Source organism: Occallatibacter sp. (genome assembly GCF_049510455.1).
In the GTDB taxonomy this organism is placed as follows: Bacteria; Acidobacteriota; Terriglobia; order Terriglobales; family Acidobacteriaceae; genus Telmatobacter.
In genome coordinates this window covers 1-57671 of sequence record NZ_JBEKYX010000005.1, presented here as the reverse complement: position 1 = coordinate 57671, position 57671 = coordinate 1, and the positions used below count along the sequence as shown (strand labels likewise).

The window sequence follows — 57671 nt, the reverse complement described above, 5'->3', positions numbered from 1 at the left end:
AAAACCTTCGTTCCGCGCTCGCAACTCACTATGCTGCCGTTCCAAGACCTGCTTCTGAAGGACCTTACATTATTAGAGCGCCCTAAGACGGCGGTCTGTTTAACGTGACATTCATATTTCATACACGAAGTCTTGATACTCTGCCTCCTGACCGCAATGAACATCCTCCTCATTGAAGACGACAAGCGTATTGCCGCCCTCCTGGACCGCGGCCTGCGAGAAGATGGCCACAGCGTATCCATCTCTTATAGCGGGACCGAGGGTGCCGAAATGATGCTCGGCAATAAGTTTGATGTTGCGCTGCTCGATATCCTTCTTCCCGGCATGACAGGACTGTCTGTTCTTGAAAAGGTGCGCTCCCGGCGCTGCACAACGCCAATCCTGATGTTGACGGCGGTTGATTCTGTGCCGAAGGTGCTGGAGGCCTTCGACCTTGGGGCCGATGATTATTTGGTCAAGCCATTCCTGCTGGAGATTCTTTTGGCGCGCGTGCGCGCCATCACACGCCGTTCGAAAAATGCAGCGCCGCTTATTCTACAGGCTTCTGGCATCACATTGGACTGCACACAGCGCATTGCCATGCGCGACGGACAGACGGTGGCACTGACACAAAAGCAGACTACATTGCTTGAAGTCCTGATGCGCCGCTGTGGATTAGTCACTCCGCGCGAAGAGCTGATTGAAGCTGGGTGGGGGAGTGCGGACAAGGTTAAGGCCAACACACTTGATGTCTATATTCATAGCCTGCGCACCAAGCTGAAAGACGATGAAGCAAACCGTCCCTTGATTCGTACGGTCCACGGCACTGGTTATATCTTCGTGAACGAGTAATGTATCCACTTTCCATACGCGCTAAGCTGACCCTCTGGTATCTGTTGGTGGCGTTCGCAGGCATGCTGCTGTTTGGCGTTATCTCTTATGCAGTCCTGCACTACGCGCTGCTGCAGGAAAAGAAGATCCATCTTCTGGGCCGCGAAGAACGGCTGCTCCGTCTGCTTGCGGACAATCGCTCACAGCATATTTCTGTGCCCATCGAAGCACAACTGCAGAATTATGCGTTGGTGACGCATGAAGGTAATTTGTTTCAACTGCGCGGGCGGGACGGGACCGTCTTGTTCCCAACCGGCACGCAGAATACGGATTGGGCGTTCTCGGATTCTTCCGGATGCCGTCGTTGGCGTTTTCAAGTTGTGCAGCTGGATGGCGCGCCAACGATGGTGATGTGCCATGCAATCGAATTCCAGGGAGCGGAGGCGCGGCTCTATGAGGGCGGCTCCTTGGAGCAGGAGATGGACATCCTTCGCATCTATAGGAATGCGCTACTGTTCCTTCTTCCGGGATTGCTGATTCTTTCCTCTTTCTGTGGCTATTTTCTGAGTCGGCGCGCAATGTCCCCCGTCGATCGGCTGACAAAAGCAGCTCTGGATATTGGAGTTGGCGACCTTTCGGCAAGGGTGTCCGTGCCGAAAGCCCGGGATGAGGTGCGGCAGCTCGCCGAAGCCTGGAATCAATTGCTGGACCGGCTGGAGGCGGCCGTATCACGTCTGAGCCAGTTTTCCGCCGATGTGTCCCACGACCTTCGCACCTCAATTACGGTGATTCTTGCCACCGCCCAACTAGCGCTTAAACGCAGCCATACCGAGGAAGAATATCGCGACGATCTGAACCGTATCGTAAATGAGTGCTGCATGGGAGCTACTCTGCTGGATGCGCTTCTGTCGCTCGTGCAAAGCAAGAACTTTATCCATGAAGTGACATTCCAGCGCATCGATCTTTGCGCCCTTGTAGTGAGTGGTTGCCGGCGCGTCGAGGATCTCGCCGAATCGAATGGAGTTTTGCTTGATTGGGACTTGCCCGGACAGCCGGTTCATATTGAAGGGAACGAATTGCTGATTAGCCGGCTTCTGAGTATTCTGCTGGACAACGCGATCAAGTACACGCCAGAAGAAGGAGAGATTCACGCCGAGGTCTTTGTCAATGGGAACGAGGCCGGCGTAGTCGTCCGCGATACTGGAGTGGGCATCGCGTCCGGCGCACAGGAGCAGATTTTTGAACGCTTCTATCAGGCGGACTTGAGGGAAAGGAAAACACAGGTTGGCTGCGGCCTGGGCCTTTCTATAGCTCGCTGGATCGCCGACGCGCATCGTGCCCGGATTACGCTGAACAGCATGCCAGGCCAGGGATCCTCATTCACGGTAGTGTTTCCTCTTACATTGCAGCAGCACGAGGAGCAGGAATTGAATGCTCTCGTCTCAATCTGAACCAGCGATATCCTCTTACCTTCAGTTACTGCAGAGAGTTCTCCACAAGATGGAGAGAAGCATGCAAAAGGTGACATAACGGCTCGAACAACGGTCCACAGTCCAGCGGAGATGGCAATGCGTTGAGACGAACACTGCAAGAAACACTCTGTCGTGTCACTTGAAGCACGTGTCAGTACATCAAAAACCTGAAACACTCCTGAAGCGAATCTGACATTTGATTCATGTTGTACTCCCGGTCTTTCTCGCTCATCCGCACCTCGAGGCTAATAAGGATGTTGCGCACAACCCTCACAAAACAGGCGTGCTCGCAGGCTGGCGTAGATCGGTACCTGCTGATCGACATCTTGCAAATCCTGTGTCATCGCCACGCGCGGAACCCCTTGTAATCAGATATTCATGCAACCCCATTAAGTTTCAGGTACTACAGAGCCCAACGCGGCCAATGGCACACCATGCACGTGCGCTAATAGTGTTCCTTGGAACATGTCATTTACTGTTCCAGATTTGCACGTCGCACTATGCAAGGTTTGTGAGGAGTCTCGTATGGGCTCAGTCTAGTTGTGATGCAATGCAGCTGACTCTAAGGGTTAAGCGATGTGCAGACCACATAGTTTGCTGGTTCGCTCTACTCAAATTGAAAAACGTTTAAAAAACCATCTTGCTTTCTGGAGGCAGAAGTGAAACAAGTTATTGCAAGGAAGGGGCGAATTTTTTTCATCTTTGCTCTCATCGCCTTCCTTCTCCCTGCATTCGTGCTCCACGCTCAGGACGCCGGAGCCCGCGTAAACGGAAACATCACCGATGCGCAGGGCAAGGCTGTCGTCAGCGCTGACGTTACTGTGACCAATGCCAAAACGGGAGCTACCAAGACGGCCAAGGCCGACAACAACGGTGCTTACTCAATAGAAGGCCTTTCCGCCGGAACCTATAACGTGAGCGCAAGTGCAATTGGCTTCGCCGGGGCTTCAAAGACCAGCATTGTCGTCACCGCCGGACAGACCGCTCAGGTGAGCATCGCCCTTGGCGTCAGCTCCGTCATGCAGCAGATTGAAGTCAACGCCGGCGTCGATTCCATTGCCGCACAGGCTGCGCCTAGCGGCGGATTTCTCGACGAAGGTTCACCGCAATCCCTCGTATCCAACACCTACATCGAGAACTTTACTTCGCCCATCGCGGACTTCGGCGAGTTGGTGCAGATTGTTCCCGGCGCCTTCACCACCAGCTCCAATGGTGTCGGCCTCGGCCAGAGCAAAACCTATTTCCGCGCATTCGCCGATGGTGAGTACAACATCGACTTCGACGGCATTCCCTACTACGACACGAATACGCCTACTCACCACTCCTGGGCATTCTTCCCTTCGCAGTGGATCGGCGGCGTCGACTTCGACCGCAGCCCGGGTACTGCTTCCACTATTGGACCAACGCCCTTTGGCGGCTCCATGCATCAGTTCTCCAAACCTCTCTCCAATGAGCTCAACATCCGCGGCACCGCCTCGTATGGCACCTGGAACACCAAGCTCTATGACGCTGCCTTCAACTCCGGAAACTTCGGTCTCTTCGGCGGAGATAAGAAGTCAAACCTCTTCGTCGACGTACACCGCATGACTTCGGATGGCTACCAGAGCTTCAACTACAATGAGCGCGACGCAGGCTCGCTGCTCTACCAGTACACCTTCTCGCCGCGCACGGTGCTCACCGGCTTCTCTGGCGTCATTCACCTTTACTCGAATGGCCCTAACATCTCCTCCTCACGCTGCATGATGTACGGAACTTCCGCAACTGGCTCTTATGGCTGCACTGAGAATTTGTACCTGAATGGCGCCAGTACGCCCACAGCGGTTACGCTGCCGCAAACCGGGGCTGGAATTAAGTTCCTGATGACGAATAATTCCGACCCGGCGAGCTGGTTCAATTTCCAGTACAACTCTTATGTTGTGCCCACGGACTTTGAGTACGTCGGCCTCAAGACAGAGTTTGGCAAAGGCTGGTATCTCGAAGTCAAGCCTTACACCTACAACTACGACAACGGCGAGAAGTACTCGAACGCCACCCCAATCACCCATGCCACCACAATGGCCGAGCTTCCCGGGTCGTATCTGGCTTCGACTTCGGCAACAGGCAAGGACTCACTGTACTACCTCGGCACGGCTGTTGCGCCTTGCAATGTGCAGGTTGTCAAGAAGGGCATAGCTGCTCTCCCTTGCGGCATTGACAAGTACAACAGCTACCGCAAATATGGAGAAATTGCTCAGATCTCGCAAACCTCCACCTTCGGCGTTTTCCGCGCAGGCATGTGGTACGAGTGGGCCAGGACCAACCGCCACCAGTACCCTAGCGACCCGCTTAACAACTGGGCTGATCAGGCGCTGTCCAAGTTTAATGAGCGCTTCTGGACCAATTCGTATCAGCCTTACGCTGAATATGAGTTCCACGTCACGCCGAAGTTCAACGTAACCACTGGCGTCAAGTTTGCCGGTTATACCTTCGACATTCTCCACTTCGCTGACGACGGCTCAACAGTTGGCAATCTGGGCTGCACAAGCGTCACCGCACCCTGTCCGAACACGATCACCAACACTGGCAACTTTACCGCCTGGCTCCCGTCGCTGGATCTGAACTACCGTGTCCGGCCGAACTGGTCATTCTACGGCCAGGCTTCCACGGGCAGCGTAGTCCCGCCAAGCGCAGTCTACGACTACAACCAGACCGCAGCCTCTGCCAATGCGGCCGTTCCGCAGATTGCGATCCAGCCCAAGCAGCAGAAGAGCAGTGCTTACCAGGCGGGAACCGTATTCAAGGCCAACCGCGTTTCCATCGATGCCGATGCTTATATGGTTCGTTTCCAGAGCGGCTACTCGTCCACCACAGATACAGTCACCACGGATCCGGACTACGGCGATACCATCTACTACCTGCAGCCCAGTTCCACAGCCAAAGGACTGGAATTCGAAAGCACAGTCGTCCTCGCTCCTGGGCTGAGTCTCTACCTCAACGGAACTGCCGGCACTGGCTATTATCGCGGCCAGATGAATGCCAATCTTGCCAACTATCCCGCCAATCCTGTGTATCAGAGGGTGCCCAGCGGCCTTTGGGTTCAGCAGACGCCAACCGATACCGAGGCGCAGGGACTCACCTATGGCCACTACGGGTTTGAGGCTGGCATCTTCAACAAGCGCATCGGCGAGGAGCGAATGGACAACGGCCAGTATCACAATCAGGCCATTGTCGATCCATTCAGCACACTCGATACCTACTTCAACTACACCATTCGCAACCACTCCATCTTCGACCAGACGAAGATTCGTCTGAGTGCTACAAACCTTATGGATTCCCACAACCTCCAGACACTTACGCTTGGCAACTCCGCGGTTCCCGCCGGCGACATTCCCGGAACCTGTGGCACAACGGCCAAGCCGGCGGCCTGTGTGGACCAGTTCAACGCAACTACTACACTCGGCGGCGCCGACCTGCCGAGCATCATGGCCGGCCGCAGTTTCGCCGTCACTGTCACCTTCGGCTTTGCACCACGGCGCTAAATCTGCTAACGCCACAACACCTTGGCCGCGTATGGATTCCATGCGCGGCCATCACTTTTCACTATGCGCGTCCACCGATCGATGGAACGCCAACTTTGCTCTGACATGCGAAAATACTCCCGTGAGATTCCACAAGACTTTCTTTGCATTCCTCTGTTTCTTACTGCTTGGCTCGACAGCTCTGGTCTACGGCTCGGATACAAAATCGGCTGAGATGGCTGGAGCCGTTCTCTACCGCGATAAAGGCTGCGGATTTTGTCATGGCGCTAGCCTTGAAGGCACCAAGAAGGCACCGGTGCTTGCTGAAATCCGCAAGCAAAAGGCCATGACCAACGAGAAAATCTCTACTCAGATTCTTGATGGCGGGACCAAAATGCCACCTTTTCGCGAGTCGCTCTCGGATGAGGAGATTCAGCAATTGATTGCGTTTCTGCGGGCTAAAAACCGTCCCACGCCGCCGCCTGCGGCGCAGCAGTAGCTGTTCGGATTTGGACAATGGCTTGAGTTATCCTGTGCAGCCTCCGTTCCGAAGCGGCTTTGTTTGTTCGGATTATGGCCATTTCCACACTCCTTATAGAAATCTTTATGCGATCTTCATTCCGGGACTGTGCAACTGCACAGTCTAGTTTTCCGAGCTGAGCAGGTAGCGGGCGATGGCCAGGAATTCCTTGTCGTTGAGGGGTTCGAGGTTGGCGCGGCCTACCTTGTTGATCTTCAGAAGTTCGCGGTGGAAGTCGATGGCTGAGCCGGGACGCATCCCGTCTCCTGAGTCAGAGAGATGGCGGAGGGTGAATAGAAAATCCGCCACGATTGAGGAGATAGACGAGTGATGCCGGTTCGCGTAGACGCGAGCGGCTTTGTAGACTTCATCGGGAACACGGACGGTCAGGTTTCGCATGATGTAAGCTCCTTTTACAGAGATCAGGGTTCAGAGATCAGAGATCAGAAAAGCAAAAGGCCCGAATCCGGTGGGATTCGGGCCTTGGTTATTTCTGCTTATTCCAGTGTGGCATAAAGGCTAATAATCTTATGCAAATTCCGCGAAGAATTTTGCGCTGATGATAAAGGGGTTACAAACTATTTTTCGCGGGAGGGCTTGACAAAGATTTCCACAGGGGGCGAAGCGGGTAGAGTTGAGCCTGTTTAACCCACATACCGGAAGGACGGCAGGCTTGGTGGAGGATTGCATTCGGCTGTTTGCGTCAACCGAGGATCGTGCCTCGATGAGTGCCGCGGCGATTATGCATGAATCGAAGACGGGGGCTCGACGGAACCGGAAAACTGAGGTTCGTGCTATCCCAGGTCCGAGAATCCAGACCAGGGGCACCCTCGTGTTTTGCTCGGTGGAGTTCCCTAAGACCTGGGCCATCCGGCCTTGAGAAAATGCCAAAATGAGCGTTATGACATCTGCCGGTGCGGCGTTTTATGCTGAAGTCGATTTTGGGTTGAAAAATCGAGAGGATTTGATGGTATGAGCCGGATAGACGACGATCTTCGATTATGGAAGGTCATCACAATCTCGGGCGCGACCTGCGCCTGTATGGCGACGATCATTTTGGCGGTTGGCTTTTTCGGAATTGTGTCGCTGCATGTCTCAGAGCGCAGGAGGGAAATAGGCATTCAGATTGCGCTCGGCGCGAACAAGACCCAGGTTTGCACTTCAATGATGAAGAGGCTGCGGCGTTCGATTTTGATTGGGCTGGCGTTTGGCTCCGTTGGAGCTATTCTTGCGGCAGCAGGGCTTGCGGAACTTTATAGCTTGAGTGCAAGGTCTGTTTTTGGAGGATATATCGCCGGCCTGGTTTTGCTCGGAATGCTCCTGGCTGCCGCCGCATACGTGCCGCTCAGGCGTGCACTAGCCGTTTCTCCTATAGAATGCCTGTCGAGCGAGTAATCGCGCTGTAATCCCTCTCCCCATTGGGGGCCTACGTCTTCACTGCTGTAAGCCGCGCAAAAATGGGTGCGCCATGTCAGGATTTTCGGACCTGGGAGGCCGGCGAATCAGGCACGAAGCGTCATCCTCACAACCTCCGGGGCCGTCAGCACGACCTTGAGCAAGGCGGCGAACCGCTACGGTGAGGGAGGAAGCGAGGAAAGATAGCGTACCAGGTCGTTGAGATCGTCTGCCGCGATCTTTCCTTCATAGGGAGGCTCAGGATGGATGCTGCCTGAGCCGGAGGATGGATGGTGATTCGCAATAGCTGCCCGCAACTCATCCACAGTGTGCCGTGCTCCCACTCCGTTCAACGATGGCGCGGTGGAGGCTCCCTGTTGTTCGATGCGATGGCAGCCAAGACAATTGTTCTCGGCAATCATGCGCTTTGCGCGTTCGATTTCGGAGTGGTTTGGCGCGGTGGGAGTTTCTGAGGCTGCCGGCGGCGCAGCCGGTTTTGCATCGGCCGGAACAGGCTTATCCAACGAATAGAACTTATCCAGGTACAGGACGACGCTGTCCAGGTCTTCCTTTGTGCCGTCGGTGCCGCGAGAGGCCATTTCAAAGACACTCTTTTGCCAGTCATCCGGAGTTTTCTTGACAGCGGTCACCATATCGGCGCGGTGACATGCCGTGCAGTTATGGACGAATTCCGCTTTACCTTTACCGTCCGGCAGGGTCTGAGGGGCCTGGCTCAAGAGGGGCATCCCGCACAGAAACGCGCAGGCTGTCCAAAACACCGGTTTCAGTTTATGGTTCATATCGCCTGGTTCTCCCGGTTCGGCGCCCTATTTCGCCGTCACGCGGACAAGGCGACCCGGTTTTGCGTCTTCGATCATCCACAGTGCTCCGTCCGGAGCGACCTCCACGTCGCGGACTCGGAATCCTACATCCCAACGCTCAGCAGTCTGCGCTCCACCCTTGCCGTCGAAGGTGATACGGATGAGCGCCTTCGAGATCAACCCGCTGGCGAATGCCGAGCCATTCCACTGGGGGAACATGGCGCCTTTGTAAAACATGAGGTTGCCCGGCGCGATGACCGGAACCCAATAGATCACAGGCTCGGTGAGGTCAGCGCGTTTGTCAGGTGTGGGAATGGACACGCCGTTGTAGTTGACTCCATAAGAGACCAGCGGCCAGCCATAATTTTTGCCGGGCTCGATCAGGTTGAGCTCATCGCCGCCGCGAGGGCCGTGTTCCAGCTCCCACAGCCGTCCATCCGGCGCAAAGGCCAGGCCATAGGGCGTGCGGAGTCCGGTGGCCCAGGTCTCAGACGGCGTCAGGTTTGGACCGGGAAAGGTATATGTCCTTACGACCGGGGCGGACTTTGCAGCTTCGGTGTCCGCGGGCGGGTCGATGACCGGCACGGTGGCCGAACCCTTCTTGCCGGCCATGGGATTGCCAGGGGCCGGCTTGCCATCGAGCGTGAGGCGCAGTATTTTGCCGAGCGGCTGGTTGGGATCCTGGGCCGGTGTCATGCGCTGCCTGTCGCCAGAGGAGAGAAAGAGGTATTTGTTATCAGGAGAAAAAGCGACCTCCGCGCCAAATTGGCCACCTTCCCCTCTTTCGCCATCGCGCCAGATCACCTTAAATTTTTCGAGGCTGGCCGTGTCCTGCGTGATCTTGAGCTGCGCCCGCGCAAGGGCAAGACTTGAACCGCCATCACCGGGTTCCGAATAGGTGAGGTAGATATTGTGGTCCTTAGAATAATTCGGCGATAGAAAGACGCCCAGCATTCCACCCTGGCCTCTCCACAAAACGGCTGGAGTGTTGGCAACCGGCGTCTTTGCGCCCTGCTGGGTAACCAGTTGCATTCCGCCGACCTTTTCGGTGATGAGCATTCTTCCGTCAGGCAGGAAGGCAATCTTCCAGGGTAAATTCAACGTGGTAACCTGGGTCACGGTAAAGGGCAGGTTTGGATCGGATTTCTGCTCACCGGCGTTGACCTGCGCCGATGCGCCTCTCATGGTCACCGCAAGAAACAGTCCCGCGATCAACAGGTGCTTCATAAGTGCTCTCCTCTTATGTTGATAATGCGCTTGGATATCGGACGATCTTTTTAGGTTACGCGAATGTACTCGCTTGCAAACTTCATGCACTTCTAGAGTATCGCGCTCAGGCGGCTTGTGAAATTGGCAAGGAGAAACGCGCCTTGCTTTACTAAACATCCATACGGGACCCGAGCAGCTCAATGAATGAGCACTTGCTAACTGGGTCTCATTCGACGCCAGGCAGCGCCATGCGTCATTTCGGTGCCGGCTTGAAGTCGAAATAGCCGAGGTTCATCTGGCCGTTGGAGAGGATGTGGACGGTGAGGACGTTTTTGCCCTTGTCGAGATGGACTTTAAAAAGATTTGGGGCGAGGTTCCAATGGTGCCACTGACGCCAGGTTACCGGGTCGGCGGAATCGTAGGTGGACGGGATGCCGAGGGGCGATGTGGCGGGCTTTCCGTTGACGTCGATTGAGATGGTGGCGCCGCGGTTGGATGTGTAGAGGAAATCCGCGGTGTAGGTTCCGGCCTTTGCCACATCCACTGTGATGTTGAACCATTCGCCGGGTTCGGTCCAGCCGACGTAGAGCATGTCGCGTGGTGGAAGAACCTTGTCATAGGGGTTGTCGTCTACCGGATCAGGCTTGCGGTCGAATTTGACGAAGGAGGTGTCTACGCCTTCATTCATGCGGAATTCGTGGAGGTAGGTTCCGTCCGCGGTGTTGAGTTCTCCGCTGCCGTGATTCTTCGCGTCGATGTCGTGATAGGCGATGCCTTCGCCGCCGAAGTCGTAGTAGGCGCAGAAGACCCGGCCGGGGATTTTCTGCGGGCCGTCATGGTAGCGGCTATCGCCGTAGGGTGTACCTTTGTATTGGCTCGGGAAGGATTGAGCGTTGGCTGCTGCGACCGTGAATGCGGCGATGAGAGATACGGAGAAGATTTTCGTTCTCATGGTTTGGTTCCTTCGAGCAGTAGTTATTTCTTTGCAAGTATCCCATGCGGCAAGAATGATGGCTGGCGCGTTGTTTAAGAGCCCGGGGCTGAAGTGTCTATTCCTATTTTTCATCTGTTTTCATGGGCCTGAAGGCCACTGCTCCCTCCGGTTTGTGCTTACTTGCCTTGGTGGGATGCTTTCTTATTTCTTTTCCTCGGGGCGGAGGTTCTGCGAGTTCTGCTTCATGTATCTGGCGAGGTCTTCATACTGATCGCTGGCGACAAAGTTTACCCCTGCTGCGATGGCGGCCTTCCAGCGCGTGGCTACGGCCGCCCTGCTGCCGAAGTTATAGTAGCTTCCCCAGCCCTGATCTTCGTCCGGCGCGAATCCGTCCAGCGTGTAGAAGCGAATCCAGTAGCCGAGCTTGTGCGCGTGATTTACAAGCGCACGCAGCCGCTTGTCATCCGTATCCGTCCACACAGTTGAACCGTGCTGGCCGCCTTCTTCCACTGTGTACCAACTACTGTTCCACCAGCGGCGGTAGTTTGTGGGACGCTCATTGAAGAGGTCTTCGACCGGAGCTGTGGCTTCCCAGTGCTGGATCTCTTTTCCGACGAGGCCCGCGGGCGGATTCTTTGTATGAGCGGAGCCGAAGACGCGCAGTTTTCCGCCTACGGGCACATTGTCAAAAAATACCTTCTGCTGATCGTCCGACTCTTCTGTGACGACCAATACGGGCTTGCGCTCCAGCGGCGAGAGGAGGCTTGCATCCTGGGTTTTGATTGCCGTTGAAAGCCACGGCTCATACTCGCCGAGCAGCTTCCAGACCGCGGCGAGAATCTCCGGACGATTGTCTTTGAAATCGAAATGGAGAACGACCACAGGCCAGCGGTCTTTATGGTTTTCTTTGATGGCCTGATCGATGACTGGACGCGCCTGATCGAAGAAGGACTCTTTCAGAGTGGGCTCTGCTCCGGTTGGCTTGGCCGAGTGCGAGACTACGACGCGGCCTGCTCCGGTGGCGGGGTCAACGTACCAGGCGAGATCCTGCTCGATGGATACCGGGTAGCCGGAGTTGAGAGCGCGGCGGACGCGGTCAGTCCACTTGCCATCGTATGGATAGCAGTTGTGCGCGTCGAGCATTGGCTGGTTGTGGTTGAGGAAATCGAGATGGGCGTTGGGATTTTGTGCGATGGCTGAACCGGCGACGAGCAAAGATGTTGCGAGCAGAGATAGCTTCATAAGGTTCTCCGAAAGACTGGCTGGCATTTGTGGCATCCCCGGTCTCCAAAAGCGGGAGACCGGGGGCACCCGGTTATCTTCACTGGATTCTGTGTGCGGTTCTCTGTTTATGCTTCGACGGGGGTGTCTGCGATGCCTTCAAGACCGAAGATGCGGCGGTAGCGTTCGACTTCTTCGGGTGGTCCCATTGCTTTGCGGTAGTTGTCTGAGAGCTTGACTGCCTGACGACCATCGACTTCGACCAGCTTGCAGACGAGGCTGATGGGATCGAAGCCGTCGCCGCCCTGCGGGTCGCAGTTGCGGAAGTCGTTGGTGAGGAGCGTGCCCCATCCGGCGCTGAAGCGGATTTTGCCGGAGAAGTAGTTGTGGAGTTCGAGGATTTTGTCTACATCGAGCGCGTCCGAGGCGATGAGGCGTTTGCGGCGCGGGTCGCGGTTGCGCTGCTCCAGCCATGCGATGTACTCATCGCCTGCGACGAAGGGGTCTTTGCTGTCGATGCGCTGGCCGGTCCAGTCGGCGACCCAGTCTGGGGCGTTGCGGAGGAACTGCGTGGTTCCGAAGGTGTCTGGCAGGAGGATCATCAGCTCGCCCTGATAGGTGCGCTGCCAGAGATCGAGGAGACGATATTGCGCCGTCTGTAGCTCTTCGTCTGTGTCAGCGAGAGCGGCGAGGGCCATGGGCAGCTCATGCGCGTTGGTGCCGATGGCTTCGAGGTCGTGCTTGTAGGCGAGGTAGGTGTTGGAGCTGCCGGTGAAGCTGGAGCCGAGGACGTCGCGCATGGCGATGACTACATACTCATGCCAGAGATAGCTGTGGCGGCGGCGGGTGCCGAAGTCGCTGATGCGGAGCGAGGGCATGCCGCGGAGGCGCTCCATTTTTTCCCAGAGGCGCGTTTTGGCGCGGGCGTAGAGGATGTCGAGGTCGAACTCGCTGAGGTTCTTCATTGCGGCGCGTGTCTTGAGTTCGTCGATGATGGAGAGGGCGTAGATTTCCCAGAGAGTTGTATCGGTCCAGAGGCCTTCGAAGCGGAGGGAGATTTGGCCGTCTTGCACGGAAAGCTGGTAGTCGGAGAGGCGGAAGTCCTGGTCGAGCCATTCGAGGAATTCGGACTCGAAGATGCCGCGCTTGCCGTAGAAGGTGTTGCCGGCGAGCCAGATCAGCTCCGACTTATGGAAGCGGAGCCTGCGGGTGTGTTCGAGTTGCTCGCGGAGTTCGTCGAGGACGATGATGTCGCCGAGGCGGACTGTGGTGGTGCGGTTCTGGAGTGCAAAGCAGGCGCGCGTGCGGGGGAAATGCTTCCAGATGAACTGGAGCATGAGGATCTTGTAGAAGTCGGTATCGAGGAGCGACCGGGTGATTGGGTCGAGCTCCCAGTTATGGTCGTGCGCACGGCGGGAGATGTTAACGATCACGATGCTACTAATTTATGGCATTGGAGCAGGATAGGTCGTGAGTGTTTTGTGACAATGAGGGTCTTTTCGGCGTTACAGGCCAGTTTGAAAAGCCTCCGGGGCTAAAGCCCTAGAACTAAAAATAGCTCGCTCGGCACGACTAAAGTCGTGCCCTGTTACAAAGCTCGCTCGGCACGACTAAAGTCGTGCCCTGTTACAAAGCTCGCTCGGCACGACTAAAGTCGTGCCCTGTTACAAAGCTCGCTCGGCACGACTAAAGTCGCGCCCTGTTACAAAGCTCGCTCGGCACGACTAAAGTCGTGCCCTGTTACAAAGCCTGTTCACGGTGAGTTGGCGGGAGTGCTGTCCCACCCATGCGCAAAAAACGCGCATGGATTGGGCACATGCTGAAGTCGTGCCCTGATACAAAACAATTCAAACCGAGCCATAACCGATCTTTGGAGCAGTTTTGCCCGGGGGGTCTGGTCCATTACACTGGTGTTTGCGGCCACCTCTGATTCCGCTGATAAGGATTTCCGCAACCGAATCGCATGGCGACCATCCAACCCATTGCAGGAGAGCTCGAGCCGCCGCACCCAGACGTTGCCCTTGTTGAGAGGGTACGCGGGGGCGATGTCTCGGCTTATGACGAACTCGTCCGCAAGTACGAGCGGCAGCTTTTTCGCATTGCGCAGCATATTACGCAGAATCGCGAAGACGCCGAAGACGTAATGCAGGACGCGTTTCTCAAGGCGTACGAAAAGCTTGAGCAGTTCCAGGGAAACTCGAAGTTCTACACATGGCTGGTTCGAATTGCAGTCAACGAGAGCCTGATGCGGCTGCGGAAGCGGCGGACAGGCAGGATGGTGTCGCTGGACGAGGACGTCGAGACCGAAGAGGGCTCCGTTCCGCGCGACCTGGCCGACTGGGACCCCGATCCGGAGCAGAACTATTCGCAGACGGAGCTCGGCGAGATACTGCGCAAGACAATTCAGGGGCTTCCGCCGGGGTTTCGCGTGGTGTTTACCCTGCGCGACGTGGATGGGCTTTCAACGGAAGAGACGGCCGAAACGCTTGGTTTGAGCGTTCCGGCGGTGAAATCGCGCCTTTTGCGGGCACGGCTGCAGCTTCGCGAGAGATTGAGCCGCTACTTTAAGCGGCGCAAAGCATCAACTAGTAGTGGAGGCAGCAAGTGACGTGCACTGAGTTTTTGGCAATGCTCGATGATTTGATCGATGACGCAGTTACTCCACAACTGCGCGCCGAGCTACAGGAGCATCTGCATGGGTGCGATCACTGCGAGGTGACCCTCTCGACGACGCGCAAGACCATTCAGATTTATCGGTCGCATGAGCTGTATGACATGCCTTCCGGCTTGCGTGAGCGGCTGCATGCGGCGATTATGGCGCGGTGTAAAAAGGGCTGCTGACAAAGTCAGCCTGGCGGTTTTAACGAAGGGCCCGGGGCTGAAGCCCTCTTGAATACATTGGCCTTATTCGTGAGGCTGAAGCCTCACGCTCCCTCCGGAAAAGCGAAGATGGGGTTTTCATCAGGCTGTGCTGAAGCATCCAAAGGATGCTTCAGCTTTAGCTTAGTTCCCTTTCGTAGCTGCCGCTTACTTCTCGGTCCAGGTTTCTACTGGAGCCAGCTTCAGGTCCTTCAATCCACTTTCGATCTTTGATTTGTCTCCCACGGCGATTACCAGCATGTTTGCAGGTTTCACGTACTTAGCTGCGACCTGCTGGGCGTCGGCTGAAGTGACTGCTTCAAGCCGGGCCGGCAGCTTCTCGTAGTAATCGAGAGGCAGGCCGAAGGTCCACAGGTCCTGGATCTGGCCGTTGACGCCGTCTGCGCTTTCAAAGCTGCCCGGCATGGAGCGAATGATCGAGTCCTTGGCCATGCGGAGTTCTGTATCGGTCAGCGGCGTGGTGTGGATGCCCTCAAGTTCCTTGAATAATTCGTTTGTTGCAGGCGCCGTTACGTCGGTACGAACCTCCGCACCGGTGATGAACGGGCCAACTCCGCGATAGAACGAGTAAAACGAGAAGGCGCCATAGGTATAACCGTGCGCCTCACGCAGATTCATGTTGATACGCGAGGAAAAGAGGCCGCCGAGCATGGTATTCATCACTGTTGCGGCGGCATAATCGGGAGAATTCTTTTCGAGGCCGACGCCGAAGGCCAGCAATGCGGTCTGCGGCGAACCCGGCTTGTCTACGATGAAAATTTTGCGTTGCGGCAGTGCCGGAGGAGGCGGGAGCTTTGGCTGCATGGCCGCGGAGGTCCATTTTCCGAAGGCCTCTTCCGCCAGTGCGCGCGCTTCTGCCGGTGTTACGTCTCCCGTGATTTCAAGCAGGCTGCTTTTGGGACCATAATGGCTCGCGTAGAAGCCAGCAACCTGGTCGCGCGTCATGGCTTTGAGCGAATCCGATGTGCCGAGCGAGTCGTACGCATACGGATTCGATGTTCCATACAGATTCAGCGCGCCGGCGCGGAACGCCATTTGCACCGGGCTGTCCTCCTGCTGGAGCAAGGAAGTCAATCTCGCCGCGCGAGTCCGATCCAGATCCTTTGCCAGGAATGCCGGGCGCTCGGCTGATTCGGAGATGAGTTCCAGACCTCCGGGGAGATTGCGCTTGAGCACTGAGATATACATCAGGGCCGTATCGGAATCGCTTGCGGAAGAGAGATCCGTACCGAGCATTGCGGCGCGAATGGCAATTTCATCCGCCGAGCGTTTCGCCGTTCCCTCCGTCAGCATGGCTGCGGTCATGCCGGCGAGTCCCGGATGGTCCGCTGGATTCCCTGCTGCTCCGGCGAGCGTGACAAAGCGGGTGCTGACGATGGGAAGCTCATGCCGCTCCACGAGGTAGACGGTCATGCCATTGTCGAGCTTGAACACGTTCGGTTTGGGCAGAACGAGTGCGCGCTCCGGACCGGGCTTGGGAGCGGTTGCGCGCCATGCCTGGGCCTGCTCGAACTCCGCGGTGTGCGACGGGGTGATCTTCACGTTTGCGTCGGTATCGTCAGGGCTGCGAGGCACATCGTTCAGCACTTTTTTGCCGGGAACGCCGTAGACCACGACGCGCTGATCTTTGCCGAGCGTTTTGCCGGCGAGATCGCGCACGCTTGCAGGCGTTACCGCGTCATACCGCGCCAGATCTTTGGGCAGGTAGCCGGGGTCGCCCGTGTACTGGTTGTACTGGTTGAGCATGTCGGCAATGCCGCCGAAGCCTCCCAGGCGCTGCAGGCCGGAGATCATCTGCGTCTCCGTCACGTTGCGCGCAGCCTCGACCTCCGCAGCCGTCGGGCCGTTCTTCATAAAGTCATCGATGACCTTTTCGGCTTCCGCCTCAAGCTTTTCCGGCGTTACGTTCTGTTTTGCGATCATCTCGCAGACAAAATTTGAAGCCAGCGCCTCGGAATCGTTATAGCAATTGATGGATTGCGCGATTTGCTGCTTCAACACCAGTTCGCGATAGAGCCTGCTTGCCTTGCCTGAGCCCAGGATCAGCGATGCGATGCTTGCGTCCGCATCGCCGGGTTTATACGCAGGCGGCGCAAGCCATGCCAGCGTTACCTTGGGCAACTGCACGGCGTCCGCGACGGTTTTGCGGCGCTCGGATGTGATGGGGGGCGTTGTCACGGGAGTCAGGTCCACCTGCGGCCCTGCCGGAATGGGCCCAAAATACTTCTCAAGCAGCGGCTTGATGGTGGCCGGATCGTAGTCTCCGGCGATGGCGATGGTGGCATTGTTCGGCGTGTAGTACTGCGCAAAGAACTCGCGAATATCGGCAAGGCGCGCCGCTTCCACGTCTGCGTGAGAGCCCATCACATCCGCGTAATAGGGGTGCGTGGAGGGATAGAGCAGATGAAAGACCGTCTCATCGACAATTCCATAAGGACGACCCTCGACGCTCTGCCGCCGCTCGTTGCGCACCACGTCGCGCTGATTGGTCAGCTTGGCGCGATCCAGCGTATCGAGCAGGAATCCCATGCGGTCGCTCTCCAGCCAGAGCCCAAGTTCCAGCTCATTTGCCGGGAGCGTCTCGAAGTAATTGGTGCGGTCAAACGAGGTGGTGCCGTTGATGTCCGTTGCTCCGGCTGCTTCAAGATACTTGAAGTGCGCCTTCTCGCCGACGTGCTTTGAGCCTTCGAACATCATGTGCTCAAAGAGATGAGCGAATCCGGTTCGCCCGGCGCGCTCCTTGACCGGGCCGACGTGGTACCAGAGATCAACGGCCACGATGGGCAGCTTGTGGTCTTCATGCAGAATGACCTCAAGCCCGTTACTGAGCGTGTAGCGCTCATATTTGATTTCGGGAGCGGCTTCAGACGCAGCTAATGCCGCGACAGGAGCGATGAGCAGGCTTGCGCAGAGCAATGCAGGAATTGAGAGCAATTGACGCATGGAAATCTCCTTACCTATTTAACAAAGCCGGACAGAATCGGTTAACAACCCGGGCACGCACTTCAAAGCTGCATAGCCTCATCTGCCTGAAAACTGTCTGGAACAGTGCCCCAAAAGCATACATTGCCGGAGGGTACAAATAAATCCCTCTTTTTACAGGGCTTTGCGAAACTTCCCGCCGATAATAGCGTCACCATAAATGGAAGCCCGAGCCGCGATATAATCCGGCACATCTCGTTGCGGAGTACTGGAATGCAGCCCCCCGATCGCTTTGTTGCCCGCTCTATGGCCGCAGTTATGTGCCTCTGCCTCGGCGCTTCTACGCTGCCGCAGCCCGCATTGGCCGCTGCTCCTGCGGCTTTTGACCGCTCTGGGCTTTTGGATCGCTTCGCTGCGCGACCCGGCAAACTCACCTCCGATGAACGCATTCTGCATGCGCTTAATCGCTTTACTTTTGGACTTCGACCCGGCGATCTGAAGGCTGTCAAGGCTATGGGGCCTGGTTCTACGGGTCTCGACCGGTGGTTTGCCCAGCAGCTTCATCCAGGCTCCATGGACAACTCTGCTCTTCAGGCCCGGCTTGCGGAATATCCGGCCATGCAGTGGAGCAGCGAGGACATTCTGGCGCGCCTGCCGAGCGGCGCTGTCATCCGCCAGGTTATTGACGGCAAAGCTGCCATGCCAGCTTCCGGGGCTGTCCACACCGTGTATGTCAACCAGGTGGCCCGCGTTAGTTACAGACGCGAGCAGGACAAGCTGAAGCAGCAGACTACTGCGAATGCCACGCCAGCGACGAACGCCGCACCAGTTGCGAGTGCGATGGCATCGAATGCAATGTCTTCTGCCTCGGCGCAGCCGCCGCAGGCGGCCGCAAGCTCCATGAATGGAGTAGCTACAAATGGTCAGGCCGGCAGCGCACAAGGCGGCTCAGCGAATGCTATGGCGGTGCCCGGAGCATCTCCTGCGCAGCCCCAGCCCGCCGAAACGCTGATTGAACCTGGCTTTGTAGACTCCATTCTGGCTCTCCCGCCGAGCCAGCGCGTGCAGACCCTTACCGCGCTGCCCCAACCCCGCTTTGACGCATTTCTCAAGGCGCTGAAAGGCCCTCAGCGGGCCGCGCTCCTTGCCGGTCTTTCGCCCGATCTGAAAGAGACGGTCGGCGCGCTGGAGAATCCTGAGAAAGTGGTTGTGGATGAGCTTCTTTCACAGCGCCTGACCCGCGACATCTACTCCGAGGCTCAGCTTCAGGAAGTGATGACGGACTTCTGGTTCAACCACTTCAATGTTTATCTGCGCAAAGATGAGGCGACGCCTTACTATCTTGTCTCTTATGAGCGCGACGTCATCCGGCCGAACTCGCTCGGCAAGTTTGAAGACCTGCTGGAAGCCGTGGCACACAGCCCGGCGATGCTGCTTTATCTCGACAACTCATCGAGTACCGGTCCGGATTCGACTTCCGTTGAAAAGGCTACACAGGCCGCCGTCAAGAAAGGCAATAAAAAGTTCAAGCCGGAGGGGTTGAACGAGAACTACGCGCGTGAGCTAATGGAGCTGCACACGCTGGGCGTGAACGGCGGCTACAGCCAGGCGGATGTTATCCAGGCTGCGCGCATCCTTACCGGTTGGACCGTCGATCGTCCGCAGCGCGGCGGAGGGTTTAAGTATGACGCCAACCGTCATGAGCCAGGCACAAACAAGGTGATGGGCAAGAAGTTCAAGGACAAGGGCGAACAGGAAGGCCGCAACCTGCTGCACTTTCTTTCCACGCGTCCTGCTACCGCTAAGTTCATCTCGCGCAAGCTTGCGATTCGTTTTGTCTCCGACGATCCGCCGCAGTCGCTTGTGGATCGCATGGCCAAGACATTTCTGCACTCGGATGGCGACATTGCCGCGGTGCTTGAGACGCTGTATCGCTCGCCTGAGTTCTGGTCTTCGAACACGTATCGCGCGAAGATCAAGACTCCGCTTGAGTACGTGGTTTCAGCATCGCGCGCTTCCAACGCGAATATCGCAAATATGCAGCCGCTCATGAATGCTCTGCGCGATATGGGCATGCCGCTTTACGGATCGATTCCGCCTACGGGCTACAAATGGGACGCTGCTGATTGGGTCTCTACCGGCGCGCTGGTGAACCGCATGAACTTTGCGCTTTCGCTCACTGCTAACAAGCTCAATGGCATTACGACCAAGTGGCCGGAATCCGCGAGTGCGGTTCCGCAGTCTGCCACGCAGTCCGATGCGCCGAAGCCGTCGCCTGAATCCGAAGAGGCGCGTCTTGAATCGCTGCTCGTGGGTGGTGGAGTGAGCGAAACTACGCGCTCTGCCGTGCTGCAGCAGTTTACCGAACAGTCTGCACAGGTCCAACCCGCCGCGCCTGACATGGCGATGCAAGCCGACAAGCTCCGCACCGGCGGCAAGCAAGTAGTCGCAGTGCCTGCTGTCTTGAAGCCGCAGCCGAATCACCTGCCGCCAGCGTCCCCGATTGAAAAACAGGATCAGTTGCTCGCAGGTTTGCTCTTAGGTTCGCCAGAGTTCCAACGCCGATAAGGAGGCTCTCCCTCATGCAGATCAACCGCCGCTTCTTCCTCCATAAAGGCGCTCTCGCTCTTGCCGGAACCACGGCTATTCCGAATTTTCTTGTCCGGACTGTGATGGCGCAGACGGCAGCGGCTCCCAAGAAGCGTCTCGTCGTCGTCTTCCAGCGCGGCGCGGCAGATGGCCTCAACATTGTTGTTCCCTACCGCGAGCGCAACTACTACGCGATGCGGCCTTCCATCGCTGTGCCGCAGGATAAAGTGATCGATCTCGATGGCGCATTTGGCCTGCATCCATCGATGGGCGCGTTCAAGCCGCTTTACGATCAGGGGCATCTTGCCATTATTCATGCTGTCGGATCGCCTGACATGAGCCGGTCTCATTTTGACGCGCAGGATTTTATGGAATCAGGCACGCCCGGCGTGAAAAGCACCGATGATGGCTGGCTCAACCGCGCGCTGCAGGCCGAAGATTTGAGCCGGCGTTGCGCTGGAACCTGCGAGCATACGGCCTTCCGCGCGCTTGCGCTCAGTTCGGATGTTCCGCGTACGCTTGCCGGCAAGGTTCCTGCTATTGCGCTGAATAATGTGAACAACTTTTCTGTTGCAGGCCAGAAGCCGTCTCCCGCTGCTTCGGCCTTTGAAGCGATGTACGGCTCCAGCGGCGATCAGATTCTGCATGCAACGGGCGAAGAGACCTTTGATGCGGTCAAGATGTTGCGCGCCACAAATCCTGGCTCTTACAAGCCTTCCGCGGATTATCCCACTACCGATTTCGGCAACAGCATGAAGCAGATAGCGCAGCTTCTGAAAGCGAACCTTGGAGTGGAAGCTGCATTCACGGACATCAATGGCTGGGACACGCATCAGAATCAGGGCGCGGTCAACGGTCAGCTCTCAGACCGTCTGCGCGAGTTCTCGAATGCGATTGCGGCTTTCTGGAAAGACATGGGCGATCAGGCGGAAAACGTGACCGTTGTCACCATGTCCGAGTTTGGCCGTACTGCCAAGGAGAATGGCACCGGAGGCACCGACCACGGTCATGCGAATGTCATGTTCGTTCTGGGCGCGGAGGTGAAGGGCGGCAAGGTGCAAGGCAAGTGGCCCGGCCTTGAGCCTGAGCAGTTGAATGAAGGCCGCGATCTGGCGCTGACCACGGACTATCGGCAGGTTCTCAGCGAGATGGTTACGCATACGCTCGGCGCAAGCAACCTCGACCTCGTCTTCCCCGGCGCGCGGATGCAGCCGAACAGCTTCCTGAAGCTGGTGTGACGAGGAACTGAAGAATCAAAAACCGATATCGAGAGCGTCCACAAACGCGCGAACGTTCATGATCTCGATCCCGTCATAAGCGCCCAACCGCAACAGATGGCGGTCTCCGCTGACAATGCAGTTTGCCTGCCCCGCCAAAGCGCATTCTAAAACCCGGTCATCGTCGGGGTCATCCGCAACTATTGCAAGCGCAATCCGCGGAACGATGACTTGAGCGCTTTTTTCAAGCTTTGCTCGAATCAGATCGGCATCCATGCCTGTAATGCCGAACTTCAAACGCAACTTCTCATCCAGTTCATCCAACAAAGCCGGTGACGTGACCAGCGTAAACGCTTGCGTCAATGCCAGATCGAGAAATGCGCCCGGAAGGCCGCCAAACATCAGTGCAGAAATCAGAATATTTGTGTCCGCAACAACGCGCATTACTTTCGCCGTGCCTGTCGGAACTCATCTGAGAGGCGCTCCACATCGGCCTCATTCCGCATTCCCAGCGCCGCGCCTCGTGCCCGCGTCCGGCTCAGCAGCGCGTCCCACTCGCCATCGCCAGCCATGTAGCGCCGCAAAGCCTCACGGAAGAGCTCACTCATGGTGCGGTGCTCACGCTCTGCGCACGCTTGAGCCAGACTAAGCATATCCGGCGGTAGCGTAATCGAAATTGTCTTCGCCGTACGCATGACTATCATTGTATGTCATGGTCAGACAATGTCAAACAACATCCACTCACTCGGCGCGAAGCGCTTCAGTCGGATTGACAGAAGCAGCCCTGCGTGCGGGCAGAAAGCTGGCTGCCAAAGCTGAGACGGCGAGCACAACCATTACGCCGGCCAGAGTTGGCACGTCCCACGCCTCGACGCCAAAGAGCAGCTTACGCATCAGCATCGAAGCACCTACGGAGCACACCAGACCGAGAGCGAGCCCGACAGTCGTCAGCACCGCAGCTTGCCGCATGACCATTCCGTACACTGTGCCGCGCTGCGCGCCCAGAGCCATGCGAACGCCAATCTCCCGCGTGCGCTGGCTGACCGAGTAAGCAATCACGCCGTACAATCCGACTACGCTGAGCACCAGCGCTACAAGAGCAAAACCTGCTACAAGCCACGCCGAGGAACGGCGCAGATATGTGGAAGGTGCATCGTGGATCTTCTGATCCATGGTCATCGGATCGTAAATGGCCATGCCCTTGTCGATCTGGTGCAGAGCATCCGTCATGGCAGGAAGTACGGAGCGGTCATCCTGCGAAGTGCGTGCAAGCACAACAAAAGCCTCAAATGGGCTTTGATAAAACGAGGCGTAGGTTGCTCCGCGCGGGTTCGCGTCAAGCTGCCCTTCCTGAATGTCATTGATCACCCCAACAATCAGCCTGGCGTTCTTGTCATCGCTAAAGGATATGCGCTTGCCGACAGGGTCTTCGCCAGGGAAATACTTTTTCGCGATCGTCTGGTTTACGATCACAACCTTTGGCTTCGAATTGTCCTCGTCATCGGTGAAATAGCGTCCGCTGATCAGACGCGTCCTCAGCGTCGCCATATAACCCGCAGTCACATAGCGAACAGCGACTTCTTTATTCACGTTGTCGTTCGGCCGGCCAACGATATAAAAGGACGATGTCCAGTCCGCATCCTCGATAGGCATCTTCGTGGTAATGCCCACAGACTTGACGCCGGGCAACGCGCCCACGCGCGCAAGAACCTCTCGCGCAAGCGCCGCCCGCTGCTCGTCTTTCGAATACTTCTCGGGCGGCGCGTTCAGATGAACCGTCGCAATGTGGTCCGGTTCCATCCCGATATCGGCATGCAGCAGTTGATAGAAGCTCTTGCCCAGCAATCCTGCTCCGGCCAGCAGAACCATTGCCATGGCCAACTCCGCGATAACCATGTTGGCGCCGAATCGCCGCCACATGAGGCCCGCAGCGGTTCTGCCGCCTTCGCTTAGTCCTTCACGAATTGCGCTAAACCTGAACAGGACAAGCGGCGTGAAGGCAAAGAGCACACCGCAGAATGCAATCAGCGCGGAGGCGAAGACAAGCACGTGTGCATTCAGCCCCAGATCGCCCAGGAACGGCATGGAGGCCAGCATGTCCTTCGGTATCAAAAGCGCAAGCAGCCGCATTCCCTGCTGCGCCATCACGAGGCCTAACACTCCGCCGATTACGGCGAGCAACAATCCCTCGGTTATGAACTGCATTACGAGCCTTCGCGGAGAAGCGCCGAGCGCTCCACGCACCGCCATCTCACGCTTGCGGCTTTCGGCGCGCACCAGCAACAGGCTGGCAACGTTGACGCCTGCAATGAGCAGAAGAATTCCGGCACCGCTTAATACCGTCAGCAGAATGGGACGAATGTCGCCTACGATGCGTTCTGTGAGGGGCAGCATGAATGCGTTTTGATCGCGGTTGGAATCGGGATATAGCTTCTGAAGATTGTCAGCGATGGTTTTGATGTCCGCGAAGGCTGCGGCGAGGGTTACGCCATCCTTGAGCCGCGCCACGCCAAAGAGAGAATGACATCCGCGGCAGGTGTTGCCGGCCTTTTCAATGGGCCAGAACTCCGCGGGCTCAGCAGGGGCGAAGCTGAACTGGCGCGGCAGCACGCCAACGATGGTGTAGCTGTCTCCGTTGAGAGCCACTGACTGCCCCAGCACATTTGGATTGCCACCATAGCGCTGCTGCCATGTGGAGTAGCTGAGCAGTGCGGTGCGCGGAGTTTCCTGCTTGTCTTCTCCATCGTAAAAATCGCGGCCAAGAACAGGCTTGACGCCGAGCGTACGGAAGAAACCGGCACTCACCATCGAGCCGGTCACTTGACGCAATCCTTCGCCGGTCTTCATCATCATTGGCCCGGCATCATACACATCGAGCGAGCTGAAGACTTTGTTCTGGCGTTTCCAATCGAGGTAATCGGGATAAGAGAGATGGAAGCGCGGGCCAAGAGGAATGCTCTCAAAGAGCATGACCAGGCGATTGGGATCGGCATACGGCAGAGGCTTGATCAGCGCTGCATCCACAAATGCAAAGATGGCAACGCTGGAGGCAATGCCGAGCGAAAGAATGAGGATCGCGGTAAAGGCGAAGCCGGGGTTCTTCTTCCATTGCCGCAGTGCGAAATGCAAATCCTGAATGATGGTCTCCATACGAAATACCACGACCTCCTCGCTTTGTTCTCTCAATCGCGTTGTGTTTCCGAATCGCCGCATTGCGGCGTAGCGCGCTTCTTCCGATGGCATGCCTTCGTTCACAAACTCCTGCTCGGACTGCGCGCGATGAAACGCCATCTCTTCATCGAGATCGCTGCGGAAGCGGTTGCGCCCGAATAACATTGACAGCTTGCGAATCCAATCCGGCATTGCGTTTCTCCCAATCTTCAGGAAGTATCTTCGTTCCGGCACTACTCCGCCCGCAGCGCCTCCGTGGGATTCACGGAAGCTGCGCGCCACGCGGGAATAAAACTTGCGGCAAGCGCTGCCACGCCCAAAATCAACGCCACAGCCAACAACGTGGGTGCATCCCAGGCCTGCACGCCGAAGAGCAGCTTCTGCATCAACGTTGAAACTCCCACAGAACAAGCCAGCCCCAGCGCCAAGCCCGCGGCTGTGAGCCACGCTGCCTGTCGCATCACAAGCTTATAGACTGTGCTGCGTTGTGCTCCCAGCGCCATTCGCACACCGATCTCCCGCGTACGCTGGCTGACCGAGTACGCGATCACGCCGTACAAGCCTATGACGCCAAGCACTAACGCCAGTGCGGCGAAGATGCCCACAAGCCACATGGCGAATTTATGCAGCAAGGCCGTCTCCGAGCTATCAATCTGCTGCTCCATGGTCTGCTCGTCGTAAATGCCGAGGCCGGGTTCTACCTGGCGCAGCGTGTTCACCATCGTCGGCAGCAGCGCCTTCTCGTCTCCCGCGGTCCGCGCCGCTATGGTGAATCCGGTATCGGCGGAGCGATAGATGGCCTCATATTCCGCGGGCCATTGATCCTCCTGCAGGCCGCCTTCGCGCACATCGGAGATGACACCGACGATCTCGCGCATGGAGTCGGACGTAAGCTCTCCATTGCCGATCTTATGTCCGATGGGGTCTTCGCCGGGGAAGTACTTTTTCGCCAGCGACTCGTTGATGACGATGACTTGTGGATGCGATGCGTCGTCCTGCGCATTGATCATGCGGCCGCGGATAAGTTTCGCTTTGAGTGTGGCGAGATAGTTCGGGCTTACTTCGCGTTCGTCCACCTCATTGTGCTCGCCGTGGAAGGGCTTGCCGACAATGCGTATCCAGTCGGTGTCGCAATTGCACTGGACTGGCAGATCGGTTGTCATGCCTACCGACTGCACGCCGGGCAGCGCCATCAGCCTGCGCTCGATTTCAAGATAGAGCTGCCGGGTGTCATCGGGAGTTTTATATTTGCTGTCCGGCGCAATGACGTTCACGGTTGCCAGATGCGTTGGATCAAAGCCAGTTTCTACATGCAGCAGCCTGTAGAAGCTTCTGCCGAGCAGCCCTGCTCCCGCTAACAACACAACTGCGACCGTCAACTCAACTATTACAAGATTCGCGCCCAGACGCTGCCAGAATCTGCCTGCTGCGCCGCGCCCGCCTTCGCTCAAAGCATGCTGTAAATCTTTTTCCCCAAGACGCAGTGCCGGAGTAACGGCCAACATGAAGGCTGCAAGCGTGGCCACTGCGGCAGCGAAGATAATTGTGTGCGCGTTCAGCCCTGCGTGGCTCAAGAATGGCATTCCGTCTGCCATGGATTTTGGCACCAGCTTGCCCAGAAGCGCCATTGTCCATGCGGCCACAAGCAGACCCGCCGCACATCCAAAAGCTGTGAGCAGCAGACCCTCCGTTACAAACTGCCGGGCTAGCCGCGCCTTTGTTGCACCCAGCGCACCGCGCACGGCAATCTCGCGCCGTCTGCTCTCCGACCGCACCAGCAGCAGGCTTGCCACATTCACGCACGCAATAACGAGCAGCAACGCCGCGCCTCCCAGCAGCGTGAACAGAATGGGACGAATGTCACCGACGAAAGCTTCCGCGAGCGATTCGACGGCTGCGCTCTGTCCTTTGTTCGAGCTGGGATATTGCGCTTCCAGCTCGGCTGAGATGCGCTTGAAATCGGCGCGCGCGGCATCCACGCGAATGCCATCCCGCAGACGGCCTACACCCCAGAGATTGTGACAACTGCGTCGCTTCTCGCACCCGTTCTTGTCGAGCAGCGGAGTAAAAAACTCGGCATTGCCGCGCGGCTGCCAAACGAACTCGCGCGACAGCACGCCGACGATGGTGTAATTGTCGCCGCTCAAGTCGACGGACTGACCGATAACATCTTTGCGGCCACCAAAGCGCTTCTGCCATGTGCTGTACGGCAGCATGACGATCTTCGCGCGACCGGGTTGGTCTTCTCCGGGAAGAAAATCGCGGCCGAGAATCGGCTTGACGCCGAGAACGCGAAAGAAGCCGTCGCTGACGCGCAGCGCAGGCACGGGCTCAGTGGCCCCGCCCATGTGCAGCAGATAGCTCATGCCGCCGAAGGCCTCAAGCGAGCTGAGTGTTGTGTTGTAGCGCCTCCAGTCTTCGTAATCGGGACGCGAAATGTTGGAGCGCGGAAAGAGCGCTGAGCTCTCGGCAATGTCCACAAGCCGATTCGGCTGCGCGAATGGAAGAGGCTGAATCAGCGCCGCATCCACAAAGCCGAAGATAGCTACGCTCACGCCAATGCCGAGAGCCAGAATCAGCACGGCTGTCACGCCGAAGCCTGGATTTTTTCTGAGCTGGCGCAATGCGAAACCAAGATCCTGTATCACTGTCTCCATGCGAAATCCCACGGCCTCCTCACTCTGCTCTCTTAACCGTGTTGCATTGCCGAACTGCCGCATTGCGGCGTAGTACGCTTCTTTGGGCGACATGCCTTCGCTTACAAATTCGCGCTCGGACTGCGCGCGGTGAAACTCCATCTCCTCATCGAGTTCACTGCGGAAGCGTTTGCGCCGCGCGAGGAGCCTCAGCTTTGTGAAAAACCGACCCAACATTCGCTTACGCCTCCTCCGGCGCGGCCAACACACGGCCAATTGCCGCAATCATCCGCTCAAACTCGGAGATCTCCACACCCAGTTGCTTCCGCCCGGTTCGTGTCAGCGTATAGAAGCGCGCCCGGCGATTCGTCTCGCTCATCTTCCACTCGGCCTTCAGCCATCCGGCCAGCAGCAGCCGCTGCAGCGCGGGATAGAGCGAGCCTTCTTCCACCGTCAGCGCATCTTCAGAAAAACGCTTGATGGAAAGCGCAATGCCATAGCCGTGCAAAGGGCTGCGCGCCAGCGTTTTCAGGATGAGCATGTCAAGAGTGCCGGGAAGAAGGTCGGATTTTTTCGCCATGAGGCTATATATAGATTATCTATGGATAGAAAGTCAATGGCAGAGATCAGGGATCAGGGATCAGAGATCATGGATCAGGGGTCAGAACGATGCCGATTTGTGTATAAGTCCGGCATCTCATATTGCCGGCAATGAGAAGAGCTTCAGGGCAATCAGCCCCGAAGCTCTTTTCCGATCCCTGATCACTGAAGCCTGATCACTGTTTAGTGCTTTTCTATCATGTCCATCACGTCTTTACGCAGCGCCATCCTGCTTGTTTCGCGTGTGTAGAACATGTGACCGCCGGGATATTCCTTGACCGCAACGCGTGTCGGGTCGCCCATCACAGGCATCTCGTCCACGGTCAGCACCGATCCCATGAACGGGCAGGAGAGGTCGTTCCATCCATGCACAATCAGCACGCGCAGCTTGGGATCGGCCGCAACCGCCTCGCGCAGATCCGGCACTGAACCGCGACGCAGATCGTCGCCGCGATCCCACAACCGGCCCACCTCATAGGAGAGCGCGTTGTAGCGTGCATCGATCTTCCAGCCGACAATACGCGTGTCGAAATCCACCATCGCCGTGGTCAGCGGAGCTATGATGCTCGCCAGAATCGGATCGTTTGCGCGCTGGTCCGGCGCAAACGGAAACGGATCGAACGAGGTCACGTTCGAGTCGTAGACAGACCCCAGCTTGCCCTGTTCCCTGTGCGCCTCGCGAAGGTACGCGCTGGTGTCGAGGCGTCCGCCCGAGTACTTCACGAATGAGGGATCGAGCCCGGTCATCTCCGTCACTTTCTGAATCATCCGCTGCTGCCCAGCTTCATCCGAGCGGCCTTTCAGCAGCGCCGTCGCATACTCGCCGCGCGTGTAGGCAATTACTTCCGCCATTGCGTCGGGCGTGAGCTTATTTTCGCGCTCCAGATGCGCCGCTGAAATCGAAGGCAGTGTCATCATCCACGGCAGCGGCGACATATCCTCATAATCGTCCTGCCCCGGATTGAGATACGGCGAAACCAGAATGACGCCATTGAGCGCCACGCCAAGCTGCGACTGGAGATAATGCGTCACGCGCGGGCCGCGGAAGCCGCCGTAGCTTTCGCCAACGAAGTATTTGCGCGAGCCAAGCCGCGAATTCTCGACGAGCCAGTCATAGATAATCCGCGAGAGATACTGAATGTCCGGCGTGGTCGTATAGAACAGCTTCTTTGCCTGATCCTCCGGCACTTCCGAACGGCTGAAGCCCGTGCCGATGGGATCAATGAACACAAGGTCTGTAAAATCCAGCCACGTCCCTGGGTTATCGGTCATGGCTATAGGGTCCGATGGGCTATCTCCCTCATTGCCGGCGCTCATGTGCTTTGGCCCAATTGCGCCAAGATTCAGAAATACGGTCGATGCGCCAGGGCCGCCATTCATCGCAAAGGTCACGGGCCGGTTTTCGCCCGGCACCGTGTATGCGGTAACCACGACCTGGCCTGCGACCTTGCCATCCTTGTCTCGAACCGGCAGCGCGCCCACGGTTACCGTGTACTTCAGCGGCTTGCCGTTCAACTGAATCGTCTGCTCGGTGTGAGCCGCGGGAGGAAGCGGCGGCAATGCGGCTTTTTCACCCGCGGGCTTATCTGCCGGCTTTTCTCCCGGCCCTGCAGGGGCCTGCGCCTGCATGGCAAAACAACAACAAAGGCTCAAGACAGACGCGAGCATAGCGGCGCGCCCTACGTTCCAATGAAATCCGGAAATAGTCATGCGAATACAATACAGCTTCATACGTGGCTGGCACTCCCTCTGCTCGATGATTTACCCTGAAACACGGCATGAAACTTCGATTTGCCCTTCTGATACCAGCTCTCGCCGCGGTCTTTGCGACCTCGGCTTTCGCCCAGCAGTCTACGCCAACCGCACCTCCCGCGACTAAACCTGCTGCCACGGACGATCTGCCTGACGGCCCGCAGCCTACAGCCGCCGCGCTCACGCACCCCAACGGTCCCAGCGTGGTCATGGATACCTCCATGGGCCGCATCACCTGCCAGTTCTTCGAGCGGCAGGCGCCGAACGCCGTTGCGAACTTTATCGCCCTCGCCAACGGAACCAAGGACTGGGTCGATCCCAATACGCAGAAAAAGCAGCACAAAAAACGCTACTATGACGGCACCACCTTTCACCGTGTCATTCCTGAGTTCATGATTCAGGGCGGCGATCCGACCGGCACCGGCATGGGCGATCCCGGCTACACCTTTGATGATGAGCTGGACCCAAACCTGAACTTCGACGCGCCCGGCCGCCTGGCCATGGCTAACTCCGGCCCCAACACGAACGGCGGCCAGTTCTTTATCAATGAGCAGCCCTACGACTCGCTCAACCAGCACTACACCATCTTTGGCCAGTGCGATGCGTCCAGCCTCCTTGTGGTGAAAACCATTGCCCGCGTAGAGCGCGATAACAAGGACAAGCCCCTTCAACCTGTCATGCTGAACAAGGTCACCATCGTTCCTGAGGGCGAGCCGCTACCGCCCACGCCCGAACCGGTGGCTCAACCATCGGCTAAACAATAAGAGCGATTCAATCACAGATCGGCTTTCTCCAGAGAGGAAAAATTCCATGTCTCTATCCCCAGGTACCTACGCAAACTTCAACACATCGGAAGGTAAGATCGTCATCCGCCTCTTCGAGTCTGAAGCGCCCATTACCGTCAAGAACTTCATCGAGCTGGCAGAAGGCGGCAAGGAATGGACCCATCCCACGACGCACGAGAAGTCCAATAGAAAGCTTTACGACGGCACTGTCTTCCATCGCGTTATTCCCGACTTCATGATCCAGGGCGGCGACCCGACAGGCACCGGCATGGGCGGCCCAGGCTATCGCTTCCAGGATGAAACCAAAGGCTCGCCGCACCGCTTCGACAAGCCCGGCAAGCTGGCCATGGCGAACAGCGGCCCCAACACCAACGGCTGCCAGATCTTCATCACCGTTGCGGCCACGCCGTGGCTCACAGGCAACCACACCATCTTTGGAGAAGTGGTGGAAGGCGAGGAAATCGCCAATAAGATTTCTCTGGTGCCGCGCAACTCACAGGACAAGCCGCACAAGACCGTTGTGCTTGAATCGGTCACCATCGAGCGCGTCGCTTGATTTTTGCTCATGTATAAACAAAAGCCCCGGCACAAAACCGGGGCTTCAGATTGCTGACCAAGTCAGTCTGGCGGTTTTAAGTAAGGGCCCGGGGCTAACGCCCCTCTTGAATACATTGGCCTTATTCGTGAGGCTAAAGCCTCACGCTCCCTCCGGAAAAGCGATGATGAGGTTTTTCATCAGGCTGAGGCCCAGTTTGCTTCGGGGCTTTTGTTTGTGGCGAAGATCCGTGCAGCCGTTAAAACTTCCAGACCACGCCCGCATTCACTTTGCCGAAGAAATTCGGCAATCCGGGAACCCTGTACGGCACCGCAGCCTTCAAACTCTCAATCAGCGCCAGATTCTCATAGACAAAGTCGCCGCCTGTACGGATGGCAAACTGGCGGCTGACAGGCGTATCCACTCCTCCGCCCATTACAGTGACGAACGAGGCCGTCATGCCGAGGTGCGCATTGGGTCCCCAATTCTGGTTGATTCCCAAGTCGCCGCCCATCACTTCGCCGTACAGCGTCTCATGACCAAACTTGTGGCTATATTGAAAGCCGCCAAGAACGTAATACGCATTCTGCGGCGCGCCATAATTGTTTGCTCTGTACTGCGTGGTATCCATCTTGAAGCGCAGCCGCCCGTGCCACATTGTCGGAAAGGCAAACGAAAGCTCCCATCCATTCAGCGACTGCTGGAATCCCGGAACTCCGTTGAAGGTATTCGACTGGTAAGAATATCCCCCATAAAGCTGATAGTGCTCGGGGCCGCCTGACTCCTGGAGCACAGGCGCGAGCTGCGCATGCGCCAGTACGGAGAAACACAGCAATGCAAGGAATGCGCTGAAACGCCGCATAGAAATCCCCCGACCAAATCGGATTCAGGAAACCAGGCGGTGACGATCTAATCCATACGGAAAAACTACACAAACTACTTAATCTGGCTGGGCGTTATCTACCAGCACTGGAAAACCTGTTTATGACCACCTGGCTCTGCTATACGTAGGATGCATAATTGCGGCCCGGCGTTCAGCGCACGCTGGATTGGATTGCGATGTCGATGCCATCTCTGACGAAATCCGCCAACGAAGGCATTGCGCCCGACTGCGAGGCCACCCACGCGCCCCAGCGATTCCCTGCCTCATTGAGCACGGCCAGGCTTGCTCCGCGCAGAAGATAGTGCGTCATTGCAGCGGTAAATGCGTCTCCAGCGCCAATCGTATCGACCACATCCACGGCAATCCCCGGATGCTCATGCCAGCCATCGCGCGCCACAAGCATGCTGCCCTGGCCGCCTCGTGTAATCGCCACCAGGAGCAACCGGGGAAACTCATCCAGCAAGCGTTTCGATGCGCTCCGGAGATCGGTCTCCGCTTCCATGCCCAACAGACTTAAAACTGCAGGAACTTCCGCGTCGTTCATCTTTAAAACTGTCGCCAGCTCCAGCGATTCCTCGACCACTTCGCCGCTGTAGAACGGCGCGCGCAGGTTCACGTCAAAGATGCGAATGCAATCTTGCCGGGTCTGCGCGATCAGTTCCTGAATGGTCTGCTTTGAGGCAACACTTCTCTGCGCCAGCGAGCCAAAGCAAACCGCATCGGCTCTCTCCGCCAATCGAACCCACTGATCCGAAAGCGATAGAAAGTCCCAGGCCGCCGGCTGATGGATGGTGTATTCGGGCTGTCCGTCCTTGAGCGCGACCGTCACGAGGCCGGTCTCATGCTCGGCATCGATCTGAAGAAACTCCGTGTCGGCTGGCAGTTCATCGAAGGACTCGACAGCCTTGCGCCCCAGCTCATCGCGCCCGATGCGGCTCAGAATGGCCGCATGATTCCCAAGCCTTCCCGCCATCACGGTAAAGTTCGCCGGCGCGCCGCCCAGTCGCGGTCCCTCCGGCAGCAGGTCCCATAGCAACTCGCCAATGCCGAGAATCAAATGCGGTGCAGACATTCCGGCCCCTCAGTCTCCTGGCTGCCATCTCCAGATGGAGCAGTCTTCATAATTCATCGAAGCGTACTCCCCATCCGGCTGATTGGTCAGAATAGCGTGATCGGCCTTTGCATCGGCTGGCGACCGCTTCACCTGCCCTTGAAAGTAGCGTACAAATCCTTTTTGCTGCTGCAAAATGTGCTCCTGCTCATTGTTTACATAAAGCAGGTCGAGCTCGCCCGGCCTGTTCTGAAAGCTCCGCGCGCAGTGGCGCAGAAACCGCTGTATCACCACAGAGCCGAAAGGATTAAACAGAAACGCGACGCATGGTCCCCGCGGAAACGGAAATGTAGCCGCATCCGCCTGAGCCAGACGCACCGGAGACCGCAAGCGGTCGGCTTTGCGCCACACCGTCAGATTTTTCCGCGCGATGCGCATCAGCGCGGGGTGCATTTCCACACCGATGACGGCGCGAAACGGCATCTCCGCGGCCAGCAGCACAGCGCGCCCCATTCCCGCGCCGATGTCGATAAACGTGGTCTCTTCCAGCGGAAATGCCGGCCGCATTTGCCGCCACCGGCGCACCAGCGCGTAAAAGACTGAAGGCGCGATTCCGTAATACGCCGTGGTGTGCCGATCATGCGGGCTGCCCGTCTTGAGATGCCTTCCGGCCACAAGCCCGCTCGTTCGCACCCCGTGTTCCAGGTCGAACGGATGCGGCAGAAATCCATCTTTCTTGTTCAGGCCGGTGAGCCGCGGGCCGCGCTTCGGCTTCTCAATCGAACTCAACTTCCGCAAACTCAACTTCCGCCAAGCCTCTCTGGCAACAAAACTTTCCTGCATTTTAGCCGCCGGGGTACTGACAACTGTTTCACAGCAGCTCATCCTCATCTTGCCTGAAAGCTCCGGCCGATCCGTGAGTGAAGCCGATCTGTCTCATGAAAACAACCAGCCGGCATGCACGCGGCATCTAGCCGATCACATGGAAAGTGAGGGCCTTATGTCATCTCAGACAAAGAAATGTGGTAACGCAGCCTGTACCTGTACCGTATCGGACAGCAAGTCCAAGTATTGCAGCGCGCATTGCGAAGGCATGGCAGACAGGGTCGAACTGATGTGCGTCTGTGGTCATACCAGTTGCGGCGCAACCGCAAGCGTCTCCGCGCCTGTGGAACCGGCGCAATCGCCGTCGCAGCCACCGATCTGAACCGGTTCCGAAAATGGGAATGCCGCTCATCCTATCGCGGGCATAGGCTGTCACGGTTCCTCGCCATGAGGAAGGAGTGACATGTGTGCCCTTGGCGCGATACGCTTGTGGGGTATCCGCATGAACTGCGCGGTGCAAGGAGCAGAACCTCTCCATGCCTATTCAGAGCACCAGCAAAATCTGGCATAACGGCCACCTCATCCCATGGGAGCAGGCCACACTTCACGTCATGAGCCACGTTGTTCACTATGGCTCCAGCGTCTTTGAAGGTATTCGTTGCTATGGACAGCCCCAGGGCGGAGCGATCTTCCGCCTGCCTGAGCACATGCAGCGCCTCATTGACTCCGCCAAGATCTACCGCATGGAAATACCCTACACGCTCGACGAGCTGTGCGCGGCAGTCGTGGACGTGACCGAAGCCAACAACGTGTCGCCGAGCTACATCCGGCCCATCGTTCTGCGCGGCTACGGCGAAATGGGCGTCAACCCCAAGGGCTCGCCCATTGAGGTTTATGTCGCCAACTTTCCGTGGGGCAAATACATGCCCGGCCACGGCGGCGCGGATGTTTGTGTCTCCAGTTGGAACCGTCTTGCCCCGAACACCATGCCCACGCTCGCCAAAGCCGGTGCGAACTACATGAACTCGCAGCTCATCCGCATGGAAGCCGATATCAACGGCTACGCGGAGGGAATCGGCCTGGACGTGAACGGCCTTGTCAGCGAAGGGTCGGGCGAGAACATCTTCCTCGTCCGCAACGGCGTTCTCTACACGCCGCCGCTGGCGAACTCCGCGCTCTCCGGCATCACGCGCGACTCCGTTCTCACCATCGCGCGCCATCTGGGCCTTACCGTCACGGAGCAGTCGGTTCCCCGCGAGCTGCTTTACATCGCCGACGAAGTCTTCTTCACCGGCACGGCCGCGGAGGTCTCGCCCATCCGCTCGGTTGACCGCATCCTCATTGGAAACGGCGAGCCCGGCGAGATCACCAGGCAGATTGCCGATGAGTTCTTCGGCATTGCCAACGGCCTCAAGCCCGACCGCTTCGGCTGGCTCACGCACGTCAAAGTGGCCGCGCCGGAGACGGTAACGGCATAGCTGCAAATTCACATTGCAACAAGACGGGCGGCCTCTCCGGCCGCCTGTTTTCTTTTGCGTCAAAGATAAAGATCCATGCTCCCAGCCTGGAACCCATTCAGCGCCGCAGCCTGATTCTTTGTCATCGGATTTATGCAATTCAGTTCCCGCTTCCTTTGCGTACTGATGCGTACAAAGTCAGCTCCGTTGCAGACGAACGATACGATCTCGCGGGCGTCAATCGGCCATCGGCTGCCGTGTGCTGCGTCCTCACGGAAGCCATCAAGCCGATTCAGGTCCAGTAAACTGTACAGGGATCAGGGTTCAGGGATCAGGGTTCAGTAAAAACAAATGCTCCGTCATCTACTTTTGTCTTTCTGATCCCTGATCCCTGACCTCTGAACCCTGACCTCTGCCCATGAAGCCAGATATGAAAGTTCAGTTGGCCGGCATCGAGCTGGCCAACCCCGTCATCGCCGCCAGCGGCACCTTTGGCTATGGCATCGAGTTTGAGGAGATGGTCTCGCTCGAACGCCTGGGCGGCTTTGTCACCAAGGGCATCTCGCTTGAGCCCATGACGGGCCACGCCGCTCCGCGCATTATTCAAACAGCCGCCGGCATGATGAACGCTATCGGCCTGCAGAACATTGGCGTCGATGCCTTCATCGCGGAAAGGCTCCCCGCGCTCAGCCGCTACCCGGCCTGCAATATCTTCGTCAATGTCTTCGGCTACACCGTGGGCGAGTACATCAGCGTCATTCAAAAACTCAACGAGGCGGAAAAGATCGCCGCCTACGAGCTCAATGTGTCCTGCCCCAACGTCCACGCCGGCGGCATGAGCTTCGGCGCCGATCCGGGCTCGCTTGAATACCTCGTCTCATCCGCGCGTTCGGCCACCAGTCGCCCGCTCATCGTCAAGCTCTCGCCGAACGTCACTTCCATTGCGGAGATGGCCCGCATTGCAGCCAACTCCGGCGCGGACGCCATCTCGCTCGTCAACACCTTTCTCTCGTTGTCGATCGATATAGAAACCCGCAAACCGCGACTCACCAACACCACGGGCGGGCTTTCCGGCCCGGCTATCAAGCCTATCGCCGTCCGCATGGTGTATGAGACGGCCCGCGCCGTAAATGTCCCTGTCATCGGCATGGGTGGAATCATGACGCCGGAGGACGCGGTGGAATTCATGCTCGCCGGAGCCACAGCCGTGCAGGTCGGCACAGCCAGCTATGCCGATCCCCGCGCTACTGAGCGCATCGCCAAGGGGCTGGAATCGTGGTGCCGTAGCCATCACGTGGAGAAGGTTGCAAGCCTGACGGGTTCTGTCGATATAACGAAGTAAAAACGGGGCGAATTCGGACGATTCCGCTATGCATGACTTGCAGGTTAACGTGTTCTCACACGGCAACTTGAAGCTTTTCAATCCATGAGGTGAATCATGCGCAGGGCCTTGGTTGTTTTGACTGTCTTTTTCTTTTCGGTAAGTCTCTACGGCCAGAAGGTGCGATTTGGGCAGGAACTGCCGTCCGTAGAGCCGGGCGTAGATTACCCAATCAAGGCGCATATCTATGCCGTGCATCTTCGTACGGAGTGCATGCAGGCACCATGTATAGACGTCTTGTATTCGGATGCACTCGTGAATGGTGAGAAACTCGAATTCAGGAGCAATAGCTATAGCTCTCTGACGATTCCGTTGGGAGATTACCGCGCACGCATCGTAAAAGCCAAAACCACTTCCGCATCAAGCCCAGGTAAGATCGGCGATACATACGAACTGGTAGTTCAGGGAAACAAGACGCTCCTTTGCGTAGTCACAGGAATCGCTGAATAATTTAGTCGCATATAATCCAGCCTCCAAACAAGACCAAATAGGTCTGAGTTATCGCTTAAAACAAAAATCTCCAGCAGGGCTAAACCAGCGCCCTGTTGGGGATTTTCTCAAATACTCTTCGTTCTACTCTTACGCCGCTGCCTGGAAGCCGTTGCAGCCGCTGATCGGCGTGACCAGCAAATGCAGGGGCACCAGTTGGGGATGGCCGCAGGTTTCCACCAGGCTCTCAGGAGCCTGATGTGAAGAGCGGATTGAAACCAGCTTGTCGTCGCTGTGACCTTCACCGAAGTGGGTACAGAGTCCGCATTGCCCGTCTTGAATCTCTGACATGATTCCTTCCCTCCTGATCGGTCGTTCTTACCTGCCCAGATATGATGATCAAATTTCTCCTGAAGATCAAGCCGGAGATAAAAATTCTTTCCATCGGCCTCCCAGGGATTCCTTATCCGATATCCATTGCCATTCCCTGCCGCGCGGTAATATAGTCATCCAAATACTCTGTGCACGACTGCAAGATCGCTCCCCGCAGTTGCAAGTTTCGCTTTCGAGAACGACCTGACCCGGCCCGCAGCCCGTCCGCATGGCCCCAAATGCACAGTCTCATGTTTGGAGAATCGTTTGTTGTCCCGCAAACTTTGTCCCGTCTTCGCCGTTTCAGCTCTCACGCTCTGTAGTCTCGCCGCGCTCGCGCAACAATCTTCGCCTCCACCGGCAATCGTCCAGCCAGGCGCGCCCGGCGCCTCAAACAAGTCCCTCACACCCACCGCCGCCAACGCCGGCGAAGCACCCAGAGCCCCATCCAAAGCAGACGCCGATTTCATGCAGGGCATGATCATGCACCACAACCAGGCCGTGCAAATGACCGAGATGCTGAAGACCCGCACCCAGGACCCAGCCATCCAGGAACTCGGGCACAAAATCGACGTCTCCCAGACCGATGAAATGCGCTGGATGAAGCAGTGGCTTACGGATCGCAGTCTGCCGATTGACCCCATGGCCGGCATGGATATGAAAGACATGAAGATGGACATGCCCTTGATGCCCGGCATGCTCACCGCTGCTCAAATGGAGGCTCTGCGCAAAGCCTCCGGCCCCGAGTTCGACCATCTCTTTCTCACCGGAATGATCCAGCACCACTCCGGCGCACTGCAAATGGTCAAAGAGCTTTTCGCCAACCCTGGCGCAGGCCAGGATCCCCAATTATTCGATTTCGCCAATGACGTCGACAACACCCAGCAGGCTGAAATCGACATCATGCGTCACATGCTGAAGGAGAGACAATGAGCTTCACTGCTTCCCTATTCGCCACACGCAAACTGACTCTAATCGCACTAGCCACGGCCGGTTTTTCTGCCGGGCTGGCCGCGCAGGGCCCAACACCCTCCACGCCTCCAGCGGCTAAAACCCCTCCCATTCCGCCGAGCGTTTACGTGAATCCCCGCTCCGATAGCAGCGATCCGCGCGTGGGCCTCAAGGGCGGACTTTATGACGCAGCTACTGCCATCCAGGGCATGGAACTCGTGCTCACTACGCCCAAGCCCGCCGGCTTTGCGCCGGATGTCGACTCCATCAAGGCCGTAGACGCCACGCCCGCTCCGCCGCCCGTCGATCCCGACGCCCCGCGCCAGCGCGGCATGATGATGCAGGCGCCCAGCGGGCCGCGCGCCAACTACGGCGGCACCAACTCCGACCTGGCATTCAACTCGAAGTACCTCTTCAACGGCAATTACAACGGCATCAACATCTATGACATCTCCAACCCGTCGCACATGACGCTTGTCACGTCGATCATCTGCCCCGGCGGCCAGGGCGATGTCTCTGTCTACAAGAATCTGCTCTTCATGTCTGTGGAAGCCGCCAACGGCCGCATGGATTGCGGCACCCAGGGCTTTCCGACATCCGAACCCGCGCCTAAGCCGCCTGTACCCACGGGAGACGCCGAAAAGGACGCCGCTGCCCGCCGCGAGTTCATCATGCGCATGCAGCCCCCGCCCAGCAAGGACCGCGTGAAGGGCGTCCGCATCTTCGATATTTCGGACATCAAGAACCCCAGGCAGGTGGTCGATGTGCAGACCTGCCGCGGCTCGCACACGCACACGCTGGTTGTCGATCCCAAGGACAAGGACAACGTCTACGTCTACGTTGCCGGCTCTGCCGGTGTACGCCCGGCAGACGAGCTTGCAGGCTGCTCCGGCGGCGATCCTGGCAAGGACCCCACGACGGCGCTCTTTACCATCGTCGTTATCCAGGTGCCGCTGGCGCATCCTGAGCAGGCCAAGGTCGTCAACAGCCCGTACATCTTCTCCGATCCTCAAAGCGGCGACGTGAACGGCCTCTGGAAGGGCGGAAACCACGGCGATGGAACGCAGACCACCTCGGCCACACGCGGCTGCCATGACATTACCGTTTACTCCTGGCTCGGCGTGGCCGGTGGCGCGTGCTCCGGTAACGGCATCCTGCTCGACATCTCCGACGTTGTGCATCCCAAGCGTCTGGATGCCGTCACCGATCCCAACTACTCGTTCTGGCACTCGGCTAACTTCTCGAATGACGGCAAGACCGTACTCTTCACCGATGAGTGGGGCGGCGGCGGCCAACCTCGCTGCCGCGCATCTGACCCCATGGCGTGGGGCGCGGACGCCATCTTCACTATCACCCCGGACAAGAAGCTGAAGCTTGACGCTTACTACAAGATGCCCGCGCCGCAAACCGACAAGGAAAACTGCGTCGCGCACAACGGCTCCATGATTCCCATCCCTGGCCGCAACATCGAAGTGCAGTCCTGGTACCAGGGCGGCGTCTCCCTCATGGATTATACCGATCCCACACATCCCTTCGAGATCGGCTACTTTGACCGTGGCCCGGTCGATGACAGCCGTCCCGCCATGGGCGGCCAGTGGTCCACCTACTACTACAACGGCTATATCTACGGCTCTGAGATCGCTCGCGGTACGGACGTTCTCAAGCTCGTCCCGACGAAATACATCACGCAGGCTGAAATCGACGCCGCCGGCCAGGTCTATCTGCCTGAACTCAACGTTCAGGATCAGCCGCATATCGAGTATCCGGAAAACTTCGTCACGGCGAAGGCTTATCTCGATCAGCTCGCCCGCGGTGAGAGCCTTTCGGCGGACAAGATTGCGGCGATCAAGGCCAACATCGATGCCAAGAATGGAAAGAAGCTGAAGGGCGATGCCAAGACGGCAGAGAAGGCCGCTGAAACGGCGAAAACCCCCGCCGATGCCGACCGCCTCAAGGCCCTCGCCAAAATTCTCTCCAACCCCAAAGCCGCTGAAGCCGCACCCAAAACCGGCATGTAACCTCCACTCAAGTTGGCGCGATATTTGTCGTGCCGGCAAAAACACCGAAGGCGAGTCCACAGGGCTCGCCTTCATCTCATTTCAGGGCAACCTCTTCACAAAACAACAACATAATCGTAGACCGCACGATTCTGAGTCGATGCCGCAACAGGAAAAAGGCATTCGCCCTGCATGCGCGCTTCCCTATGAGCTAAATGCGAAGCTCTTCGGCGCGCCAGCGCTCCAGGAAAATGCCGTCGCTGTAAACGCAACAGCGTTGCCTCACGCGATTGTCCTAGCCACCTTTGACAATCCCCGCAATGCCGGCCGCAAAGAATGTGGCCAGTATCCAACCCAGCATGATCAATATCCAGCGCACCCAGCGCAGCCGGTTCGGTCGAATGAATGCCGGGTCGATGGTGCGCTGAGCCATCCACTCCCACCCTTGCTGCACACGGTCCAGCGTTCTGCCCAGCCAGTCCTGCGCCTTCCCTGCCGGCGCCACAGGCGGGTGCGGATTCTGTAACGGAGATGAGTCAGGCTGCCATTTGTCATCCTGCCCGAGCTTCACCAGTGGTATGCAGTTTTCAAGCGAGTAGATCAGCGGATGAAACGGTGGATAATGATCCGGCAATTTGCCGCTTGTATGGTATGCGTCATAGGCTTCCTTCTCTGAGGGAGCCATAGCGTTGCGAACCTCGGCCCGGCGATGAATCACCCACGCCAAGCCTGCCATTAAGCCAAGCCCGTACACGGCCCGCAATGGGTAAATACCGTAACCCGTAGTCGATTGCTGCAGCAGGTCTCCGCCATAGTTCTCAAACTTGCGCAGCGGGTTAAATCTCTGTCGCGCATTCTCGCGTGAATCGGATTCCATCTGCGACAGCACCTCTTTGGCCCCGTCGCCATCTCCCGTGTCCTGAAGAAACTTTGCCAACTGCGTGTAAGGCTGTTCAGAAAAAGGCAACGACAGCCGCAGCCAGTCTTTTCGAAAATCCGAATCCTGAAAACCGCCGGTAACCGATCGATAAGTGAAACCATCGAGCGAAAGATTTCCCTTTCGCGGCCAGCTTTTCGCATTGTCGGTCTCAAGCGTATCCACCTTCAGATCGCTCAGCTTGAGTCTGGAAATGGACTTGATCTCCGTCCAGTAGAGAGTCTGCTTGATGGTGGCTCCATACAGACTCACATCTTGAAAGCTGCCTCGTGTGCAGTTCATGTCTCTGCTGATCTGCGCCTCGCTGAAGTCCACTGTCGCATCCGCGCTGAAATCTCCGTCACTTCCATGAAGAAAGACGGAACCGCCAATGGTGGCGCGTTCTGCATCGAGAGCCGTGCCGCCGGGGGCGCTGAAATAACTTTCCTGGCAGTCCATGTCCCCGGAAATCTGCGCGCTCACCAGGCTTACCTTGCCAAGCGATGAAAACTTGTTGTTGAGATAAAGCCCACCTTTTACCACAATGCTTTCTGCTAACAGTGCAACACCGCCCGCATTTTTAAAACTTCCGCCCCTGCAATCCAGATCTCCGCCTATCTGAGCCAGATCAATACCTACAGGTCCTTCGGCAAAAAACCTGTCATAAAAAAAGATGTTCCCGCCGACCACCGCATAGGAGGCATTCAACGCGTGATCATCGCCCTTGTTCCATACAAAATAGCTTTGGTTGCTGCAATCGAGATCATTCCGAATATGCGCAGACCTTAGGTTCACTTTGCCGTGGGCAGAGAAACTTTTCCTGAAATAAACAGTGCCTCCGATGATTGCCCGTTCCGCGTTCAGGGATTCACCGGTAGAAGCAGTGAAATTGCCGCCTTCACAATCGAGATCTCCATCCACCTGTGCGCTCATAAGAGACACCCTGCCGTTCGCGGAGAATCGGTTACGAAGAAAGACACTTCCCTTAATCGCCGCGCTTTCTGCCGAAAGCGAATTATTGGAACCATTTTTGAAATTGCCGTCCACACAGCTAAAATCTCCGCCAATTTGAGCCAGATCGAAAGAAACTGCTCCTTCTCCGATGAATCCCATATTCAATAAAACACCGCTGCCAATCACCGCCGACATGGCTTGCAAGGCAGCAGTGCCCTGCTTTCCTGGGTTCCCCGTAAAACGCGAGTTACTACAATCCAGCTCATTCCGGATATGCGCCGCCCTCAGCAGCACTCCGCCCCGCGCCGTGCAGTCATTCAAAAGCGCAGAGCCGCCAATCGTGATGACCTCGGCATTGATCGCCCAGCTTGAAGAACTACTGAATTGTCCCTTTTCAGAGTTAAGATTTCCTCCGATCTGCGCGCCCGCCAGGTTCACCGTGCCTTGTGCAGAGAACTTGTTGCCCAGAAAAACGCCGCCTTTGACAGAGATGCCTGCGGCAGAAATCGCCTCACCGTCTGCGTTGTTGAAGTGGCCTCCGTCACAAACCAGTTCGGCGCCTATCTGAGTGCTGCCGAGAAAAACTCGCCCCGTTGCGGAGAACTCTTTATACAGAAAGATGCTGCCGCCTACCACCGCTGACTCCGCGTCGAATGCGGCGAGTTCCAAATTGGTTTTCGGGTCATCTTTATTCGCCACAAAACTGCCGCCTTTGCAACTCACGTCATTCCTGATATGCGCCGCTCTCAAAGAAGCTCCGCCATGGGCGCAGAAACCGTCCGAAAAAAATACGGAACCATCAATGGTGACCTGTTGGGCGTTGAGGGCGTATCTACCATCCGCACGGAAGCGGCCTGCGACGCAATCAAGATCCCCTCCTATATTGGCGGAATACAACGTCACGCCAAAATTGCTGGAGAAGCTCTCGTCGAGCGCCAGATCCCCTCGAATCCGGCTATAAGAGATATCCAACCAGCCAAGCGAAGAACCTGACAAGACCAGCGACGGAATCTGGATGTAAGAAAGATCCGCAGCCTCCCATATCTGGCACCGCAGTAACCAGAGCGGAAACGAGAGCTTTACGTTCGCCAAGTCGAGCGGCCCTGAGATTCGCGCTCCAAAGAGCTGGATACCGTGAGAACCAATTCTGCTCGCAGCCGCCGTATCCGTGCAAAGCCATCGGATGAGTTCAGCGCGTACCCTCCGCTCTTCTGGCCACGGGTTCGGCGTGTCTGGATGATTGGCAGGATCACGCGCCAGATCGCTGCCGCCGGCGACGGCCTGAGCGCCGGCGGCAACAGCATTGAGCAGACGCTCTTCGGCAATACTCCAGTTTTGAAGAAATGACTCCGGAAGTATCTCGCGAAATCGCTCGGGGATAGCCGGTCTCTTGTCCTTAGCTTGCAACATGATCGCCCTGCCATTTTTCAGGATGAAGCCGGAGTGAACTGAACTTGGTGCGTGCAGAGTATCTGTTTCGAACTAAAGGAGCAAGATATTTTGGCCGGGAATACTTCAATTCCGGGTTTTAAAATAAGTTTGTTATGCCATTTCCTATTCGTACCTGTGCCGTCTGTGGTGAAGAGTTCGAGCTGAAGCCCGATAAACCTGGTTTTGCCAACCGCTGTCCGTCCTGCAGTGAACCCGAAGAAGACGATTCCGCTTCCGGGGGTCTTTCCAGTGCTGACCCCGAGCTAAATGCGGCCCGCCGCAAGACCATGCGCGACATGCTCTACCGCAAGGAAAGCTAGCGCCGAAAATATTCTTCCAATCTGCCGCCAGAAACTCAAACCGGCCTGCCGCGGAAGACATATACCAGCTCGATAAGCAGGATCAGTACAACCATTACTTCCAGAAAGAAGGTGCGGGTCTGGTTGAACTGCTCGACCATGTAGTTGTAAAGCTCCTCAGCGGTTTTGAGCTTCTGCTCGACGAGATCGCGGTAATCCGGCACGCCGACCCTGGCGGCAGCTACCTTGTAGAGGCGCGCGGCAAACATATCGCTGAGGAACTTGATGGCGTTGTCGGCGTGTTCGGTAAGCTCTGAGACTTCCAGCAACACCGAGTGAAGTCCATTCGCATTGCGGGCCATGCTCCAGCGGCTGAAGAAGCTGTTCTTCTTTTCTAGCTCGTCGTAGACGCGGTCGAGAATTTCTGTCAGCAGCTCATCGTAATGGCGGAATTCAAGAAGCTGCGAGTTGGCATACTCCAGCAACTGAATGGCGGTCTCCGCGCCGGCTGCCGAGTCATATAGAAACGCAGCGTTCCAGGTGATGACGGCAAGGTCCTGCGCGTAGTACGAGATCTGCGACTGGAGCACTTCGGTGATCTCACGTTCCGAGAGAGTGATACGGTCACCGCGTACGATCTGTGCAATTTGCGAGCCGAAGCGGGCGGTCAGCTCTGTGCTCGATGGCGCACCGGAGGCGTCACGGACATGGAAGATGAAGTAGTCTTCGCTCAGCCATCGCGTGTAAGGGTTCTCCATAGCCTGCGGAATGCGGCTCAGCTTCTGGCGAATGATCGGCTCAACGCGAGAGGCGAAATCCACGTCCCAGACCCAGCGGCTGGAGAGATGCACGAGGCTGTCCCAGTCGCCCGTGAATGGCAACTGATAGAGAATGCTGACGACGCCGTAATCGTAGTACTTGATTTCGCCTTCGAGGCGCTCGCCGGATTCGAGAACGAGTGGATCGAGGCGGCCTGTGACGGGAGGACGCTGGTAGCTGACATACGAGGGCGCGGAGTGCTTGAGGTTCGGCTGGCGGAGGGTGCGCGCCTCGTCCTCCTGTTTGAGAGCCTGCTGAAGCACGTCGAGACGCAGCTCCTCGCAGACATCAAACTGGATGAGCACAAAGACGGAACCACTAAGCGATGTGCCTGCCGGAGATGGAGTTACCGTCGCCATAGCTTATACGCATGGTATCCGATGATGACGGCAGAGCGGCTAAGAAGCTATTTTGAGGCCTGCTGAAGCGGTACGACGGAGCTTAACGGAATCTCCATGGTGCCGACTTTGCGTGAGCCACGGTCCAGGATGCCGGTGCGTAGCCAGTAGTTCCCTTTTGCGGGCACTGCAAGATCGGCGTGAAGCTGCACGCCGGCTTTCTGCACTGCTGCATAAACATCCGGTTTGAAGCTGAGATCGACGAGATGCTCTTGATGATTGACGATGTTGCCAAAGCGGTCGTAGACCAGGAGTGTGATGTTGACCTTGCCTTTGTGCGTGCCATCCGGGTCCGGCGGGAGGCTGAGGTCGGAGGTGTTGATGGCGAAGTCGATCTTGTAGGCTATTTTGTTTTTGTCTGGAGACTTGTCGGGCTGCGGGTTTGGCGGCGTGCTTTGTGTTGCATTGGGAACTGCCGCAGCCGCGTCCGCCGGCGCTGGATAGATGCGCAGCTTGTAGAGCACCTGCTGGCTCTGCGGCATTCCCAGATCCATGAAGGGTAGTAACGGGTCCACGGCGCCGGGAGTCTTTTGATTGAGCTTTTGCAGTTCCTGGTTGCGGACGGCGAGCGAGCTTCCGGGGAGTACATCGTCTACGGCGAAGTATCCGCGGCGATAGGAGAGCTGATATTTCGCTCCTGAGACCTTGATTTCAATTTTGCGGAAGTTGCCGTCCATCTTTGTGTTGGTGGGCGTATAGGCGATGGTGTAGAAGTTGCTGCTGGTGGAGGTGATCTTGTCGATGATGTCCGCGAGGCCGTTGGAGTTGGCGAAGGCGCGGCCGCCGGACTGGTCGGCGATGATCTGCGCATTCTCCTGATCGCCATTGCGTTCCGTGTCTTCTTCGCCCATCTGCTCGGTCGTGGGCGAGTTGGGACCGATCCCCGCCAGTTTCGTGTTGTTTTCTGCGGAGTAAATATTGTTGACGGACGTGCCGCGGGCGTCGACAGGATAGAGTGCGGCGCGTGCCGCGGCCAGCATGGCGAGCGTTTGCGCCACTTGCTCTTTTAAAGCGGGATTGCCGCTCTGTACACCGCCCGAGCCGCCGGAACCGACGACAAATACACCGGGGGGCTTTTCTGCAAACCAGATGATGTTCTTACGCCCCGGAAAGCCCTGCAGAAAGGTGGCGAGGCGCTGGAGGTTTTTGAGTGTGAGGTTCGTGCGATCGACATTTCGCTCGAGGTCGTTTTCATCGATGAAGCTTTGAAGAGCAGCGATCATGCCGGGCGCGGCCCCCCCAGAGCTCATAATGGCGGCGAGTTCTTCTTCGGCAACAGTCTGCGACTTGGCTTTCATTGCGCCAACGTCTGAGACTTCATTGTTCTTTTTATTGTTGAGCGCGGCCGTGAGTACGGCGGGATCGTCGTTGAATCCCTGGATGAAGTGCAGGCCAAGGCCCATGGTGAAGATGGCCATGCGGTTGCCGGGCTTGGCGGTCTTGAGATATTGCAGAGCCGCCTTGTGGACCCAGCTCTGATTATCCGTGGTCGTGTTGAGGGAATCGAGCAGGAGTACGTTGACGGCGGGCGGGTTGGGGAAGGGCGAAAAGTTTGTGAAGACGTCCGTAGGCATCTTTGGAATCTGCACGGACTGAGGCGGCGGCGTTGGCGCGTTCTCTTCAAAAAAGGAGACTGTCTGCGGCTTGCCGGACTCTGTGACTGTGAAGGCGTCTTTTTTGAGTCCGCTGACCGGCTTGCCGTTGTTGTTGACGATGACGTCAATGACTACTGATCGGGATGTGACGCGGAGTTCGGGTTGTTGAGCATGGGCGTACAGAGCTGTCAAGGCTAGAAGACACAGGACTGGAAAACAGCAGAGCCATTTGTTATCCCATCGTTGCGATGGAAGGAATCGCAAGGGTGGGGCAAGCAACATTTTGCTGGGCCCAACAACAGATATGGTTATCATTTTGATGCCTGCTGAAGCGGCACTACGGCGCCTAGCGGAATCTCCATAGTGCCGATCTTGCGTGAGGTGCGATCAAAAATGCCGGTGCGGAGCCAGTAGTTCCCTTTTGTGGGCACGGCTAGCTGTGCGTGAAGCTGCACGCCGGTTTTCTGGATTGCGGCCCAGGCGTCTGGCGGGAAGCTGAGATCGACCAGATGGCTTTCCTGATTGGTGATGTTTCCGTAGCGGTCATAGACGACAAGCGTAATGTTGACCTTGCCTTTGTGACTGCCGTCGGGAGCAGGCGTAAGGGTGAGATCGGATGTGTCGATGGCGAAATCGATCTTATAGGCCGTCTTATCCTTGCCGGGTGTCAGGTCCGGCGGTGCGTTTGGAGCGGGGTTTGACGCGCCTGCCGGTGTGGCTGCCTGCGCCGGATACACGCGCAGCTTGTAAAGGATCTGTTCGCTCTGCGGCATTCCGAGGTCCATGAAGGGCAACAACGGATCGACTGCGCCGGGAGTTTTCTGGTTGAGCTTTTGCAGCTCCTGGCTGCGGACCATGAGCGAGCTTCCAGGGAGCGCATCATCTACGGCGAAGTATCCGCGACGATATGCCAACTGATATTTCGCGCCAGCCACTTTGACTTCTATATTGCGAAAACTGCCATCCATGTTTGTGTTGGTTGGCGTGTACGAGATGGTGTAGAAGCTGCCGCTGGTGGATGTAATCTTGTTGATGATGTCTGCCAGGCTGTTGGAGTTGGCGAAGGCGCGTCCGCCGGACTGGTCCGCCATGATCTGGGCATTCACCTGATCGCCGTTACGTGCCAGGTCTTCAGAGTTCATCTGTTGCACCACGGCGCTGCCGAGACCGGTCATCTGCGAAGGCGCGGAGTTGGATGGGGAGACCACATTTTCCGCGGTGTAGATGCCGTTGGCGGTTGTGCCGCGGGGATCTACGGGATAGATGGCGGCGCGGGCGGCAGCCAGCATGGCGAGCGTACGCGACACCTGATCGCCCAGAGCGGGATTGCCCGTCTGGACGCCACCCAAGCCACCGGAGTTGACGACAAATATGCCGGGCGGCTTCTCCGCAAACCAGATGATGTTCTTGCGCCCTGGGAAACCCTGCAGAAAGGTGGCGAGCCGCTGGAGATTTTGGAGCGTGACCTGCATCCGATCGATATTCTGCGCGAGGTTGCTTTCATTCATGAACTGGTTGAATGCGGCGATCATTCCCGGCGATGCGGCAGTGCCCCCGTTCCCATCCGATTGGCTCATCAAGCCGGCCATGTTCTGCTGATTGAGTACCTCAGACTGACTGGTCAGTGCGCCGACGTTTGCAACCTCATTGTTCTTTTTATTGTTGAGCGCGGCCATGAGGACTGCCGGGTCGTCATTGAAACCCTGAATGAAGTGCAGGCCGAGGTCCATGGCGAAGATGGCCATGCGGTTGCCGGGCTTTGCCGTTTTGAGAAACTGCAATGCCTGCTTGTGCGCCCAACCCTGGTTATCGGTATTTGTGTTGAGCGCATCCAGCAGCAGGACGTTGACGGCAGGAGGCTCAGGGAACGGGGAGAAGTTGGTGAAGACGTCCGTGGGCATTTTAGGAATCTGCGTGGATGATGGCTGCGGCGCGGGCGTGTTCTCTTCAAAAAAGGAGACACTCTGCGGCTTGCCGGACTCTGCGATGCTGAAGGCTTCTTTTTTGAGTCCGGTGACGGGCTTGCCGTTGTTGGTGACGATGACATCGATGACGACGCTGCGGGAGGTGACGCGCAGCGCGGGTTGATCCGCTTGAGGAGCAGCAGGCGCCTGGACCGGCTGCGCGGCGGGCTGCTGCGCCTGCAATATCAGACTTGAGCCTGCGAAAACGATAGAAGCGAGAAAGAGCCGCATGACACCCCCGGTAACAGTATGCTTTCTGAGACGAACGATTGCGTCATCAAGATGCATAGATCGGCCCTTTTCCGGATTTCTCCGGTCCGGATCCCTTTGGCGGGGGCCGATCGCTCAGGAATGACAGCCGCACAACGCGGTTATCATTTCGCGGCCTGTTGAAGCGGGACGACAGTGCTTAGCGGAATCTCCATGGTGCCGACTTTGCGCGAGGTGCGGTCAAAGATGCCAGTGCGGAGCCAGTAGTTCCCTTTTACGGGCACCAGAAGCCTGGCGTGGAGCTGCACGCCGGAGTTCTGGACAGCGGCCCAGGCGTCGGGAGAAAAATTGAGATCGACGAGATGCTCCTCGTGGCTGACGACGTTTGCGTAGCGGTCATAGACAGCGAGAGAGATGTTGACCTTGCCTTTGCGAGTGCCATCCGGGTCCGGCGTGAGGCTAAGGTCTGAGGCGTTGATGGCGAAATCGACCTTATAGGCGGTTTTGTCCTGTTGCGTATTTGGCGGCGCATTTGGAGCAGCCGAAGATGCGTCCACCGGCGCTTGATAGACGCGCAGCTTGTAGAGCACCTGCTGGCTCTGCGGCATGCCGAGGTCCATGAAAGGCAGCAGCGGATCGACGGCTCCGGGAGCCTTCTGGTTGAGCTGCTGCAGCTCTTTGCTGCGGACCACGAGCGAACTGCCGGGAAGCGCATCGTCTACGGCAAAGTAACCGCGGCGATAGGAGAGCTGATATTTCGCCCCTGACACATTGATTTCGATTTTGCGGTAGTTGCCATCCATGCTTGGATTGGTGGGCGTGTAAGCGATGGTGTAGAAGTTGCTGCTGGTGGAGGCGACCTTGTCAATGATCTCGGCGAGGCCGTTGGAGTTGGCAAAGGCTCGTCCGCCGGATTGGTCCGCGATGAGCTGCGCGTTGAGCTGGTCGGTGTTGCGATCCTGGTCTTCCTGATTCATCTGTTGCTGCATGCCGCTAGTGGTAATTCCCTGGGAGGTTGGGGCTGTGCTTCCAGGGGAGGGATTGCCGATACCAGTCATCTGCTGTGGCGAATTGTTGGCAATGGAGACCACATTCTGGGCGGTATAGATACCGTTGCCGGATGTGCCGCGGGCATCGACGGGATACAGCGCCGCGCGGGCCGCGGCCAGCATGGCGAGAGTTCGCGAAACGCTAACGCTCAAGGAGGGATTGCCGGTCTGGATGCCGCCTATCACGTTGAAGTTGACGACGAATATGCCGGGCAGCTTTTCCGTAAACCAGATGATGTTCTTGCGGCCTGGAAAACCCTGCAGGAAGGTGGCAAGCCGCTGCAGATTTTCAAGCGTAAGGTAATTGCGATCGACATCCCGCGAAAAATTGTTTTCATCCATGAAGGTCTGAAGAGCGGCGATCATATCCGGATTCGCTACGGTGCCATAAGCCGTGGATGCAGTCATCAAACCGACGAGGTTCTGCTGATTGAGAATCTCGGACTGGCTTGTTAAGGCGCCGGCGTTTTCGACATTATTGTTCTTTTTATTGTTGAGGGCAGCCATGAGAACGCTTGGATCGTCGCTGAATCCCTGAACAAAGTGCAGCCCGAGGCCCATGGTGAAGATGGCCATGCGGTTGCCGGGCTTGGCTGTCTTGAGAAATTGCAGCGCAGCCTTGTGGACCCAGCTCTGGTTGTCTGTGCCCGTGTTGAGGGAGTCGAGCAGAAGCACGTTAACAGCGGGAGGATTTGGGAACGGAGAAAAATTGGTGAAGACGTTCGGGGGCATCTTGGGAATCTGAACGGATTGCGGCGGCGGCGCGGGAGCGTTCTCTTCAAAGAAGGAGACCGTCTGCGGCCTGCCGGACTCGGTGACCGTGAAGGCGTCCTTTGGGAGCCCGGTGACGGGCTTGCCGTTGTTGGTAACGATGACGTCAATGACGACGTTGCGGGACGTGACGCGGAGCCCGGGCTCCTGGTCGGTTGGAGGCGAAGCAGGATTCTGGGCCGGCTGTGCGCCGGGCTGCTGTGCCTGCGGAACTAATGCTGCGCCTGCAAGGATGGTTGAAGCGAGAAAAAGCCGCATAAAAACCCCCGCAACAGTATGCTCCTTTTGGCCAAGGGTTGTGTTACTGAAATGAAAGATTGTTCAGCCATTTTTTCCAGATTGATCTGTCTGGGGATGATCCAGAGGATCCAGCACGGAGTGTATTGTCTCGACACGGACCTTGCCGATGCGGCGGCCATCCATTTCCGTGACGATGAAGCGGCGGGAGCCATAATCGACGCTTTCTCCGGCGCGGGGTATGTGGCCGAGCTGAGCGAGAAGAAAGCCGGCGAGGGTTTCCACACCGCCATCGCGGGGCAGCTTCCACTGCATCTGGGTTTCGAGATCGCGCAGGTTGACGGTGCCGTCCAGAAGGAAATCGCCGTCGGTGTTTGCCAGCAGCGGGCGGGCGGGGTCGTCAAACTCGTCTTCGATTTCTCCGGTGAGCTGTTCGATGGCGTCCTCCGATGTGACGAGGCCGACGGTGGAACCGTATTCATCGACAACGACCGCCATGTGGCGGCGGCGGCGCTGGAGGTCACGCAGGAGATCGAGAACGGTCTTGGTTTCCGGAACGACAAGGAGCTCGCGCATGATCTGGCTGAGGCGAAGGTTGAGGAGCGGCATGGGCGCTCCGGGATCGGAGACGCGGGCGGTAGGTCGAAAGTGGATGAGGCGGGCGAGGTCTTTTGAGTAGACAACGCCGATAATGTGCTCGGGGCCGCGGCTCTCGTCGTAAACGGGAACACGTGAGTGCTGGAGATCGATGACGCGCGCGGATGCCTCTTCTACCGACATGTTTGCGGGCAGCGAGAGAATCTTCTGACGCGGCGTCATGATCTCGCGGACGGATACGTCGTTGAGCTCAAGGGCGCGATGGACGAGGGTTTCCTGAAAACGCGGCAGGACGCCTGTGCGGCGGGCGGCGGTGGCAATGAGCTTGAGCTCTTCGGGCGAATGAGCGCTGGCGCGCTCGGTGAGCTCGACATCGAAGCCGCGGAGGGCGACACCGGCGGAACGGCTGAGGAGGCGCACGGCGGGACGCACTACAGCCATGAAGAAGAGCATGGGCGGCGCAACGGCGACGGCGAGGGCCTCCGCGCGGCGCAGAGCGAGCGATTTGGGAACGAGTTCGCCGAGAACGACGTGGAAGTAAGTGATGAGGCAGAAGCCCAGGACGACGGCTGTGATGGCTACGGCGTGCGCATAGATCAACGAATGTGCGAGAGGGTGCGGGAACCAGTTGATAACGGCAAGAACAACCTGCGCGGCAAGGGGCTCGCCGAGCCAGCCGAGAGCCAGGGAGCAGAGGGTGACGCCGAGTTGAACGGCGGGGAGAAAGTCGTCGAGATCGTGCTGGAGACGGCGAACGGCGCGGGCGCCGGGCATGCGGGCGTGCAGCATTTGCTCTACGCGTGTGTCACGGATGGAGACCAGTGCGAACTCGGCGGCGACAAAGAAACCATTGGCCAGGATCAACATGCCAACCGCGACGCATTGGAGGAGAAAGAGACCGTGCATCACGGTGTGAGGATAGCATTTTTGCGATTGAAGTATGGCCTTGTACGCCTGGGAACCAAAGCGAGTCGCGCTGCGTATGGAATTGCGAGGCCAGAAAGAAAGTTTGTGGTCCTCTGAAAGCGGTTGACACCTCGGACGAAAATCGTCAGAACGATGGCAATCGCGGCTACTTTTTATCTCATACATGAACCTGCGGCCAGGCATGCCGCTGGAGGATTCAGCGTGGCTCCACGTAAGAAAAGAAGGCTGTGGATATGGATTGTCGTGCTGGTTGTGCTGGCGCTTGGCGTGACTGGCGTGGCGATGGCGCGGATGGCGGGCGGCGGGAAGATTGACCCGAACCGGCTGGCGAAGGTAACGCGCGGCGATGTGGCGCGCTCCGTGGTGGCGACGGGCAAGATTCAGCCGATTACCAAGGTCGAGGTGAAGTCGAAAGCGTCGGGGATTGTGGAGAAGCTTTTTGTGGACATCAATAATCGTGTCCACAAGGGCCAGGAGCTGGCGCAACTGGATCAGCAGGAGATTGTGGCGCAGGTGGATGCGCAGAAGGCCACTCTGGAGGCAGCGGAGGCCAATGTCGGCACCTTTGAAGCGAATATCGAGCAGGACAAGGTGAATGCTTCCGCGCCGGATCTGCCGATGTACAAGCAGACGCTGGACCGCAACATGGCCCTGCAACAGCAAGGCATTGTGAGCCGGCAGGCGCTGGATGACGCGAACCGCGATTACCTGGCGGCGCTGACCAAGCGCGACTCGTCTAAGGCGCAGATTGGCGTGGATACGGCCAAGCTGAAGCAGGCGCACGCGCAGGTGGAGCAGGCAAATGCCAGTCTGAAGCAGCTTGAAGAGCAGCTTTCCTACACAACGATTGTGGCGCCGATGGATGGCGTGATTCTCTCGCGCGATGTGGAGATTGGCGACGCGGTCAGCTCGATCCTGGTGCTGGGATCGACGGCCACGCTGGTGATGACCGAAGGCGATACGACACAGGTGTATGTGCAGGGCAAGGTGGACGAGGCAGATATTGCGCACGTCTATATGAACCAGCCGGCACGGATCAAGGTGGAAAGCTTTCGCGATCGCGTTTTCAATGGCAAGGTCACCAAGATTGCTCCGCTGGGCGTGGAAAAAGACAACGTAACGACGTTTGAAGTGCGGGTTTCTATCGATAACTCCGGCGGCGAGCTGAAGGCGAATATGACTGCCAATGCCGAGATACTTCTCGACGAGCACAAGGGCGTGCTGACGGTTCCTGAGTCCGCGGTGATCTACGACAACCAGCGCAATGCGTCTGTGGAGATTCCCGATAAGACGCAGAACGAGGGCAAGCGCAAGGTTGTGGTCAAGGTTGGACTTTCCAATGGCTCCGTAACTGAGATTCTGAGCGGGCTGAAGGAAGGCGATCAGGTGGTGCTGCAGCAATAGCGCAGGGGTCAGATGTCGGGGATCGGGGATCAGAATTTCAAGGCGGCCGTTGTTCGGGGCCGGACGCGCTGTTCGTTTGCGGACAATTGCGCGAACTTCCAGATAGCAGCGTGTTCGCCATCCCTCAGATTTCACACAAATTAGCGAAGAATTGAATTTGGCCCTTCCCATGCTGTAGAGTGGTCGGAGCTAACCCTCCCCCGCTCCTGATCTGGAGGTACACCATGAAATTTCGATTTGCTGCCGTAGCACTTGCTCTCTGCACTCTGCCCGCATTTGCGGCGCAGGCCAGTTTTGAACGCAACTTGTCTGTAAATGGCCGAGTTGACTTGGCCGTCTTTACCGGCTCCGGAAATGTGCATGTGTCGCGCGGCTCCAGCTCCCAGATTCATATCATCGGGCATGTGAAATCGAGCTGGGGCGGCAGCGATGACCAGGTTCGGGAGATTGCCGATCATCCGCCGATTGAGCAGACCGGAAACATTATCCGCATCGGCGCGCACAACGAGAACCTGAAAAACATCTCGATTGACTATGAAATTCAGGCTCCGGCGGACTCATTTCTTGAGGCGCATTCCGGCTCCGGCGACATTACCGACGACGGTGTGGGAGAGAATTCGAAGCTCGGAACTGGCTCCGGAAATATCCATGCTTCGGGGCTTCACGGCAACTTTGCTGTAAACACCGGCTCGGGCGATATTGTGGCCGAGCAGACCGGTTCAGGCGAAGTTACGGCACGGACAGGCTCCGGCAATATCGAGCTCAAGGACGTGCATGGCGCGCTGCATGCGGGAACCGGCTCAGGCGATCTGAAGATAACGGGAACGCCAGCCGGCGAATGGAGACTTACAACCGGCTCCGGAAATATCGAACTCTGGACGGGCAGCGCGGGATTCAATCTCGATGCGCATACTGGCTCCGGTTCTGTACACAGTGACCACGAAATGACCATACAGGGTGACTTCGATCATCACCATATTGCAGGCCGTGTGAATGGCGGAGGCCCCGATGTACACATCCAGACAGGCTCAGGCGACGTAAGAATTCACTGATCCCTCCCAAACCAGAAAGGGTCGTTCCTCAGGCGAGGTCCAATTGCTCCGCAGCGTTGGCCTCGCCGATTTTTTGTCTTGTCATGCTGTTCAGACCGCGCTGGTTCGATATGCTGAACGGCAGGAGCAGCACAATGTCCGATTCCCTTCTTTCTTCAGCCGAGATCGACCAGCAGCTTGCGAAGACGCCTTCCTGGCAGATTGTGAACGGCGAGCTCACACGCACCTTTGAGCTTGCCGATTTCCGTTTTGCGCTTGCCTTTGTGAACAAGGTGGGCGAACTGGCAGAGTCCGCCGGTCACCATCCGGATATAGACATCCGCTACAACAAAGTGCGGCTTGCGCTGGTGACGCACTCCGCCGGCGGCCTCACGGCGAAGGATTTCAATCTGGCCGCGCGGATTGATTCCCTCGGGTAGTTTCAGCTTGAAAGGCTATTGCTGCGCGGGTTTGCTGGAAACGGCTTCTCCGTCTTTAGCCTGCTCTGTTGCGGACTCCAGTAGAATTCCATCCGCGCGTGACGCCGCAACAAGGTGACCGGCTGCGGCCCGCACCATGGAGAGCGGGAAGCCGGTCTTTTGCCAGGTCCAGGTAAGCGACTTAACGTCAATGGAATAAACGAAATCACTGCCGCGTGAGCTGGCCAATATTCGATCCTGCTGTGCGTCGTAGGTCAGACCATTTACGTCCACCATCGGCAGGCGGTGCAGCCACAGCCAGTTTTTGCCCTGGTCACGCGAGAAGTAAACCCCTTCACGCGTGCCCAGCCACATGGCTCCATTGGCGGAGAAAACCACGCGATACACGCGGGTAATGGCCGTGGGAATCGGCATCGGCATCCAGGACTGCCCGGCATCCGTGGAAACTGCCAGATTGTCGGGCCGCGCGGCTGCCATCGTGGAGCCATGCGCTGCCACGGCGCGATAATCGCCTGACCCGGCTACAGGACCTCCCTGCCATGTGGCGCCCTGATCGTGGCTGGTGTAAATGCCGCCCTCAGCGGCAGCAACCCAGACATCGGTGGAGAGATCGAGCGCGTAGATACGGCTGGAGAGCTCGAGCTTCTGCTCAACGGCCTGCACCGTGTTGACGCGTTTACCGCGCACAACCTTCTTAACTTCCTGCGCAATGGTATTCACGATGGTGTTGCGAGGAGTCCATGCGCCGGAAGCCTGATCCAGGGCAAAGATGCCGCTGTTGGTGCCGGCAACGATGGTGCCGTCCTGCGCCTGGCTGAGTGCAAAGACGTCACGCCCGCCGAGACCGTCGGCAATCTGCTTCCACTCCTCGCCGCTGTTGGTAGAAACAAAGGCTCCGCCGTAGGATTTGTCATTCGCTACACCGGCGTAGAGCTTTGCGGGATTGACGGAATCGACCAGAAGCGCTTCCACCTTGCGCGCCGAAAAGCCGCGATTGGAGGCCGTGAAGGTGACAGCGGCATCATTGCTGGCCAGCACGCCGCCGCGATCCGTAGCCAGCAGCACGCGGTTGGGGTTTTCCGGATCGATCCACACATCGTTGACGATGACATCCGGCCCCGTCATGCGCTGGAAGGTCTTGCCGCCGTCTGTGGTTTTGTAGAGGCCCTCAGTGGTTCCGGCATACACCGTATCGCGGTTCACGGGATCCTGCTTGAGCTTGCGCGTGCGCCGCGCCGTGGCGGGAATGCCCTGAATCTTTTTGAAGAGCATGCCCGCTGTCTCGCTTTTGTAGATGCCGCTGCAGGCGCTGGCGTAGACGATGCTGGGGCTGACCGGATCGATAATGATTGAGAAAACATCCGAGTCGTCAATGACACCCTGCTTGATGTTTTCCCACGTCTTGCCACCGTCGCTTGTCTTCCACGGCAGGTGCCATGTGCCGGCGTAGATAATATCGGGATTCAAGGGATGAATGGCGAGCGATTCAACCTCGTGAATTTCCTTGTTTCCAGGCGGGCTGATGAGCGTCCATGTGGCCCCTGTATCGGTAGAACGGAAGACACCTTCAAGCGTGCCCGCAATGAAGATTTTCGGATCGGAAGGCGACTCCGCGAGCGCGAATACCGGCTTATCTTTGAGGGCCGGGTCTTCACTCCAGGTGCGGCCGGCATCATGGCTGACGTAAAGGCCGCCTTCCGGCTTATCGAAGCGCCAGGCGGCGACGAGAATGCGTGAGGCATCCGCGCGATCAATGACGATATGCGCGATCACCAGGTCGTCAGCCGGATCCAGGCGGGACAGCCGCTTCCAGGATTCGCCACCGTTTCCGGATTCATAGATGGTGCTGAGAGCTGTGCCGAGATAGAGATGCTCCGGATGACCCGGAACCGAGACCAGGGATCGTGCATCGCCACCATCCGGCCCAACGGTGCGCCAGAGACCCTGCGCTCTGCTGAAATGTGTGTGCGATGCAAGAAGAGCAAGAAAGAGAACCAGGCTGGAAGTGATGTGGCTGGACCTGATTTGGCTGTAGCGGCAACGAGAGAACTTCAGGCAAGTCTTCAATGGTTTCGTCCAGGGTGCAAAAACGGCTGCATAAAGAGTCCGCCATTTGTATTGGAAAACATTTTGCCTATAAAAGTCGAGGCTGACCGGAGATTCCGGCCAGCCTCGATGGTTACTGAGAAGGTGCTTTCTACTGCTGTGCAGCTGCCGCCTTGGCCTTCTTATGTTTCTTTTCAGCCAGGGGAACGCGCTTGATGGGCTTGACCGTGGACTCGTCCACCGGAGTCGTGCCGTTCACGTCCGAGGTGAA

Annotated in this window: 45 protein-coding genes (1 of these 45 running past the window's edge); 20 read left to right on the top strand and 25 right to left on the bottom strand. The window is 57.5% G+C overall.

What is annotated here, in order from left to right:
* Positions 1-29, bottom strand: the beginning of a protein-coding gene (locus ABSG47_RS01850; RefSeq protein ID WP_424165625.1) for a PGN_0703 family putative restriction endonuclease. Its footprint begins 1015 nt before the window's first position; 29 of the gene's 1044 nt are visible here — the first part of the coding sequence; the start codon lies at positions 27-29; its stop codon lies beyond the left edge, outside the window.
* Positions 30-156: 127 nt separating this feature from the next.
* Here ABSG47_RS01850 and ABSG47_RS01845 point away from each other — a divergent pair, with 127 nt between their 5' ends.
* The 4 genes from ABSG47_RS01845 (at position 157) to ABSG47_RS01830 (ending at position 6278) form a co-directional block, all read left to right on the top strand.
* Positions 157-831 carry a response regulator transcription factor gene (locus ABSG47_RS01845; protein ID WP_424165623.1) on the top strand — a complete coding sequence of 225 codons (675 nt, stop codon included), beginning with the start codon at positions 157-159 and terminating at the stop codon, positions 829-831.
* Complete coding sequence (locus ABSG47_RS01840; protein WP_424165621.1) at positions 831-2261, top strand: ATP-binding protein; 1431 nt, start codon at positions 831-833, stop codon at positions 2259-2261. Before ABSG47_RS01845 ends, ABSG47_RS01840 begins: the two co-directional genes overlap by 1 nt.
* Before the next feature lie 680 nt (positions 2262-2941).
* On the top strand, positions 2942-5800 hold the full coding sequence (locus ABSG47_RS01835; protein ID WP_424165618.1) for a TonB-dependent receptor domain-containing protein: 2859 nt from the start codon (positions 2942-2944) through the stop codon (positions 5798-5800).
* A gap of 121 nt (positions 5801-5921) precedes the next feature.
* The gene (locus ABSG47_RS01830) at positions 5922-6278 is read left to right on the top strand and encodes a c-type cytochrome (protein ID WP_424165615.1); all 357 of its coding nucleotides are present in this window, start codon (positions 5922-5924) and stop codon (positions 6276-6278) included.
* Between the two features lie 144 nt (positions 6279-6422).
* On the opposite strand, the gene ABSG47_RS01825 is transcribed toward ABSG47_RS01830, so the two are convergent.
* Positions 6423-6698 (bottom strand): hypothetical protein, encoded by a 276-nt coding sequence (locus tag ABSG47_RS01825; protein ID WP_424165612.1) that lies wholly within the window; start codon positions 6696-6698, stop codon positions 6423-6425.
* Between the two features lie 573 nt (positions 6699-7271).
* Here ABSG47_RS01825 and ABSG47_RS01820 point away from each other — a divergent pair.
* A complete protein-coding gene (locus ABSG47_RS01820) occupies positions 7272-7694 on the top strand; it encodes an FtsX-like permease family protein (RefSeq protein WP_424165610.1) in 423 nt (140 codons plus the stop codon).
* 176 nt (positions 7695-7870) lie between these two features.
* Here the strand turns inward: ABSG47_RS01820 and ABSG47_RS01815 are convergent, their stop codons facing one another.
* From ABSG47_RS01815 to pncB, 5 genes are all read right to left on the bottom strand, one after another.
* Positions 7871-8431: a c-type cytochrome gene (locus tag ABSG47_RS01815; RefSeq protein WP_424165608.1), complete on the bottom strand. Its 561-nt coding sequence runs from the start codon at positions 8429-8431 to the stop codon at positions 7871-7873.
* Between the two features lie 90 nt (positions 8432-8521).
* A complete protein-coding gene (locus tag ABSG47_RS01810) occupies positions 8522-9742 on the bottom strand; it encodes a PQQ-dependent sugar dehydrogenase (RefSeq protein WP_424165606.1) in 1221 nt (406 codons plus the stop codon).
* Between the two features lie 235 nt (positions 9743-9977).
* Positions 9978-10676 carry a carbohydrate-binding protein gene (locus ABSG47_RS01805; protein WP_424165604.1) on the bottom strand — a complete coding sequence of 233 codons (699 nt, stop codon included), beginning with the start codon at positions 10674-10676 and terminating at the stop codon, positions 9978-9980.
* Between the two features lie 183 nt (positions 10677-10859).
* A complete protein-coding gene (locus ABSG47_RS01800; protein ID WP_424165602.1) occupies positions 10860-11900 on the bottom strand; it encodes a PI-PLC domain-containing protein in 1041 nt (346 codons plus the stop codon).
* 107 nt (positions 11901-12007) lie between these two features.
* Positions 12008-13312: a nicotinate phosphoribosyltransferase gene (pncB, locus tag ABSG47_RS01795; protein ID WP_424165600.1), complete on the bottom strand. Its 1305-nt coding sequence runs from the start codon at positions 13310-13312 to the stop codon at positions 12008-12010.
* A gap of 530 nt (positions 13313-13842) precedes the next feature.
* On the opposite strand from pncB, the gene ABSG47_RS01790 reads away from it, so the two are divergent.
* Positions 13843-14487 carry a sigma-70 family RNA polymerase sigma factor gene (locus tag ABSG47_RS01790; protein ID WP_424165598.1) on the top strand — a complete coding sequence of 215 codons (645 nt, stop codon included), beginning with the start codon at positions 13843-13845 and terminating at the stop codon, positions 14485-14487.
* Positions 14484-14720 (top strand): anti-sigma factor family protein, encoded by a 237-nt coding sequence (locus tag ABSG47_RS01785; protein WP_058186556.1) that lies wholly within the window; start codon positions 14484-14486, stop codon positions 14718-14720. The genes ABSG47_RS01790 and ABSG47_RS01785 overlap by 4 nt, the downstream gene beginning before the upstream one ends.
* A gap of 186 nt (positions 14721-14906) precedes the next feature.
* On the opposite strand, the gene ABSG47_RS01780 is transcribed toward ABSG47_RS01785, so the two are convergent.
* On the bottom strand, positions 14907-17702 hold the full coding sequence (locus ABSG47_RS01780) for a M16 family metallopeptidase (protein WP_424165594.1): 2796 nt from the start codon (positions 17700-17702) through the stop codon (positions 14907-14909).
* A 252-nt stretch (positions 17703-17954) separates the two neighbouring features.
* Between ABSG47_RS01780 and ABSG47_RS01775 the strand changes: the two genes are divergently transcribed.
* Entirely contained in the window at positions 17955-20249 is a 2295-nt protein-coding gene (locus ABSG47_RS01775; RefSeq protein ID WP_424165591.1) for a DUF1800 domain-containing protein, read from the top strand.
* A 14-nt stretch (positions 20250-20263) separates the two neighbouring features.
* Positions 20264-21508 carry a DUF1501 domain-containing protein gene (locus tag ABSG47_RS01770; RefSeq protein WP_424165588.1) on the top strand — a complete coding sequence of 415 codons (1245 nt, stop codon included), beginning with the start codon at positions 20264-20266 and terminating at the stop codon, positions 21506-21508.
* Positions 21509-21523: 15 nt separating this feature from the next.
* On the opposite strand, the gene ABSG47_RS01765 is transcribed toward ABSG47_RS01770, so the two are convergent.
* From ABSG47_RS01765 to ABSG47_RS01740, 6 genes are all read right to left on the bottom strand, one after another.
* A complete protein-coding gene (locus tag ABSG47_RS01765) occupies positions 21524-21931 on the bottom strand; it encodes a putative toxin-antitoxin system toxin component, PIN family (RefSeq protein WP_424165585.1) in 408 nt (135 codons plus the stop codon).
* A complete protein-coding gene (locus ABSG47_RS01760; RefSeq protein WP_424165582.1) occupies positions 21931-22182 on the bottom strand; it encodes a ribbon-helix-helix protein, CopG family in 252 nt (83 codons plus the stop codon). Before ABSG47_RS01760 ends, ABSG47_RS01765 begins: the two co-directional genes overlap by 1 nt.
* A gap of 46 nt (positions 22183-22228) precedes the next feature.
* Entirely contained in the window at positions 22229-24850 is a 2622-nt protein-coding gene (locus ABSG47_RS01755) for an ABC transporter permease (protein ID WP_424165579.1), read from the bottom strand.
* A 41-nt stretch (positions 24851-24891) separates the two neighbouring features.
* Positions 24892-27531: an ABC transporter permease gene (locus tag ABSG47_RS01750; RefSeq protein WP_424165576.1), complete on the bottom strand. Its 2640-nt coding sequence runs from the start codon at positions 27529-27531 to the stop codon at positions 24892-24894.
* A gap of 4 nt (positions 27532-27535) precedes the next feature.
* Positions 27536-27874, bottom strand: coding sequence for a PadR family transcriptional regulator (locus tag ABSG47_RS01745; RefSeq protein WP_424165574.1), 339 nt, complete (start codon positions 27872-27874; stop codon positions 27536-27538).
* 203 nt (positions 27875-28077) lie between these two features.
* Positions 28078-29625 carry a S10 family peptidase gene (locus ABSG47_RS01740; RefSeq protein WP_424165571.1) on the bottom strand — a complete coding sequence of 516 codons (1548 nt, stop codon included), beginning with the start codon at positions 29623-29625 and terminating at the stop codon, positions 28078-28080.
* Positions 29626-29672: 47 nt separating this feature from the next.
* Between ABSG47_RS01740 and ABSG47_RS01735 the strand changes: the two genes are divergently transcribed.
* Positions 29673-30410: a peptidylprolyl isomerase gene (locus ABSG47_RS01735; RefSeq protein ID WP_424165568.1), complete on the top strand. Its 738-nt coding sequence runs from the start codon at positions 29673-29675 to the stop codon at positions 30408-30410.
* 46 nt (positions 30411-30456) lie between these two features.
* The gene (locus ABSG47_RS01730; RefSeq protein WP_424165566.1) at positions 30457-30987 is read left to right on the top strand and encodes a peptidylprolyl isomerase; all 531 of its coding nucleotides are present in this window, start codon (positions 30457-30459) and stop codon (positions 30985-30987) included.
* 238 nt (positions 30988-31225) lie between these two features.
* Here the strand turns inward: ABSG47_RS01730 and ABSG47_RS01725 are convergent, their stop codons facing one another.
* From ABSG47_RS01725 to ABSG47_RS01715, 3 genes are all read right to left on the bottom strand, one after another.
* A complete protein-coding gene (locus ABSG47_RS01725; RefSeq protein ID WP_424165563.1) occupies positions 31226-31828 on the bottom strand; it encodes a hypothetical protein in 603 nt (200 codons plus the stop codon).
* A 172-nt stretch (positions 31829-32000) separates the two neighbouring features.
* Positions 32001-32921 carry a carbohydrate kinase family protein gene (locus tag ABSG47_RS01720; protein WP_424165560.1) on the bottom strand — a complete coding sequence of 307 codons (921 nt, stop codon included), beginning with the start codon at positions 32919-32921 and terminating at the stop codon, positions 32001-32003.
* Between the two features lie 9 nt (positions 32922-32930).
* Positions 32931-33698, bottom strand: a complete 768-nt coding sequence (locus ABSG47_RS01715; RefSeq protein WP_424165558.1) for a class I SAM-dependent methyltransferase — start codon at positions 33696-33698, stop codon at positions 32931-32933.
* Positions 33699-34261: 563 nt separating this feature from the next.
* On the opposite strand from ABSG47_RS01715, the gene ABSG47_RS01710 reads away from it, so the two are divergent.
* From ABSG47_RS01710 to ABSG47_RS01700, 3 genes are all read left to right on the top strand, one after another.
* The gene (locus ABSG47_RS01710) at positions 34262-35203 is read left to right on the top strand and encodes a branched-chain amino acid transaminase (RefSeq protein WP_424165556.1); all 942 of its coding nucleotides are present in this window, start codon (positions 34262-34264) and stop codon (positions 35201-35203) included.
* A gap of 409 nt (positions 35204-35612) precedes the next feature.
* Entirely contained in the window at positions 35613-36524 is a 912-nt protein-coding gene (locus ABSG47_RS01705; RefSeq protein WP_424165553.1) for a dihydroorotate dehydrogenase, read from the top strand.
* A gap of 96 nt (positions 36525-36620) precedes the next feature.
* Entirely contained in the window at positions 36621-37013 is a 393-nt protein-coding gene (locus tag ABSG47_RS01700; protein WP_424165551.1) for a hypothetical protein, read from the top strand.
* A 129-nt stretch (positions 37014-37142) separates the two neighbouring features.
* On the opposite strand, the gene ABSG47_RS01695 is transcribed toward ABSG47_RS01700, so the two are convergent.
* Positions 37143-37343 carry a hypothetical protein gene (locus ABSG47_RS01695; RefSeq protein WP_424165548.1) on the bottom strand — a complete coding sequence of 67 codons (201 nt, stop codon included), beginning with the start codon at positions 37341-37343 and terminating at the stop codon, positions 37143-37145.
* Between the two features lie 291 nt (positions 37344-37634).
* Between ABSG47_RS01695 and ABSG47_RS01690 the strand changes: the two genes are divergently transcribed.
* Both ABSG47_RS01690 and ABSG47_RS01685 read left to right on the top strand, forming a co-directional pair.
* The gene (locus ABSG47_RS01690; protein WP_424165546.1) at positions 37635-38297 is read left to right on the top strand and encodes a DUF305 domain-containing protein; all 663 of its coding nucleotides are present in this window, start codon (positions 37635-37637) and stop codon (positions 38295-38297) included.
* Positions 38294-40333, top strand: a complete 2040-nt coding sequence (locus ABSG47_RS01685; protein WP_424165543.1) for an LVIVD repeat-containing protein — start codon at positions 38294-38296, stop codon at positions 40331-40333. The genes ABSG47_RS01690 and ABSG47_RS01685 overlap by 4 nt, the downstream gene beginning before the upstream one ends.
* A 274-nt stretch (positions 40334-40607) precedes the next feature.
* On the opposite strand, the gene ABSG47_RS01680 is transcribed toward ABSG47_RS01685, so the two are convergent.
* Positions 40608-43592: a hypothetical protein gene (locus ABSG47_RS01680; RefSeq protein ID WP_424165540.1), complete on the bottom strand. Its 2985-nt coding sequence runs from the start codon at positions 43590-43592 to the stop codon at positions 40608-40610.
* Positions 43593-43726: 134 nt separating this feature from the next.
* Between ABSG47_RS01680 and ABSG47_RS01675 the strand changes: the two genes are divergently transcribed.
* Positions 43727-43933 carry a hypothetical protein gene (locus ABSG47_RS01675; RefSeq protein ID WP_424165538.1) on the top strand — a complete coding sequence of 69 codons (207 nt, stop codon included), beginning with the start codon at positions 43727-43729 and terminating at the stop codon, positions 43931-43933.
* 35 nt (positions 43934-43968) lie between these two features.
* Here the strand turns inward: ABSG47_RS01675 and ABSG47_RS01670 are convergent, their stop codons facing one another.
* The 5 genes from ABSG47_RS01670 to ABSG47_RS01650 all read right to left on the bottom strand — a co-directional run bounded on the left by ABSG47_RS01670 (position 43969) and on the right by ABSG47_RS01650 (position 52419).
* On the bottom strand, positions 43969-45090 hold the full coding sequence (locus ABSG47_RS01670; protein WP_424165535.1) for a hypothetical protein: 1122 nt from the start codon (positions 45088-45090) through the stop codon (positions 43969-43971).
* A 47-nt stretch (positions 45091-45137) separates the two neighbouring features.
* Positions 45138-46916, bottom strand: coding sequence for a VWA domain-containing protein (locus tag ABSG47_RS01665; RefSeq protein ID WP_424165533.1), 1779 nt, complete (start codon positions 46914-46916; stop codon positions 45138-45140).
* Positions 46917-47035: 119 nt separating this feature from the next.
* The gene (locus tag ABSG47_RS01660; protein WP_424165530.1) at positions 47036-48919 is read right to left on the bottom strand and encodes a VWA domain-containing protein; all 1884 of its coding nucleotides are present in this window, start codon (positions 48917-48919) and stop codon (positions 47036-47038) included.
* 143 nt (positions 48920-49062) lie between these two features.
* Positions 49063-50976: a VWA domain-containing protein gene (locus ABSG47_RS01655; RefSeq protein WP_424165528.1), complete on the bottom strand. Its 1914-nt coding sequence runs from the start codon at positions 50974-50976 to the stop codon at positions 49063-49065.
* Between the two features lie 63 nt (positions 50977-51039).
* A complete protein-coding gene (locus ABSG47_RS01650) occupies positions 51040-52419 on the bottom strand; it encodes a hemolysin family protein (RefSeq protein ID WP_424165525.1) in 1380 nt (459 codons plus the stop codon).
* Positions 52420-52680: 261 nt separating this feature from the next.
* On the opposite strand from ABSG47_RS01650, the gene ABSG47_RS01645 reads away from it, so the two are divergent.
* The 3 genes from ABSG47_RS01645 (at position 52681) to ABSG47_RS01635 (ending at position 55354) form a co-directional block, all read left to right on the top strand.
* The gene (locus ABSG47_RS01645; protein ID WP_424165522.1) at positions 52681-53883 is read left to right on the top strand and encodes an efflux RND transporter periplasmic adaptor subunit; all 1203 of its coding nucleotides are present in this window, start codon (positions 52681-52683) and stop codon (positions 53881-53883) included.
* A gap of 224 nt (positions 53884-54107) precedes the next feature.
* Positions 54108-54935 (top strand): DUF4097 family beta strand repeat-containing protein, encoded by an 828-nt coding sequence (locus tag ABSG47_RS01640; RefSeq protein ID WP_424165520.1) that lies wholly within the window; start codon positions 54108-54110, stop codon positions 54933-54935.
* Positions 54936-55069: 134 nt separating this feature from the next.
* Positions 55070-55354, top strand: a complete 285-nt coding sequence (locus ABSG47_RS01635; protein WP_424165517.1) for a 4a-hydroxytetrahydrobiopterin dehydratase — start codon at positions 55070-55072, stop codon at positions 55352-55354.
* Positions 55355-55369: 15 nt separating this feature from the next.
* On the opposite strand, the gene ABSG47_RS01630 is transcribed toward ABSG47_RS01635, so the two are convergent.
* Positions 55370-57421, bottom strand: coding sequence for a WD40/YVTN/BNR-like repeat-containing protein (locus ABSG47_RS01630; RefSeq protein ID WP_424165514.1), 2052 nt, complete (start codon positions 57419-57421; stop codon positions 55370-55372).
* Positions 57422-57671: the final 250 nt, after the last annotated feature.

What these genes read in the sequence shown, in the direction of transcription:
- ABSG47_RS01845 (WP_424165623.1), top strand. Translation starts at nt 157, where the DNA reads ATGAACATCCTCCTCATTGAAGACGACAAGCGTATTGCCGCCCTCCTG.
- ABSG47_RS01840 (WP_424165621.1), top strand. Translation starts at nt 831, where the DNA reads ATGTATCCACTTTCCATACGCGCTAAGCTGACCCTCTGGTATCTGTTG.
- ABSG47_RS01825 (WP_424165612.1), bottom strand. Translation starts at nt 6,698, where the DNA reads ATGCGAAACCTGACCGTCCGTGTTCCCGATGAAGTCTACAAAGCCGCT.
- ABSG47_RS01820 (WP_424165610.1), top strand. Translation starts at nt 7,272, where the DNA reads ATGAGCCGGATAGACGACGATCTTCGATTATGGAAGGTCATCACAATC.
- ABSG47_RS01810 (WP_424165606.1), bottom strand. Translation starts at nt 9,742, where the DNA reads ATGAAGCACCTGTTGATCGCGGGACTGTTTCTTGCGGTGACCATGAGA.
- ABSG47_RS01805 (WP_424165604.1), bottom strand. Translation starts at nt 10,676, where the DNA reads ATGAGAACGAAAATCTTCTCCGTATCTCTCATCGCCGCATTCACGGTC.
- ABSG47_RS01800 (WP_424165602.1), bottom strand. Translation starts at nt 11,900, where the DNA reads ATGAAGCTATCTCTGCTCGCAACATCTTTGCTCGTCGCCGGTTCAGCC.
- ABSG47_RS01790 (WP_424165598.1), top strand. Translation starts at nt 13,843, where the DNA reads ATGGCGACCATCCAACCCATTGCAGGAGAGCTCGAGCCGCCGCACCCA.
- ABSG47_RS01780 (WP_424165594.1), bottom strand. Translation starts at nt 17,702, where the DNA reads ATGCGTCAATTGCTCTCAATTCCTGCATTGCTCTGCGCAAGCCTGCTC.
- ABSG47_RS01775 (WP_424165591.1), top strand. Translation starts at nt 17,955, where the DNA reads ATGCAGCCCCCCGATCGCTTTGTTGCCCGCTCTATGGCCGCAGTTATG.
- ABSG47_RS01770 (WP_424165588.1), top strand. Translation starts at nt 20,264, where the DNA reads ATGCAGATCAACCGCCGCTTCTTCCTCCATAAAGGCGCTCTCGCTCTT.
- ABSG47_RS01765 (WP_424165585.1), bottom strand. Translation starts at nt 21,931, where the DNA reads ATGCGCGTTGTTGCGGACACAAATATTCTGATTTCTGCACTGATGTTT.
- ABSG47_RS01760 (WP_424165582.1), bottom strand. Translation starts at nt 22,182, where the DNA reads ATGCGTACGGCGAAGACAATTTCGATTACGCTACCGCCGGATATGCTT.
- ABSG47_RS01755 (WP_424165579.1), bottom strand. Translation starts at nt 24,850, where the DNA reads ATGCCGGATTGGATTCGCAAGCTGTCAATGTTATTCGGGCGCAACCGC.
- ABSG47_RS01750 (WP_424165576.1), bottom strand. Translation starts at nt 27,531, where the DNA reads ATGTTGGGTCGGTTTTTCACAAAGCTGAGGCTCCTCGCGCGGCGCAAA.
- ABSG47_RS01745 (WP_424165574.1), bottom strand. Translation starts at nt 27,874, where the DNA reads ATGGCGAAAAAATCCGACCTTCTTCCCGGCACTCTTGACATGCTCATC.
- ABSG47_RS01740 (WP_424165571.1), bottom strand. Translation starts at nt 29,625, where the DNA reads ATGAAGCTGTATTGTATTCGCATGACTATTTCCGGATTTCATTGGAAC.
- ABSG47_RS01735 (WP_424165568.1), top strand. Translation starts at nt 29,673, where the DNA reads ATGAAACTTCGATTTGCCCTTCTGATACCAGCTCTCGCCGCGGTCTTT.
- ABSG47_RS01730 (WP_424165566.1), top strand. Translation starts at nt 30,457, where the DNA reads ATGTCTCTATCCCCAGGTACCTACGCAAACTTCAACACATCGGAAGGT.
- ABSG47_RS01725 (WP_424165563.1), bottom strand. Translation starts at nt 31,828, where the DNA reads ATGCGGCGTTTCAGCGCATTCCTTGCATTGCTGTGTTTCTCCGTACTG.
- ABSG47_RS01720 (WP_424165560.1), bottom strand. Translation starts at nt 32,921, where the DNA reads ATGTCTGCACCGCATTTGATTCTCGGCATTGGCGAGTTGCTATGGGAC.
- ABSG47_RS01710 (WP_424165556.1), top strand. Translation starts at nt 34,262, where the DNA reads ATGCCTATTCAGAGCACCAGCAAAATCTGGCATAACGGCCACCTCATC.
- ABSG47_RS01705 (WP_424165553.1), top strand. Translation starts at nt 35,613, where the DNA reads ATGAAAGTTCAGTTGGCCGGCATCGAGCTGGCCAACCCCGTCATCGCC.
- ABSG47_RS01700 (WP_424165551.1), top strand. Translation starts at nt 36,621, where the DNA reads ATGCGCAGGGCCTTGGTTGTTTTGACTGTCTTTTTCTTTTCGGTAAGT.
- ABSG47_RS01695 (WP_424165548.1), bottom strand. Translation starts at nt 37,343, where the DNA reads ATGTCAGAGATTCAAGACGGGCAATGCGGACTCTGTACCCACTTCGGT.
- ABSG47_RS01685 (WP_424165543.1), top strand. Translation starts at nt 38,294, where the DNA reads ATGAGCTTCACTGCTTCCCTATTCGCCACACGCAAACTGACTCTAATC.
- ABSG47_RS01680 (WP_424165540.1), bottom strand. Translation starts at nt 43,592, where the DNA reads ATGTTGCAAGCTAAGGACAAGAGACCGGCTATCCCCGAGCGATTTCGC.
- ABSG47_RS01675 (WP_424165538.1), top strand. Translation starts at nt 43,727, where the DNA reads ATGCCATTTCCTATTCGTACCTGTGCCGTCTGTGGTGAAGAGTTCGAG.
- ABSG47_RS01670 (WP_424165535.1), bottom strand. Translation starts at nt 45,090, where the DNA reads ATGGCGACGGTAACTCCATCTCCGGCAGGCACATCGCTTAGTGGTTCC.
- ABSG47_RS01660 (WP_424165530.1), bottom strand. Translation starts at nt 48,919, where the DNA reads ATGCGGCTCTTTCTCGCTTCTATCGTTTTCGCAGGCTCAAGTCTGATA.
- ABSG47_RS01655 (WP_424165528.1), bottom strand. Translation starts at nt 50,976, where the DNA reads ATGCGGCTTTTTCTCGCTTCAACCATCCTTGCAGGCGCAGCATTAGTT.
- ABSG47_RS01650 (WP_424165525.1), bottom strand. Translation starts at nt 52,419, where the DNA reads ATGTTGATCCTGGCCAATGGTTTCTTTGTCGCCGCCGAGTTCGCACTG.
- ABSG47_RS01640 (WP_424165520.1), top strand. Translation starts at nt 54,108, where the DNA reads ATGAAATTTCGATTTGCTGCCGTAGCACTTGCTCTCTGCACTCTGCCC.
- ABSG47_RS01635 (WP_424165517.1), top strand. Translation starts at nt 55,070, where the DNA reads ATGTCCGATTCCCTTCTTTCTTCAGCCGAGATCGACCAGCAGCTTGCG.